The organism is Pseudomonas arvensis, from assembly GCF_056688935.1.
In genome coordinates, this window is record NZ_CP162038.1 from 1,994,479 (window position 1) to 2,052,149 (window position 57,671).

Sequence of the window (57,671 nt, forward strand, 5' to 3'; positions counted from 1 at the left end):
TAAAGTCGTCCTTCTTTAATGGCATCCAATCCGGTAAACCTGACGACCTCTGTTCCGGTCGATGCCCCTGAGACGCTGCTCTCGGGAACCTGCTCTGCGAGTCTTAACTGTCATGAATAAACGTCCGTTGTATTTCGACTACGCCGCCACCACGCCGGTGGACGAGCGAGTCATCCAGGTGATGGTCGATTGTCTGGGCTTCAACGCCAATTTCGGTAACCCCGCGTCCAGTTCCCACGCGTTCGGCCAGGCGGCCCGGCAAACGGTTGAACAGGCCCGTGGCCAGGTGGCCGAGTTGGTGGGCGCGCAGCCTGAGCAGATCGTGTGGACCTCCGGCGCCACTGAATCCAACAACCTCGCCATCAAGGGCGTGGCCCAGGCGCGGGGCGTGACGGGTGGGCATATCATCACCAGTCAGATCGAGCACAAGGCGACGCTGGACACCGCACGGCAGTTGCAGGAAGCCGGGGTGGCCGTGACCTACCTGGTGCCCGACGCGGACGGTTTGATCAGCGCCGATGCAGTCAGTGAAGCGTTGCGCGAAGACACCTTTCTGGTTTCGCTGATGCTGGTGAATAACGAACTTGGCACCCTGAATGACATCCCCGCCATCGGCGCGCGCGTGCGTGAACACGGGGCGCTGCTGCATGTGGATGCTGCCCAGGGTGCAGGCAAGGTGGCGATTGATCTCGCGCAGTGGCCGGTGGATCTGATGTCGTTCTCTGCGCACAAGTTGTACGGCCCCAAGGGCATAGGCGCGCTGTACGTCGGGCCTCGGGCGCAACAGAAAGTGTTGGCGCAGATTCATGGTGGCGGTCACGAGGGCGGCTTGCGCTCCGGCACGTTGGCGACTCATCAGATTGCGGGGATGGGCGCTGCATTCGCCCTGGCAGCGCAGTCGTTCGCCGAGGAGAAAGCGGTGATCGTCGCGTTGCGGCAACGCCTGCTGGATCAGTTGGCGTCAGTCGCCGGTGTGCGCCTCAATGGCAGCGCGACGCAGCGTATTCCCCATACCCTGAGCCTTACGTTCGGCGAAGGTGAATTCAATTCGGCGGCATTGAGCGCCGGTATTGCTTTCTCCGCTACGTCGGCCTGCAATTCAGCGAGTAATGCACCGTCCCACGTGCTACTTGCCCTTGGTCATGACGCCCGCTCGGCCGGCCGCACCATTCGTTTGAGCCTGGGTCGGTTTACCACTGAACAGGACATTGACCAGGCGGTGCAACTGATCAAGGCCGCACTGGCCAGCGCGCCGGCGTTCTGGGCCGTCTGATTTTCATATAACAATTATTAGTGGTTAGCAGGAGACACAATGAGTACGCAGCCTTTGACCCATGGAACGGTTCCCCAGCGCCTGGCGCACACCCGCGAACTGATGAGCCGCGAGGGCATCCACGCCCTGCTGGTACCGTCGGCGGACCCGCATTTGTCCGAATACTTGCCGGGTTACTGGCAGGGTCGTCAATGGTTGTCAGGGTTCCATGGCTCGGTGGGGACGCTGATTGTCACCGCGGATTTCGCTGGCGTGTGGGCGGATAGCCGTTACTGGGAACAGGCGACCAAGGAGCTCAAGGGCAGTGGCATTGAGTTGGTCAAGCTGCAACCAGGTCAGCCGGGGCCGCTCGAGTGGCTGGCCGAGCAAACCCCGGAAGGCGGTGTGGTGGCGGTGGATGGTGCGGTAATGGCCGTCGCTTCGGCGCGCACCCTGGGCACCAGGCTGGCGGAGCGTGGGGCGCGTTTGCGTACCGATATCGACGTGCTTGATGCGGTTTGGACAGACCGGCCGAGTCTGCCGAGCCAACCGATTTATGCCCATCTGCCACCGCAAGCGACCGTCAGCCGCGGCGAGAAGCTCGCTGCACTGCGCGCCAGTTTGAAAGAGAAGGGCGCCGATTGGCACTTCATTGCGACCCTGGATGACATCGCCTGGCTGTTCAATCTGCGTGGCGGTGATGTTTCGTTTAACCCCGTGTTTGTGTCGTTTGCGTTGATCAATCAACAGCAGGCCACGTTGTTCGTGGCGCTGAGCAAAATCGACGCGGATCTGCGTGCTGTGCTCGAACAGGATGGCGTGACCTTGCGCGACTACAGCGAGGTAGCGGATGGCCTGCGTGGAATTCCTGGGGGGGACAGTTTGCAGGTTGACCCCGCCCGCGTAACCGCCGGGTTGCTGGAAAACCTCGATGCTGGCGTCAAGCTGATCGAAGGGCTTAACCCGACTACATTGGCCAAATCCCGCAAGAGTCTGGCAGATGCGGAACATATCCGCCGGGCCATGGAGCAGGATGGCGCGGCGCTGTGCGAATTCTTCGCCTGGCTGGACAGTGCGCTGGGCCGGGAGCGCATCACGGAGTTGACCATCGATGAACACCTGACTGCTGCGCGCACGCGTCGCCCCGACTATGTGTCGCTGAGTTTCAATACCATTGCTGCGTTCAACGCCAATGGGGCAATGCCGCATTACCATGCCACTGAAGAAGAGCATGCGGTGATCGAAGGTGATGGCTTGCTGCTGATTGACTCAGGTGGCCAATACTTGGGCGGTACGACAGACATCACGAGAATGGTGCCTATCGGTACGCCGAGTGAGGAACAGAAACGAGACTGCACCCGAGTGCTGAAGGGTGTTATTGCGCTGTCCCGTGCGCATTTCCCCAAGGGGATTCTGTCGCCGTTGCTGGATTCCATTGCCCGTGCGCCGATCTGGGCTGAAGGCGTGGACTACGGTCACGGTACTGGGCATGGTGTGGGCTATTTCCTTAATGTGCATGAAGGTCCCCAAGTGATCGCCTACCAGGCTGCCGCTGCGCCGCAAACGGCAATGCAGCCTGGGATGATCACATCCATTGAGCCGGGCACTTACCGTCCGGGGCGTTGGGGCGTACGTATCGAGAACCTGGTATTGAACCGAGAAGCGGGCAAGACCGAGTTTGGTGAGTTCCTCTCGTTTGAAACGCTGACTTTGTGCCCGATAGACACTCGTTGCCTGGAGCCGTCGCTGCTCACGGCGGATGAGCGCGAGTGGTTCAACGCGTATCACGCGCAGGTGCGTGAACGCTTGAGCCCTTTGCTCGATGGCGCAGGGCTTGAGTGGTTACAACTGCGTACGGCGGCTATTTGATCTAATGCAAACGCCGCTTGCGATCTGCTGCAAGCGGCGTTCAAGGATGAGTGTTAATCGAGCGCTGATTACGCACTGAGCAGTCGTCGGTGACTGCTCGAAGGCGATTACTTACAGATGACGATCATGCTGCGGCTGGTGTAGCCGGCAGGGTTGAGTCCGAAGGGGTAGTCCCCCGGTTCCTCTGAGTTGTCACCGGACTTGGCGATAACCCGATAACCCTTGGTGCCGCACGAGTTGGTTGCACTGGTGTAGCACTGGTCCCAGGAGGAGGACAGGCCTGAGCAGTTGATATGCAGCCCTTTTTTGCCACGTTTCACTTCTGTCTTGGTAGTCGCGGCACAGCCAGCAATGGCCACGACCATTAACAGTATCAAAATTCGTTTCATTCCCATCCTTAATAGCCACTTCGCAATACTTGAAGCCGGCTTTACTCGCTCTCGAGTGTAGCGTTCGCGCTGTCCCTGTCGAAAAACTCCATTAATGACATTCGTTTACCACTTAAACATGGCCTAAATGAGTGGCAAATGCCAGAGCTACATTCAAAGATGATTCAATCTGCCGGAACCAACGGTTTCGAGTCATTGCGCATCGTCAGCGTCGCGCCTACCGAGGCCAGAATAATGCAGGTGATGGCCAGCCATTGCGCCAGGGACAAGTGCTCTTGCAGGAAGAACAGGCCTGAAAGCGCGCCGAATGCTGGTTCGATGCTCATGAGGGTGCCAAAGGTTCGGGCGGGGAGGCGCGTCAGCGCTACCATCTCCAGGGTGTAGGGCAGGGCGGTGGACAGGATGGCGACGCCGATGGCTATTGGAATCAGCGCAGGGGTCAGTAGTGCGCTTCCGGCATGCACGATGCCGATGGGCGCGACAAACAGGGCGGCGATCATCACGCCCAATGCGGCGGTCTGGACGCCATTGTCGTTACCGGCCTTCTGTCCGAACAGTATGTAGAGTGCCCAGCAGACGCCGGCCCCCAATGCATACGCTGCGCCGACCAAGTCGATGCCGCTGCTGGCTTCCCCAATCGGAATCAAAAGAAGCAGCCCGACGATCGCAAGGGCGATCCACAGAAAATCTACTGCTCTGCGTGACGCGTAGATGGCGACAGCAAGCGGCCCGGTGAATTCAAGGGCTACAGCGATGCCCAGAGGTACGCTGCGCAATGACATATAGAAAAGGAAGTTCATGCCGCCCAGGGCCATCCCGTAGATGAGCACGGTGCGCAGGGACTTGGCGGTCAGTTTGGCGCGCCACGGTCTTAATATAAGAAGCATGATCACACTGGCGAAGATCAGGCGCAGGGTGGTGGTGCCTTGTGCGCCGACAATCGGGAACATGCTCTTGGCCAAAGAGGCTCCGGACTGGATGGAAGCCATGGCAATCAGCAGTAGGCCGACAGGAAACAATGCAGAGGCCAGGCTGCGGGGGGAGGTGGTCATTGGCGGTGTGCGTCCAAGGTCATATTTGATAGTCAGAGTTCGCTATGATGCTTAACAGTACGGTTTTGAGCAATATATTGCTCAGTTTTGTGCGGTTGGCTGTCTATATATAGAGGGATAGGGGGGTATATAGGCGGTTTGATAGAAAAACCAAATTAAAGGTTGACGCCAGATTCTGGAAGCCTATAATTCGCCCCACTTCCGGCGCAGTCGAAACGGAAAACTCCTTGGTAAACAATGAGTTACGCAGTTTTCGGCAGCAGGTTGCTTCAGTTCATCGAAGCCAAAAGGAAGTTGAAAAAGAGGTGTTGACAGCAGCGTGTAACGCTGTAGAATTCGCCTCCCGCTGATGAGAGATCTGAAGCGCAAGTGGTTGAAGTTGTTGAAGTTGTTGAAGAAATCTTTCGAAAGCTTCTGAAAATAATCACTTGACAGCAAATGAGGCTGCTGTAGAATGCGCGCCTCGGTTGAGACGGAAGATCTTAACCAACCGCTCTTTAACAACTGAATCAAGCAATTCGTGTGGGTGCTTGTGGAGTCAGACTGATAGTCAACAAGATTATCAGCATCACAAGTTACTCCGCGAGAAATCAAAGATGTAACCAACGATTGCTGAGCCAAGTTTAGGGTTTCTTAAAAACCCAAAGATGTTTGAACTGAAGAGTTTGATCATGGCTCAGATTGAACGCTGGCGGCAGGCCTAACACATGCAAGTCGAGCGGTAGAGAGAAGCTTGCTTCTCTTGAGAGCGGCGGACGGGTGAGTAATGCCTAGGAATCTGCCTGGTAGTGGGGGATAACGTTCGGAAACGGACGCTAATACCGCATACGTCCTACGGGAGAAAGCAGGGGACCTTCGGGCCTTGCGCTATCAGATGAGCCTAGGTCGGATTAGCTAGTTGGTGGGGTAATGGCTCACCAAGGCGACGATCCGTAACTGGTCTGAGAGGATGATCAGTCACACTGGAACTGAGACACGGTCCAGACTCCTACGGGAGGCAGCAGTGGGGAATATTGGACAATGGGCGAAAGCCTGATCCAGCCATGCCGCGTGTGTGAAGAAGGTCTTCGGATTGTAAAGCACTTTAAGTTGGGAGGAAGGGCAGTTACCTAATACGTGATTGTTTTGACGTTACCGACAGAATAAGCACCGGCTAACTCTGTGCCAGCAGCCGCGGTAATACAGAGGGTGCAAGCGTTAATCGGAATTACTGGGCGTAAAGCGCGCGTAGGTGGTTTGTTAAGTTGGATGTGAAATCCCCGGGCTCAACCTGGGAACTGCATTCAAAACTGACTGACTAGAGTATGGTAGAGGGTGGTGGAATTTCCTGTGTAGCGGTGAAATGCGTAGATATAGGAAGGAACACCAGTGGCGAAGGCGACCACCTGGACTGATACTGACACTGAGGTGCGAAAGCGTGGGGAGCAAACAGGATTAGATACCCTGGTAGTCCACGCCGTAAACGATGTCAACTAGCCGTTGGGAGCCTTGAGCTCTTAGTGGCGCAGCTAACGCATTAAGTTGACCGCCTGGGGAGTACGGCCGCAAGGTTAAAACTCAAATGAATTGACGGGGGCCCGCACAAGCGGTGGAGCATGTGGTTTAATTCGAAGCAACGCGAAGAACCTTACCAGGCCTTGACATCCAATGAACTTTCTAGAGATAGATTGGTGCCTTCGGGAACATTGAGACAGGTGCTGCATGGCTGTCGTCAGCTCGTGTCGTGAGATGTTGGGTTAAGTCCCGTAACGAGCGCAACCCTTGTCCTTAGTTACCAGCACGTAATGGTGGGCACTCTAAGGAGACTGCCGGTGACAAACCGGAGGAAGGTGGGGATGACGTCAAGTCATCATGGCCCTTACGGCCTGGGCTACACACGTGCTACAATGGTCGGTACAGAGGGTTGCCAAGCCGCGAGGTGGAGCTAATCCCATAAAACCGATCGTAGTCCGGATCGCAGTCTGCAACTCGACTGCGTGAAGTCGGAATCGCTAGTAATCGCGAATCAGAATGTCGCGGTGAATACGTTCCCGGGCCTTGTACACACCGCCCGTCACACCATGGGAGTGGGTTGCACCAGAAGTAGCTAGTCTAACCTTCGGGAGGACGGTTACCACGGTGTGATTCATGACTGGGGTGAAGTCGTAACAAGGTAGCCGTAGGGGAACCTGCGGCTGGATCACCTCCTTAATCGACGACATCAGCTGCTCCATAAGTTCCCACACGAATTGCTTGATTCATTGAAGAAGACGATAAAGAAGCAGCCCGAAATTGGGTCTGTAGCTCAGTTGGTTAGAGCGCACCCCTGATAAGGGTGAGGTCGGCAGTTCGAATCTGCCCAGACCCACCAATTTTGTGTGGGAAACGCCTGTAGAAATACGGGGCCATAGCTCAGCTGGGAGAGCGCCTGCCTTGCACGCAGGAGGTCAACGGTTCGATCCCGTTTGGCTCCACCACTACTGCTTCTGTTTGTTGAAAGCTTAGAAATGAGCATTCCATTGTGATGATGGTGAATGTTGATTTCTAGTCTTTGATTAGATCGTTCTTTAAAAATTTGGGTATGTGATAGAAAGATAGACTGAACGTTACTTTCACTGGTAACGGATCAGGCTAAGGTAAAATTTGTGAGTTCTCTTAATTGAGAAATTCGAATTTTCGGCGAATGTTGTCTTCACAGTATAACCAGATTGCTTGGGGTTATATGGTCAAGTGAAGAAGCGCATACGGTGGATGCCTTGGCAGTCAGAGGCGATGAAAGACGTGGTAGCCTGCGAAAAGCTTCGGGGAGTCGGCAAACAGACTTTGATCCGGAGATGTCTGAATGGGGGAACCCAGCCATCATAAGATGGTTATCTTACGCTGAATACATAGGCGTAAGAGGCGAACCAGGGGAACTGAAACATCTAAGTACCCTGAGGAAAAGAAATCAACCGAGATTCCCTTAGTAGTGGCGAGCGAACGGGGACTAGCCCTTAAGTGGCTTTGAGATTAGCGGAACGCTCTGGAAAGTGCGGCCATAGTGGGTGATAGCCCTGTACGCGAAAATCTCTTAGTCATGAAATCGAGTAGGACGGAGCACGAGAAACTTTGTCTGAATATGGGGGGACCATCCTCCAAGGCTAAATACTACTGACTGACCGATAGTGAACTAGTACCGTGAGGGAAAGGCGAAAAGAACCCCGGAGAGGGGAGTGAAATAGATCCTGAAACCGTATGCGTACAAGCAGTGGGAGCCCACTTTGTTGGGTGACTGCGTACCTTTTGTATAATGGGTCAGCGACTTATTTTCAGTGGCGAGCTTAACCGAATAGGGGAGGCGTAGCGAAAGCGAGTCTTAATAGGGCGTCTAGTCGCTGGGAATAGACCCGAAACCGGGCGATCTATCCATGGGCAGGTTGAAGGTTGGGTAACACTAACTGGAGGACCGAACCGACTACCGTTGAAAAGTTAGCGGATGACCTGTGGATCGGAGTGAAAGGCTAATCAAGCTCGGAGATAGCTGGTTCTCCTCGAAAGCTATTTAGGTAGCGCCTCATGTATCACTGTAGGGGGTAGAGCACTGTTTCGGCTAGGGGGTCATCCCGACTTACCAAACCGATGCAAACTCCGAATACCTACAAGTGCCGAGCATGGGAGACACACGGCGGGTGCTAACGTCCGTCGTGAAAAGGGAAACAACCCAGACCGTCAGCTAAGGTCCCAAAGTTATGGTTAAGTGGGAAACGATGTGGGAAGGCTTAGACAGCTAGGAGGTTGGCTTAGAAGCAGCCACCCTTTAAAGAAAGCGTAATAGCTCACTAGTCGAGTCGGCCTGCGCGGAAGATGTAACGGGGCTCAAACCATACACCGAAGCTACGGGTATCACGTAAGTGATGCGGTAGAGGAGCGTTCTGTAAGCCTGTGAAGGTGAGTTGAGAAGCTTGCTGGAGGTATCAGAAGTGCGAATGCTGACATGAGTAACGACAATGGGTGTGAAAAACACCCACGCCGAAAGACCAAGGTTTCCTGCGCAACGTTAATCGACGCAGGGTTAGTCGGTCCCTAAGGCGAGGCTGAAAAGCGTAGTCGATGGAAAACAGGTTAATATTCCTGTACTTCTGGTTATTGCGATGGAGGGACGGAGAAGGCTAGGCCAGCTTGGCGTTGGTTGTCCAAGTTTAAGGTGGTAGGCTGAGATCTTAGGTAAATCCGGGATCTTAAGGCCGAGAGCTGATGACGAGCTAACTTTTAGTTAGCGAAGTGGTTGATGCCATGCTTCCAAGAAAAGCTTCTAAGCTTCAGGTAACCAGGAACCGTACCCCAAACCGACACAGGTGGTTGGGTAGAGAATACCAAGGCGCTTGAGAGAACTCGGGTGAAGGAACTAGGCAAAATGGCACCGTAACTTCGGGAGAAGGTGCGCCGGTGAGGGTGAAGGACTTGCTCCGTAAGCCCATGCCGGTCGAAGATACCAGGCCGCTGCGACTGTTTATTAAAAACACAGCACTCTGCAAACACGAAAGTGGACGTATAGGGTGTGACGCCTGCCCGGTGCCGGAAGGTTAATTGATGGGGTTAGCTAACGCGAAGCTCTTGATCGAAGCCCCGGTAAACGGCGGCCGTAACTATAACGGTCCTAAGGTAGCGAAATTCCTTGTCGGGTAAGTTCCGACCTGCACGAATGGCGTAACGATGGCGGCGCTGTCTCCACCCGAGACTCAGTGAAATTGAAATCGCTGTGAAGATGCAGTGTATCCGCGGCTAGACGGAAAGACCCCGTGAACCTTTACTATAGCTTTGCACTGGACTTTGAATTTGCTTGTGTAGGATAGGTGGGAGGCTTTGAAGCGTGGACGCCAGTCTGCGTGGAGCCAACCTTGAAATACCACCCTGGCAACTTTGAGGTTCTAACTCAGGTCCGTTATCCGGATCGAGGACAGTGTATGGTGGGTAGTTTGACTGGGGCGGTCTCCTCCTAAAGAGTAACGGAGGAGTACGAAGGTGCGCTCAGACCGGTCGGAAATCGGTCGTAGAGTATAAAGGCAAAAGCGCGCTTGACTGCGAGACAGACACGTCGAGCAGGTACGAAAGTAGGTCTTAGTGATCCGGTGGTTCTGTATGGAAGGGCCATCGCTCAACGGATAAAAGGTACTCCGGGGATAACAGGCTGATACCGCCCAAGAGTTCATATCGACGGCGGTGTTTGGCACCTCGATGTCGGCTCATCACATCCTGGGGCTGAAGCCGGTCCCAAGGGTATGGCTGTTCGCCATTTAAAGTGGTACGCGAGCTGGGTTTAGAACGTCGTGAGACAGTTCGGTCCCTATCTGCCGTGGACGTTTGAGATTTGAGAGGGGCTGCTCCTAGTACGAGAGGACCGGAGTGGACGAACCTCTGGTGTTCCGGTTGTCACGCCAGTGGCATTGCCGGGTAGCTATGTTCGGAATAGATAACCGCTGAAAGCATCTAAGCGGGAAACTAGCCTCAAGATGAGATCTCACTGGAACCTTGAGTTCCCTGAAGGGCCGTCGAAGACTACGACGTTGATAGGTTGGGTGTGTAAGCGCTGTGAGGCGTTGAGCTAACCAATACTAATTGCCCGTGAGGCTTGACCATATAACACCCAAGCAATTTGCGTCGAAAGGCCAGATTGCGGTGTGTGAAGACGAGATGAACCGAAAGTTCGACGCTCACAAAACACCGAAAGCTATCACATACCCAATTTGCTGAAGCGAGGCCAACAGGCCGCGACTCAGTACCCGAATTTCTTGACGACCATAGAGCATTGGAACCACCTGATCCCATCCCGAACTCAGTAGTGAAACGATGCATCGCCGATGGTAGTGTGGGGTTTCCCCATGTGAGAGTAGGTCATCGTCAAGATTAAATTCCAGAACCCCTGTTTGCTAACGCAAACAGGGGTTTTGTTTTGGGCGCTCGGAAAGCGCCGCAATTGCTCCGGGGCGCTTCTCGTATATCCGCCGGGGCGGCAGGACGACCCCCTAGCCATCAATCTGCAAACCCTCCTCCAAGTACCGTTGAGGAATTCAATGCAAAGTGTTTCTGCATTTTTGGTATGGTGCAGCACATTTTCCCAAGGATTGATCTTTCATCGCAGGATGCGGCGTCGACCTTCTTCAACGAGATGCGGTAGCAATGCCTGAACCTATAACGATTAAAGATCACGAAAAAGAGCACCGTCTGGTCAATAAACGCCTGCTCGCTTGTGCGCTGTTGGTGATTGGCATTACATGCGCCCTGGTGGGGCGTATGTATTTCCTGCAGGTCGTGCAGTTCGACTATCACTCCACCATCTCTGAAAACAACCGTGTTCATGTGCTGCCCATCACGCCGACGCGTGGGCTAATCTACGACCGCAACGGCGTGGTACTCGCCGACAACCGCCCCAGTTACAACCTGACCATCACCCGGGAGCGCACCGCCGACCTCAAGGGCGAATTGGACGATATCGTCAACCTTCTGCACCTGCCTGCCGAGGACCGCGGACTGTTCGACAAAGCCCTGAAGCAGGCACGTCATCCTTTTGTCCCGGTGACATTGTTTTACGAGTTGACCGAAGAACAGATCGCATTGCTGGCAGTGAATGAGTTTCGCCTGCCAGGTGTCGACGTAGAGCCGCAGTTCGTCCGTCACTATCCGTTAGGCGCGCACTTCGCTCACTCCATTGGCTATGTGGGACGCATCAACGAGAAAGAATCCAAGGCCCTGGACTCGGTGGAGTACCGCGGCACGCAATCCATCGGCAAGACCGGTATTGAGCGATTCTACGAGTCCGAGTTGCACGGTCATGTCGGCTATGAAGAAGTCGAGACCAACGCCCAGGGCCGTGTGCTGCGAGTGCTCAAGCACACCGATCCGATCCCTGGAAAAAGTATCGTCCTGAGCCTTGACGTTAAACTCCAGGAAGCGGCAGAGGAGGCGCTTGGCGATCGCCGTGGTTCGGTGGTTGCCCTTGACCCGCAGACAGGCGAAGTACTGGCCATGGTCAGCAAACCGAGTTTCGACCCGAACCTGTTCGTCACCGGCATCAGCTTCAAGGAATACGCTGCACTGCACGACTCCATCGACCGACCGCTGTTCAACCGCGTCCTTAGAGGCCTGTATGCACCGGGCTCGACCATCAAGCCAGAAGTGGCCATCGCCGGTCTGGACAGCGGCGTAGTCACCGCTCAAACCCGGGTGTTCGACCCCGGTTACTACCAACTGCCCGACTTCGACCATAAATACCGTAACTGGAACCACAGTGGCGACGGTTGGGTGGACATGGACGCAGCCATCATGCGCTCCAACGACACCTACTTTTACGATTTGGCCCACAAGCTGGGTATCGACCGCCTGCACGACTATCTGGCGGAATTCGGCCTTGGTCAGAAGGTCTCCCTGGATATGTTCGAAGAGTCAGCCGGCCTGATGCCATCCCAGGCCTGGAAACGTGCAACCCGCCGCCAGCCTTGGTTTCCGGGCGAAACCGTGATCCTCGGCATCGGCCAGGGCTACATGCAGGTCACGCCGCTGCAACTGGCCCAGGCCACTGCGCTGATCGCCAACAAAGGTGTATGGAACCGACCGCACCTGGCCAAGACGATCAATGGCGTACCGCCCGTTGACGAAAACCCCATGCCGAACGTTGTGCTCAAAGACCCGCGTGACTGGGAGCAGGTCAACCACGGCATGCAACTGGTGATGCACGATCCGCGCGGTATCGCCCGGGCTGCTGCGCAAGGCGCGCAATACCGCATCGCCGGCAAGAGTGGCACCGCCCAGGTAGTCGCGATCAAGCAGGGCGAACGCTACAACCGCGAGAAAACCCTGGAACGCCACCGTGATAACGCCTTGTTTGTCGGCTTTGCTCCTGCGGAACATCCGAAAATCGTGATTTCGGTGATGATCGAAAACGGCGAGGCGGGTGGTCGCGTCGCGGGGCCAGTGGTGCGGCAGATCATGGATGCTTGGTTGCTGGACCAGGAAGGTCACCTGAAGCCGCAATATGCAACGCCGGCCAAGGCACCGGGCGATCCGCGCGTCTAGGTCATATCTGCCACTCGTCCCAGTGCTCCACGTCCTCATAGGCAAGCCAGGGCACTTCATGACTCGTCCAGATGTGCGAGGTAGGACTGACGCCCGGATCATCATCCAGCGTCGCCACTCGCACAATGACATGAGGTTGCTGCCTGCGTTCCGCCATCAGGTGTGAGCCGCAGCACTTGCAGAAATGTCTGAATTTACCCGGTGACGATTGGAAGGCCACGAGCAGTTCCTCTCCCTGCGTCCAGCGAAAATGCTCGCGCATCACCCCGGCCGTTGCGACAAACGCCGCCGCGTGTATTTTGCGGCAACTTATACAGTGGCAGTGGCTGATGGGCATATCCAATGTGTCCACCTGATAGCGCACACCTTTGCAGAAGCAACTTCCATTCAATGGTTCAGTCATAACGTATTGCCGGGTTCAAGGAGGGAGTCATCATCATTGCTTACAACCTCAGGTTGCGCATTGTTTGATGTCGCCTACTGTCAATGGAGGAGGTGACTTATGCACGTATTAGATCGCATCGAGCGAAAGGTCCTGCTCAACGCTTCACGCAAACAGGTCTGGGAAGCGCTGACCAATGCCGAGCAATTCGGTCATTGGTTTCGCGTCGCCCTTAAGGGCAAAGTCTTTGTGGCCGGAGAAACCATCGAGGCCCAGATTACCTACCCAGGTTACGAGCACGTTGTCTGGAAAGCCAAAATCGAACGCATCCTGCCACAGACGTTGTTTTCCTTCTGGTGGCATCCGTTTGCGGTGGAGAAGGGCGTCGATTATGACAAGGAAACGCCCACCCTGGTGGAGTTCACCATTGAAGATCGCGCGCCGGGCATCCTGCTGCGGGTGGTCGAATCCGGCTTCTACAACGTGCCCCAAGCCCGCCGCCAGAAGGCCTTCAAGATGAACTCTCGTGGCTGGGACGAGCAAATGGGTAATATCGAAGACTTTCTGAACAAAGCCCGTCGGGCGTGAACCAAACGGGCATCATTGCTGATGCCCGCGCTTGCCGCTTTCAGCTTTCATGGGGGCGTTTGCCACGATGCCGCGTAGAATCAACGCCTGAAAGCGATTCCTGAGGTGCGGTACGGTGGATTTACAGCAGGGTTTTGTCCTGACCCGGCATTGGCGCGATACCCCGGCGGGCACGGAGGTGAGTTTCTGGCTCGCCACCGACCAGGGGCCAAGGTTTATCCGCCTACCCGTGCAGACCTCGGTGATGTTTATCCCTGAAGCCCACCGCAAGCCACTTGATTGGCTGCTCAAGGGCGAGCGCGATATCGAACTGCGCCCGCTGCAGTTGTGCGATTTCCACCACCGTCCGGTGCTGGGCCTGTATACCCGCCAGCACCGCCAACTGATGGATGTGGAAAAACGCCTGCGCGCGGCCGGCGTCGATGTCTACGAAGCCGATGTACGCCCGCCTGAGCGCTATATGATGGAGCGCTTCATCACCGCCCCCGTCTGGTTCGGCGGCACGCCCGACGCCACGGGCGCGCTGTGCGACGCGCAGATGAAACCCGCGCCCGATTACCGCCCCCCGCTCAAACTGGTGTCCCTGGACATCGAGACCACCGCCCAGGGCGACCTGTATTCCATCGCCCTCGAAGGCTGCGGTGAGCGCCAGGTCTACATGCTCGGCCCGCCGAACAAAACCGATTCAGTCGACTTCAAGCTCGACTACTGCGACACCCGCGCCCAACTGCTCGAACGCCTCAACCAATGGCTCGCCACCTTTGATCCAGACGCGATCATTGGCTGGAACGTGGTGCAGTTCGACCTGCGCGTGCTCCACGAGCATGCCCAACGCCTCAAGGTGCCGCTCATGCTCGGGCGTGGCGACGAACCCATGGCCTGGCGCGAACACGGCAGCCGCAATCATTACTTCGCCGCAGCGGCGGGGCGCCTGATCATCGACGGGATCGAAGCCCTGCGCTCAGCCACGTGGAGCTTCGAATCCTTCAGCCTGGAAAACGTCGCGCAAACCCTGCTGGGCGAAGGCAAGGACATCTCCACGCCCTACCAGCGCATGGACGAAATCAACCGCATGTTCGCCGAGGACAAGCCTGCCCTGGCGCGCTACAACCTCAAGGACTGCGAACTGGTCACGCGGATTTTCGAGAAGACCGAACTGCTCAAGTTCCTGCTCGAACGGGCCAGCGTCACCGGGCTGCCGGCCGACCGCAATGGCGGATCGGTCGCCGCATTCACCCACCTGTACATGCCGCTGATGCACCGCCAGGGTTTCGTCGCACCCAACCTGGGGGACAAACCGCCCCAGGCCAGCCCCGGCGGCTTTGTCATGGACTCGCGTCCCGGCCTCTACGAATCGGTGCTGGTACTCGATTACAAAAGCCTCTACCCGTCGATCATCCGCAGCTTTCTGATCGACCCCGTGGGCCTGATCGAAGGCCTCAAATACCCGGAAGACAGCGACTCGGTGGAAGGCTTTCGCGGTGCGCGTTTTTCCCGCACGCGTCATTGCCTGCCGTCCATCGTCGCCCGTGTCTCCGAGGGCCGCGAAGTGGCCAAGCGTGAACACAATGCGCCGCTGTCCTAAGCCCTGAAAATCATCATGAACGCGTTCTACGGCGTGCTCGGTTCCAGTGGTTGCCGCTTTTTCGATACCCGGCTGGCCTCGTCGATCACGATGCGCGGCCACCAGATCATGCGCCAGACCCGCGAGCTGGTTGAGGCTCAAGGCTATGAGGTGATCTACGGCGACACCGACTCCACCTTCGTCTGGCTCGGCAAGGCCCATTCCCAGGAGGATGCCAGCCGGATCGGCCAGGCATTGGTGCAGCACGTCAATGCGTGGTGGCGCGAGCATCTGCACAGTGCATTCGGCCTGCAAAGTGCCCTGGAGCTGCAATACGAAACCCACTTCACGCGCTTTCTCATGCCGACCATTCGCGGTGCGGAGGAGGGCAGCAAAAAACGCTATGCCGGCTTGGTCACCCGCGCCGATGGCCGCGAAGACATGGTCTACAAAGGCCTGGAGACCGTGCGCAGCGACTGGTCGCCCCTGGCCCGGCAATTCCAGCAGGAACTCTACCAGCGCATCTTCCACCGCCTGCCCCATCAAGACTACATCCGCGATTACGTGCGCCGTACCCTGAGCGGCGAATTCGACGAACTGCTGATCTACCGCAAGCGCCTGCGCCGCCGGTTGGATGACTACGAACGCAATGTGCCGCCCCACGTGCGCGCCGCGCGCCTGGCCGATGACTACAACGACCGCCTCGGGCGCCCGCGCCAGTACCAGCGTGGCGGTTGGATCAGCTATGTGATCAGTGTCAACGGCCCTGAGCCGCTGGAAGTGCGCCAAGCCCCCATCGACTACGATCACTACGTCACCCGGCAGTTGCAGCCGGTGGCGGACGCGATTCTGCCGTTTGTGAATGACGATTTCAGCACCTTGGTCGGCGGACAAATGGGGCTGTTCTGACCTTTAACCACGGTTCATCCCCAGCGATAGGAGACAACGCCCATGTACACGCTCTACGGCACTGACGAATCCGGCTCCTGCATGATCGAGATTGCCTTGCAACGTTGCGCGGTGCCGTGGCACCGGGTGGACGCCAGCTCGTGGCAGGAGAGCGCGGGCAGCGATGCCCTGGCGCGCATCAACCCGCTCAAGCAGATCCCTACGTTGGTCACGCCCGATGGCCAGGTGCTGACCGAAAGTGCAGCGATCCTGATCCACCTGGGCCTTGAGTTTCCCGGCTCACAGCTGCTGGGCGGCGACCGTGCGCAAGTCATCAGGGGCCTGGTGTACATCGCCGCCAATTGCTATTCGGCGATTGGTATTATCGACTACCCGCAACGCTGGCTGGGCAATGCCAATGAAGCGGCCCAAGCGCAGCTGGTAACCGGGACTCGTCGCTACCTGCATCAGGCCTGGGTGGTGTTCGCCGATCAGTTCGAACACCAGCTGTTTGCCCCGAACGGTGAGCCGAATGCACTGGCAATCATGGCCGCAGCCGTGTCGCGCTGGGACGACGCGCGTGAGGCATTGAGCCGCTTGGCACCTGGCTTTGCCCAGACGCTGGCGCAGGTGGATGCCGACCCTGTCGTGGCCCCTGTGTTTGCGCGGCATTGGCCGGACTGGAAGGTCTCGTAATGTGTCCGCAATCAACGGAAACAATCACGCATGTTCGCGCCAAACCCTTGCTTAGCGGGCTCCCTGACCTACGCTTTCTTAAAGCTGTGTAGGAATCATCCTTGAATTTGACTGTCGCAGACATGAAACTCAAGAACCCTGCATGGAATTCAAAGGAGGTGCGCATGCTCATCCGGTCGCTGACCCTGGCTACCTTGATGGCTTTTACGGGGCCGCTGTTGGCTGCTGATGATATCAACCCGCTCAAGCAGGATCTGGGCAAGGCCCGGCCGCTTGTGGTGGTGGAGCTTGATTCAGGCAACTCCACGCTGGCGACCCTCAAGAAACAACTGGACGAACCTGCCACCAAGCAGTCCTTTGAAGAGCGCGCCATGGTGTTCTACACCGTGAAGTTCGGCAGTATCGGCGCCGAAGGCGAGAAGTTCGCCAAAGACCCCAAGGACAACAAAAAGCTCACGCCGCCCGAAACCAACGCACTGATCCGTGCGCTCAAACTGGGCGCGGGCAGTGGCACCAAGGTGATCCTGATTGGCAAGGACGGCGAGAAAAAAGTCGAGAAAACCGTGCCACCGGATACCCTCGACCTGAAGGAGTTCTTCAGCACCATCGACCAGATGCCCATGGCGGAGAAAGAAGCCGCTGCCGCCGCAGAACCCGAGCCGGCCCCACCTGCGCCAGCCAAGGGCGCCAAACCGGCCAAACCGGGCAGCAAGCCCGCCCCGCAACAACTGGACGATTGAAACACAGGCCTATGTGGGCGCTGCTCGCTCCCACATAGGTTCAGCGGCGCTGTCCAGGCGCTTTGCGTACCGGAAACGGAAAGTAGAAAAACCGCAAGAACGCTACCCGCTTGATCACTTCCCCGATCAACAACGGCACCACCACGGCCACGACAAAACCGATGCAGGCCGCGATAAATGCATGCAGCCCGAGACGCTCCATCAGGTCGAAGGTCTTGTGTTGGATCTCGCCATGAAAGATCAACAGGATCAGGGTCGACTGGCCGATATAGGTCATAGCCCGGGTGATCAGTGCCGATACCATCAGCACCCGCGCCAACGCCCAGCACAGGTACACGCCGATCACCGCCAGCAGGCTGGTCCACAGCCAATGGTCGTAGCGTCGTTGCGCCAGGTCCATGGTATCGCCTCGATAGAGGAACACCGCAGCGAACAACCCGATGGAAACCAGCAAGGTCAGCAAGGAGCCCTCATGCGTGCGCAGCCAGTCGCGCAGCAAGTAGCCGTAGACAAAACACGCGCTGCTGATCAGGGTGATATCCAGGCTGAACGGCAACCCTGGCAACACCCACGCGTGGCCGCCGATGGTTACCGGCAATTGCCAGAACCACGGCAGCGTCCAGATGCCAATCAGCAGCGGCACCAGCATCACCAGGCAACTCAGTGCGAGCGGCAGGCGTTGGATCAGGCGCAACAGCAGCCAACTGAACAGAATCGCCACCCAGAAGTGCGGCAAAAACCACAGCGCCTGCCACGGGATGGTGTCCACCGAGGCGTACAGCACGCCACCGATGTCCGGCAGCAACGGCTGGCCGCGCAACACATCGCGCACGATCACATACAACAGCATGGTGAAGAAAAAAGGCTTGAGCAGGCCGTCGGCCTTGCGCACGGCCATTTCTACAAACGGCTGCTCTGGCTTGAAAAACACCCCGGACAGAAAGAAGAACAACGGCAGCACGAACGACGCGAGGATCGGATACATCAGCTCCCGGGACGTCGCAACAAACCAGCTGTGGGCATACACGATCACCAGGATGCCGATGCCTTTGGCGATATCCATCTGGATCCAGCGATGTTTCATGGGTGTCTCCCCAGTCGATCCTTCATGCCTTGCGCCATGGCTTGAGCCATAGCCCCATCCCGAGCAACACCGCCGCGCCGGCCAATGTGCTCAGCCCCAGTTGCAGCCACAGGCCTTCAAGACGAAACAACACCAGTGCCGCCACGCCCAGCGCCAGCGCATTGAGCAGCCAGTGCCGTGCCCAGGGCAGGGCGCCGAGCAGTGCCTGGCGCTGCATCAGCAGCAGCCCGGTGCACATCACGCCCGCCAGCGCAGCCAGTGGAATCCCGGCCAGGCCGAACACAAACGGCAACACGCCTAGCAGCAGCACGTTGACCAGGCTGCCGAGCAATTCGCAACGCAGCGGCTGGCGCGTATCGCCGGCGGCGTAGGCGTAACGCGCAAGCAAGGCGTTCCAGGCGCCGAACACCAACGGCACGGCAAACCACGCCAGCAGCAGCGGCAACGGCGAGTCCGCCGATTGTTGGGGCAACAGCAGCGCCACCAGGCTCGGTGCCGCAGCGACCAGCCCGACGCCGGCGGGCAGGGTCAGCACGCTGGCGGTTTCCAGGCCGCGCTTGAGCAGAGCCAGGCGCGCATCGCCCTGGCGTCGGCTCATCATGCCCAGCAGCACCTGATTGAGGCTCATCAGAGCAATCAGCGGCAGGTTCATCAGCTTGCGGGCCAGGTTGACCCACGTCACCGCGCCCTCGCCGAGCAGCGAGGCCACGAGTCTTTCGATCAGCGCCAGGCCCTGGCTGGCCCCGTTGCTGATCAACAAGGGACCGATACGTTCGCCCAGCTCGCGCAGCGGCGCGTAGGTCAGTTGCCAGCGCCACGGCCGCCAGCCCTGGCGCCACATCGACGGCAGCAACGCCAGTGGCATCAGCAGGCTCCCGGCGAGGCACGCCAGGGCCAGTGAGTGAGGTTGGGTCGCGGTGCCCGCGAGGGCGAGGTACGTCACGGGTGGCAGGTTGAACAACAACGAGCCCAGCCCGGCCAGCACAAAACGTTCGCTGGCCTGCAACGGAATGCTGAACAACGCATGCAGCATCAAGCCCGGTACGCACCAGGCGACGATCTGCAGGTTGCTGCTGGCCATCGCCGTCGCAGTGTCGGCCAGGCCCGGTCCGAGCACTTGCACCAGCCACGGCGCCGACAACGTCAGCAGCAGGCTGGTGACCAGGGCGATCAGCATCAAGGCCGGAAACAACACCGCCAGCCAGTCCAGCCGTTCGCCGTCCTTGCGCGCCAGGTACAACGGCAACGCCGCCGCACTGAGCACGCCGCCGGCCAATGACATGCGCAGCGCCTCGGGCAAAAACAGCGCAATCAGGAACGCATCGCTGCGCTCTCCCGCGCCCCAGGCCGCCACCAGCAACCATTCACGTGCAAACCCCAGGCACAGGCCCAACAACGTCGCCAGGGTCAGCCATGCGGCGGAGCCGAGCATCAGGGCTGTGCGCCGTTGAGCAGCGGTTTGCGATAGACCACCGTTTTGACCTGCGGCAGGCGCGCCGGAAACAGTCGCCGCGCTTCCAGTACGTTGATGCCCACCATCAGCCAGAACAGCGCCACCATCACCACTGCAAAACTGAAGTAGTGGTCAAACAAGCCGCTCACCAGCGCCGCCAGAATCCCCGCCGTGGTGCCCAGCCACAGGGCGTTGTCCTTGGTCAGGCGGATCGGGCCTTTCTCCGGGCGGGCTTCACGCCACCAGCGCACGGTCACTGCCACAAACAGCAGCATGCCGACGAGGCCGATCTTGTAGATGTAGTTCAGCCACAGGTTGGAGATGCCCAGCAGGTGAGTGCCCGGCACCGGCGGGTCGACCTTGAAACCGATGCCCAACGGGTACGCCGCCACGGCTTGAGGGAACATGCGGTACTCGTCAAAACGCACTTCGGTACTGGCGTTGTCCGAGGAAAAAATCGTCGCCAGACGATCCTGCAACGGCGGATAAGCCATCACCAGCGCCACCGTCAGCGCCGCGCCGATCATCAACAGGCGACCGGTGTACGGCACGCGCCGCGTGGCCATCCACATCAGCACCAGCGCCAGGCTGACCATCGCGCCACGGCTACTGGCCAACAGCAGCGCGGCCGCTCCCAAGCAGGCCACGCCCAGGCCCAGTGCGCGTTTCCAGCCTTGCTCGGTCATGCCGAAACAGAAGGCCAGTGGCAGCAGCAACGCCATGATCCCGCCGATGGCATTCGGGTGAGTCCACGGCGAGCCCATGCGCGAAGACATGGCCTCCAGACCAAATTTGAGCGTGTCGAAGTTGGCGTAGTTGAACAGCCTCAGGATGGGCGCGATCCCGGCCCCTGAGCGCGTACTTACGAACACCGCGATGGACAGCACCAGCATCGCCAGGGTGCCGAGCAACAGGGCGATCACCAGGGACTCGCGGCGCTTCTGGTCCACCAGCAATTTAGCGGCGAGGAACACCCCCGACAGGTTCAGCAACCAGCGCAGCCAGTTGGCCAGGCCACTGCTGCTGTCGGCCTGGGTGATGACCTGCCCGACGATGAAGGGGAACACGCTGAACAGCATCAACCACAGCAGCATCTGATCGGTGGGGCGTCGGACCAGGCTGGGCGCCTGGGGCAGGCGCGAGAGGAAGCTGTGCCACAGGATCGCGCCCCAGGTCAGGGCCAGAATCGCCTCGCTCACCGTGGTACGAATGCCCAGGTTGACCGTCGAGTACGGCATGAACGTCGCCACGGCGGCAAACAGCAACAGGCCCCAGAACGGAAAGCGCAGGATGGTCACCGCCGCCGCCAGGCCGGCCACGGCGACAAACGCCTTGGCCGGCGACAGCAGCAGGGCCAGGGCGCCAAACAGCAGGCCGAAGAGGATCGCGACGAGGCTTGCCAGATTGTCTCTCACGTCAGTTCCTCGATCAGTTCGGCCAGGCACCGACGGTAGGCTTGGTGGTTGAAGCGCTGCGCCCATTGGCGCCGTTGCTCGGGGGATTCTTCGTCGGCCTGCTCACCCAGGCCGACCATCAAGTGCACCAGCGCCGGGCCATCGGTGGGCGAAAAGCGCGGGGCCGAGGGCGGGGTGATTTCATCCAGCGACGTACCGCTGGCCACCGCGACGGGGGTGCCGACGCTCAGCGCTTCGATCACCGGCAGGCCGAACCCTTCGGCATAGGAGGGTTGCCACAGGCGCGAGGCCTGGCGGTACAGCGCGTGCAACTCTGCATCCGACACACCGCTCAAGGCGCGAATGCCCGGCAGCGCGCGTTGGGCTTCGGGCAAATGATCGAGGCTGCCTACCAAGACCAGCTCCGGCACGGCGGATGATTGGCTGCGTGCTTGCTGCCAGGCGTCCACCAGAAACGGCACGTTCTTGCGCAACTCGCGGGTGCCCACCAGCAACCAGTAACGCGCTGGCAACTGGCGTGCGCTGAGGTCGGCGGCCAGCGCGGAGAACCCGTCGACCTGGTTGGGCAGTACGCGAATCTTGCCCGCCGCCTTGGGAAACAGCCGCGCGGTTTCATCGGCGCTGTACTGCGACGGCGTCCATACGCGGTCGGCGCTGTGTACCGCGTAGGCAATCGACAGGCGATCGCTGGTCTTGTAGATCAACGCCTTCATCCGGTTGGCGTGGTAGTTGTCCAGGGTGATCTGAAACAGATCATGCAACAGCACGACGGTGCGCAACCCCGGCGGTTTGGGTGGCAGCGGCAAGCCCATATTGAAGGTGCTGATGTACAGATCGATATGCTGTTCGCGCAAGGCCCGCGGCAGGAAACCCGCCTCGAAACGCAGGCGATTCTGCGGCTGATGCATGGCCGTCTTGGCGCAGCCCCAGGGCGGACAATGGGCCCACAACCGGGTTTCATCGCCCAAAGGCGCCACGGTAAAGCGCTCGACCTCGGTGCCCGGCAGGGTGTGCAGCGCACTTTCCAGCGCATACACCTGGCGGCTGATGCCCGATTGCGGCGAGGTGCCGACGGTGCGGTAATCCAGGCCTACACGCATGCCGGCTCCTTTTGGTTTTGCGGCACGAGGGTGGCGTAGACCTGCTCCAGCTGGCTGGCGGCGACGCTCCAGTCATGGGCGCGACGCACATAGGCGCGGCCCGATTCCCCCATGGGGGTGGCGGCGCCGGGAAATTGCAGCAGGCGCACCACCGCATCGGCCAGCTCGGTGGCGCTTTGTCCGCCGAGGTAGTCCAGGCCTTCCACCAGGTCCAGCCCGGAGACGCCTTGCTCGGTGCTTGCCAGTGGCAGGCCGGCGGCCAGGGCTTCGAGCACCTTGAGTTTCGAACCGCCGCCGTGGCGCAACGGTGCCAGAAACACCGAGCAGCTCGATTGCAGATTCAGCAGGTTGGGCACAAAGCCTTGCCATTCGATGCGCGGGTCTTTCCAGCGCTCGCGCCAACTGTCCGGCATGCCAAAACCGCACACGCTCATGCGCGCGTCCGGGCAGCGCACCCAGACCTTGGGCAGGATTTCATCCAGGGCCCACTCGATGGCGTCCACGTTCGGCGCGTATTCATAGTTGCCAAGGAACAGCACACGGCGGGTCGACGGGTCGGGATGGGCGCCGGCGAAGTGATCGCAGTCCACGCCATTGACCACCACGGGCACCGGTTTGCCGGCTATTTTTTCCAGGGTCTTCGCGTCGCTGTCGGTGACGGCCACCACCTGCGCGGCCTGGCGCATCACTCGGCGTTCCCAGCGCGCATAGCGCCATTGATCGTAGCGAATGAAGGGCAGCGCCCAGCGCGGCAAACGGTCGTAAGTGGCCGCACCGAGGGCAGACTCAACATTATGTTCGGTCAGCACAAACGGCTGGGATCTACGCGCCAGGGCATCTTCGTAAGGCTGGAAGCTGTAGCTGTGCTCGATCTGCACCACGTCCCACGGCTCACCCAGCAACCAATTGAAGGTGTCCTGCAACTCGCCCGACAAGCCATTCACGCTGGCCAGCAGCGGGTAGGGCGCCAACAGCCCGGCTATCAGGGTCGTGAAGCTGCGTAACGGGCGGCGCGGCAGGATGATCAACTGTTCGACAAACGCTTCCAGCACCTGGCGGTCGGTGAGCGACACCGGGTGCTTGTCATGCAGCAACAAGGTGATCCGGTGCCCACGCGCCGCCAGGCTGCGCAGCAGATGGAACTGGCGCGTCTTGCCGCCGCTGGTGGCGGGCGAGGGCGAGTAGGGCAGGATCCATAGAATGCGCATGGCAGGCCTCACTCCCATAACAGAATTTGCAGGTTCGGCTTGACCGTGACGGTCAGCCCGTGGGTGCCGCTCACCGGGGTTTGCGTGCCACGCAGCGGGTCATACAGGGTGGCGCTGGCCAAGCCGGGCAAGTGGGCGTTGCCGCCCTCGGCCGACCAGAAAAACCACAACTTGCGCCCGTCGGTGCGGGTCCAGCCGATGCTGAACAGGCCGTCGGGCAACTGGTCGGCGCTGGGCGGATCGCCGGGGGTGAGCTTTGGCCCGCTGACGTCGAGGAAGTTTTTCAGCGCGCTGTAGACCGGCTTGGGGTTGGCGTCGATGTCCAGCAAACCGTAGGACTGATCACGCACGCTGGCGCGCTGGTCCAGATCGCTCAAGGTGAACAGGAAGATCCTGTCGTAATCCAGCGCGCTCATCAGTGCCAGGCGACGCACCACGTAATCGGCCTGGGCCTGTGGGGTGATGATGTCCTGGGCGTCCTTGGGACCGGTGTAGGTCGACCAGCCCCACTCGGTGCTCCACAGGGTCTGCACGCCGGCGTTGCGCAGCGCCTGGTTGAGCGCGCTGGTCTTGGCGATAAAGTCCAGGTTGGCCGGGTCGTTGCCTTCGGGCAATTGGGTGTAGGGATGGTAGGAGATAACAGTGTTCAGGCTGGCCACACCGAGTGCGCCGAGGGCGTCCAACATGGTCTGGCCGTTGGGCATTTCGCTGAAGAACGCCATACCGGCAGCGACCACCGGTTTGCTCGGGCTCACGGTCCGTAGCGCGGCGGCGGTGCTGGTCAGCAGCGTGGCGTAGCCGGCCGGATCGGCCACCGGGCGCCAGAAGCCCAGCAGGTTCGGTTCATTCCACACTTGCCAGGCGTCGACGCTGGGGTAGCGCTGAGCCAGCAATGCCATGCGGTTGGCGAATACGTTCGGGTCTTTCGGCGGGTACTGGTCCTGATACGGCGCACCCACCGGTGCGGTCGTGGCGAACGGTGCCGAACCGACCAGGTAGAACACCGACTTGAGTTGGTTGTCCTGCAGCTTGCCCACCAGTTGATCCAAGGTTGCCACTTGGTACTGGCCTTCGACGGGTTCCAACTGATCCCAATGCAGGTCCAGGCGCACCCACTCCAAGCCCAGCGCCTTGAGACGATCGATCTGCTTCTGGTAACGCTCGGGGCTGAACCACAGGAACTGCGCGTTCACCCCTAGAAAATCCTTCCACACCACCTCTTTGTTGCCCTTTAGCACATGGTTTTCGGCGTCCGCCTGGCGCCCCCACAAAAACGCGGTCAGGCCCAGGGCGGCGACCACGGCCAAGGTGGCAAAGTAGGTGTGTTTACGTGCCATGGCGGGTGCCCTCGATGGCCTGCTCAAACAGTGTCTTGAATTTCAGCGCGGTCAACGGCCACAAGCGCTCGCGGCCGATTTCGCCGGCGCGCTCGGCCCAGTCCCGGGCCAGCAGCGGTGTGCGCGCCAGGCGCAGCAGTTGCTCGCTGAGTGCGGCCACGTCGCCTTCGGGGTAGATGGCGCCGTTGCCGCTGGCGACTTCTTCGGCAAACGCACGGGCATCCGAGGTAATCGCACCACGACCGCACGCCGCTGCCCAGGACAACGCGCCGCTGGTGCCGCGTTGGCGCCCGAGCAGGCCGAGTTTTTTCGATTCACGGTACGGCAGCACCATCACATGGTGCGCCTGGATAGTCTGGGCGATCTCGTCGGCCGGCAGGTTCAGTCGCCAGTCGATCGCATCCGTCAGGCCGAGGTCGGCGATCTGGCTGTTCAACTGTTCCAGGTAATTGCCGCCTGCGCCGAACGCCATTTCGGCAGCGGTACCACCGGCCAGGGTCAGGCGCACACGGTCACGCCGTTCGGGGGCTTGTTTGAACACAGCAGCCAGGGCCTGCAACAGGTCCTCGATGCCTTTGCCCCGGTAGATAAAACCGAAGTACAGCAGGTGCAACGTGTCCAGCGGCGGCAGCGGCACGGGGGGGATGGCCAGGTTGGCGTGGTTGATCACCGCCACTTTGCCCGCCGGCAATTGCATGCGCTGGCTCAGGCATTCGGCGCCCAGCCGGGTGAGGGTGATCAGCCGTGTCAGGCCTTTTGCGACCTGGCGCTCTTCACGCAGGGTCAGCGGGTCGGCCAGCACCACCGCCGCCTGGGGCAGCGGGCTGGGCAAGCGTTCCAGCAGGTTCAACGGAAACGGCAACTGCTCGCGCCGCCACACGATCCGTTCCGGGTCATGCACGGTGGCGGTCAAGGGCAAGGCTGGGTGGGCCTTGCGCAGTTCACGCAGGGCCAGAAACTCCCCCAGGCGCCCGCCGCCCAACTCGGCGTGGACCAAGTCCACGCTCTGCCAGTCGAACGCAGCGATGGCCTGCTTGATCGCCTCGCTGTTGCCCGCCACACCGGTCAACGGCGTCAGCACCGTCACACCCAGGTGTTCCAAAGCCGTGCGGAAATGGTTCGCGTAGTCGGCGATCCCGTTTTTTTCCGGCGGCAATGGGGCGAGCAGGGCGATGCGCATCAGAACACCCTCTGGTACTTGGCGATGGTCTTGAGCACTTTGGCCGGCACTTCGAACTTACGCCGGTTGATGATGATGCCGTCCACCTTGCCGAACGCCGTATTGAGGATCGACAGCGCGTGCTCGACCACGGGCACTGTGCTGGTATTCGCTTCCACCACCAGGGCGATCAGGTCGGCGCGGCGCAGGTTGATAAACGCATCGCGGTTATCCAGCAGTGCGGACGCGTCCAGCAGCACCACTTCGCCCGGCTGGGCGGGTTCAGCCCCGCCGACACGCACGGTGATGCCGTTTTCCTCAAGCAACCTACGCAGGTGTTCCACCACAAATGTCACCCCTTCGCCATGGCGCGCCGAGGTCAGCCCCAGCGTCATGCCTTGCTCGGCAATCCGCTCCAACTGCAGCAAGCCGTACAGGCGGTAGATGCTCGCGTTGAACGCGTTGGTGCCTTGGGCGGTGCTGGTGTCCAGCTCCGGCAGGGTGGTCCACAGCGGCAGGCCGAACTTGCGTTCCACCAAACCGCCGTCGTGGATGCGCTGGTCGAGCAGGTAGCACAGGTAGATCACCAACAGGCCCACGACGATGGCAAACGGAATCGCCAACAGCAGCATCATCAGGGTTTTCGGGAAGATGCGACCGGGGTTCAGGGTGGCCTCTTCGATCACCGCGATGTTGCTGATCTGGCTGTTATCCAGTTCACGGTCGATGCGCGACTTTTCCAGGTTGTCCACGTACAGCGCGTAGTTGCGTTCGGCGGTGCTCAGCTCGCGGCCCAGGCGGGTCAACTCCGGTTCAATCTCCAGGGCTTGCTTGCGTTGGGCTTCCAGGTTGCTCAGTTGCTTTTGCTGCTGGAGCAGTTGGGTGCGCAGTGCCAGGTTGTTGCTCGTTTCATCCAGCAGCACCCGCTGCAAGTGGATTTCCAGGGTGTTGGGCGCACGGTTTTCCGAGCTCTGCACAGTGTTGCTTTCGCTGGCGACGTGGGCCTGCATCGCGCGGATCGACGCATCCAGAGCTTTGACCGGCGGCGCGTTATCCGTGTAGGTGCGCAGCATGTCGGCCTTTTCCAGCAGCTTCTGGTTGAGCAGGCGACGCAAGTCCTGTTGCTGTGGGTTGAGTGCGATCTGGCGCACCGTGGTCACTTCTTTGGGCTGCGTCTTGAGCTGGGTGCGGGTGCTCCCGATGGCGCTGTCGGAAGACGCGATCAGGCGCGAGGTATTGAACGTCTCGCCGCGCAACACGTTGATGCGCTCGGACAAGTCCTCCAGGCGATCAGTGATGCTGGCTGCGCCGATCTCATTGAGGTGCTTGAGAATCTGCTCCTTGAGGCTCTTGATCTCGGTGGCGCTGGTGGACACCTGGCCTTCATAGAAGACATACAGGCTCTTGCGCCCCAGTGCCTGGGTGCGTTCGTTAATGTAGGTCTCGACCCAGTCCTTGACCACCGCCTGGGCGATTTGCGGGTCACCCCAGGTGAAGCTGATGTCCATCACCGTGGAACCCGCGGCATGGCTCACGTCGAAGTTCTTCTCCAGGCTGGCTGCCAGGCGTTCGACCGGCGTGGTTTTTTCAACGATGCCCACCGTTTCCAGGACCACGCGCAGGCCGTCGAAGACGCCGTCGACCGCACTTTTGACGTAGTACTTGGTGCGCTTCAAAAAGCCCTCGGGCGGCGGCTGATTGGCAATCGCTTCCAGGTAGTGCTCGGCCACGGCCCTCACGATGGGGCGCCCGGTCAGCAGCCGCTCTTCATCGACAATCGGGTCGCGCTGGGTGCTGGGCATTACCAGTGCCTGGCGGTTACTGATCTCAATGGGCAGGGTCGAATCGCGCCCCGGTTTCACCAGCAGTCGAGCGGTGGATTCGTACTTGGCCGGTAGCAGGAAAGCCCCCAGCAGTATGATCACCAACGCGGCAATGGCGGCCAGCTTGAACTCGTGCCGGAAGATGAAGAACAGGCGTAGCAGATCACGAAAAGAACGGATCTCGATCATGGGATGTCGCTCCTTTAGTTGTTGCCGCCGCTGGTGCGCGTGTAGTTGTAGCCAACCCCAATGGACTTGGTGAACGGGATCAGTTGGTTCATGTAGGTATCGACTCCCTGAATGCGCTCGCCCACGTTGGATTTGGGCACGAACACCACATCACCGCGTTGCAGGTGCACCGGTTTGCGCCCGTTGGGGCCGGTCCTGAGCAGTTGGCTGAAGTCCAGGAAATAAGCGCGATAGGCGCCCTGGGCGTCTTCGCGCAGCAGCGCAACCATGCTGGCGTTGCCCGCCGGGCTGACCCCGCCGGCACCGACAATCGCCTGTTCCAAGGTGTTGGCCGTGGCGATCTGCACCGCCGTCGGGTTATTCACCGCGCCGCCGACAATCACCGTGTTGCCGGGCGCCTGGTTGATGTTCACCGTCACACGTGGCTCGCGGTACGTCTGCGCGAGCTTGCCGGTCAGCTCTGTCGCCAGCTCCGAGGGCTGGCGCCCGGCAACCTGGATCGGGCCCAGGAATGGGTAGTTGATCTTGCCGTCGGTCTGCACGGTGTACAGCGTCAACTCGTAGATCGTGCTGACGTTGAACGCCGACAGCGTCGGCATCTCGCCGGCATCGCGCACGATGCGCAACTGGTCGCCGATACGGATGCGTTCCACCGCCGGCGGCAGTTGGGCCAGTTGTTCGAGGGCGCGCTTGCCTTCCTCGACGGTCTTGCTGTCGGGCGGCACGATGCGCGCCGGCGTATTGCAGGCGGCCAGAGCCATCATGGCCACGACGAGCAGGGTTCGTTTCATCAAAGGGGACTTCCTGTGGGTCATGATGCTCACCTCCAATAACCGGGAAACATGCTGATGCGCCGCTTGAGGGCGAGAGGCAGGCGACGCTCAAGATGGCCCAGGCGATAACCGAGCAACTTGAACGCACTGCGTACCAGCACCTCCGGCACGCGGTGCAAGGCGCCGGCTTTGCGCAAGGCCGCGAGTTCGGCCAGTACATAGCGTTTGCCTTCGCTACCCGCGTCGCCAAAGGCCTGTTTGATCCACGGCTCGCGGCCATAGAACACGCCGATATCGAAGTAGCGATGAAATTCGTCCATGAGTTTGTAATCGTGTGAGTGATGCACCAGCGCCGTGGCGGCGTAGCGCACCTTGTAGCCGTCGAGCAGCATGCGCGCAGCGACGTAGGCGTCTTCGCTGCCGATCACGTCGACGGGGAAACCTCCCACCGCGTGCAACGCACTGCGCCGGTAAACGGAAAACGAGTCGGAGCTGAAGCAGGTCTTGATCCCCAGCGTGGGTGCATCGGCCAGGCTTTTACTGCGGCTGTGCTCGGGGTAGTTGAAGTGCCGCGATTGCGCGCCCAGCACCCCCGCGTCGGGGTGGGGCAGTTGGCGTCCGTAGGCGACGCCGTTGAGCGGGTCCTGCTGCAACTCGGCGAGCAGGTTGGCGAAGGTCTCGGGCGTGGCGGGAATGGCGTCCTGGGTCATCACGATCAACGCATCGCCGCCCACCTGCTCGCTGGCCCAGCGGCGGGTGCCGCCGTGGTTGAAGTCACGGGCGTCGATCACTTCGACCCGAGCGCCGAACTCGCGAAAACGCGCCACGGTGTCATCGCTGGAGGCGCTGTCCACCACCAGCATCTCGTCCGGCTGCAGGGTTTGCATTTTCAGCGCCGGCAGCAGGCGTGCCAGGTGGCTGGAGGCGTTACGGGTCGGGATGATCAGGGACGTGCGCATATCATTTTTTCACGTCGGCGGGCGCACGGCCGTAAATGTCGTCGAAGCGCACGATGTCGTCTTCGCCCAGGTACTCGCCGCTCTGCACCTCGATCATCACCAGGTCGATGATGCCGGGGTTGGTCAGCCGGTGTTTGTGCCCGGCCGGGATGTAGGTGGACTCGTTGGCGTTGATCAGGAATTCCCGTTCGCCGTTGGTGATCTGCGCCGCGCCGCTGACCACCACCCAGTGCTCGCTGCGGTGGTGGTGCATCTGCAATGACAGCGATGCCTGGGGCTTGACCACGATGCGCTTGATCTTGAAGCGGCTGCTTTCCTCCAGCACGGTGTAGGTGCCCCACGGCCGGGTGACGGTGCGGTGCAGGCTGTACGCCGGATGGTTCTGGCGCTTGAGCTCGGCGACGATGTAGCGCACATCCTGGCTGCGTTGGGCATCGGCGATCAGTAGCGCGTCGGGGGTGTCGACGATGATCAGGTCGCGCACGCCCACGGCGCCCAATACGCGCTTGGGTGAGTCGATGTAGCAGTTGTGCACGTCATGCAAAATCGCTTCGCCATTGACCTGGTTGCCATGGGCGTCGCTGGGGGTGAGCTGGCGCAGGGCTTCCCACGAGCCGATATCGCTCCAGCCAATGTCACAGGGCACCACGGCCACTTGGTCGGACTTTTCCATCAGCGCCACGTCGATGGAAATGTCCGGTGCGCTGCCGAAGGCGTCGGCGTCCAGTTCACGCTGGCGCGAGGTGTTGTTTTGCAGGCTCTGGCTGTGTTCCAGCGCGGCGCGTGCGGCTTCCAGCACGTCCGGGGCATGGGCGGCCAGTTCGTCCACCAGGGTGCTGGCCTTGAAGCAGAACATGCCGGCATTCCACAGGTGCTTGCCGCCGTCGAGGTAGCCTTGGGCGGTCGCCAGGTCGGGTTTCTCGACGAAGCGTTTGACCCGGTTGCCGTGGCGCAGTTTTTCACCTTGTTCGATGTAGCCAAAACCGGTTTCCGGATGGTCAGGCTGGATGCCGAAGGTCACTAGGTAGCCGGCTTCGGCAAGGTCCCGGGCCTGGGTCACGGCGTCGGCGAACGCGACTTCATTGAGAATCAAATGGTCGGCAGGCATCACCAGCAATTGCGCATCGCCGCCGAAGTGTTCCTGCACATGCAACGCTGCCACTGCGATGGCCGCCGCCGTATTGCGGCCGAACGGTTCCAGCAGCAAGTCCAGAGGCAGGCGGGCGTTGTTGACCGACCGGTAGTCATCGAGGGTGCGAAACAGCAGGTCGCGGTTGGTGACTGTCAGTACGCTTTCCACCCCAGGCAGTTTGGCGGCGCGCTGGAAGGTTTTTTGCAGCAGGCTCTGGCCGTCACGCATGCGCATGAAGGGTTTGGGCATGTTCTGCCGCGACACCGGCCACAGCCGGGTGCCCGAACCACCGGAAACGATGCAGGGAATCAATCCGTTGAGGGTATTCATCAATAGACTTCCTTGGTGGAAAGGACGGCCGGGACCGTCATGAAAACGATGTACAGGTCAAACCACACCGACCACTTGGAGATGTACTCCAGGTCGTACTCGACACGTTTCTGGATTTTGAACAGGGTGTCGGTCTCACCTCGGTAGCCATTGATCTGCGCCCAACCGGTGATGCCGGGCTTCACGCGGTGGCGCGAGCTGTACTCACTCACTGCCACTTCAAACGGAACACCGGCGGCCTTGGTCGCGGTGGCATGGGGGCGCGGGCCGACCATCGACATGTTGCCCAGCAGCACGTTGAACAGCTGCGGCAGCTCGTCGATGCTGGTCTTGCGGATGATGCGGCCCACGCGGGTGATACGTGGGTCCTGGCGGGTGGTCTGGCGTTCGGCGGTGAAATCGCTCTGGTCGGTGTACATCGAGCGGAACTTGAACACGCGGATTTCGTTGTCGTTGTAACCGTAGCGGTTCTGGCGGAACAGCACCGGCCCCTTGGAGTCGAGCTTGATCGCAATCGCCGTGGCCACCATCACCGGCGACAGACACACCAGCGCCAGGCTGGCGAGAAAGCAATCCTCCAGGCGCTTGATCACCGGCGACCAGCCACGCAGCGGCAGTTGCGAGGTGTTGAACATCAGGATGCCGCCGACGTCGGTGATTTTGCTGTGGCCGTAGCGCAGGGCCGCCATGTCGGGCACCAGCATCACGTTCACCGACATCTGCCGCAGGCGGTTGACCAACCCGTGGATGCGCTGCTCGGCGGCCCACGGCAGGCAGATCATCACTTGGTTGACCTGTTCGGCGCGTATCAGTTTTTCCAGGTCGCGGGTGTTGCCCAACAAGGGCAGCTTGCTCAATTCCTTGGGGATGCGTTCGGTGCGATCGTCGATAAAACCAACCAGTCCGGAGCGGATATCGCCATTGCGTTGCAGGTGGTCGGCGACGTGCACGGCGGTGTCGGTAAAACCCAGGATCACCGTGCGTTGCAGGTATTTGCCCTTGCGCATCAGGTTGCGGTAGAGGCGCAGCATCAGCAGGCGTTCCAGGCAGAACAGGCACAGGCTGGCGACGTACCACGCGGCCAGGTTGCGCGGGGTCAACTGCGGGAAAAACTGCAGGATCTGGTACATGAACAGCAGGATGCAAAACGCCGCTGACCACGCCTTGACCTTGGTTTTCAGGCGCAGCCGGTTACTGAACAATTCTTCGGAATAGATGCCCAGAGCCTGGAACAGAATGATCGTCAGGACCGCGAAAAATACCAGCAGGCCGAGGAAATGACTACGTAGCTCCGGGTCCATCGGGTCGATGAAAACCACCAGCACCAACGGGGGCAGAATGGCGCTCAGACCATGTATGAATTTGACGAAAACAACAAAGAACTCAACAAAACCGGCACGCGTTAAAAACAGGCTGTCGACGGACGACTTTTCTCGCATAAAACATCCCTCATTGCACTCCAGGCGCAGCTGTTCGGTTGCTGTATTCAATAAAGCAGCAGGCTGCTTTAGAGGCACGTCGAACTACGGCTACGCTGGGTAATACGCAACTTTTCATTCAAAAAATATATATTCATTTGAATGGTTTTCGCGGGTGTCGTGACTAAAGGAGTGTTTCCTTTTCAATGCTAGTCAACGGATTGACGATGGTGCGGAGGTGGCATGCTAGACAGGTTTATCAGTCTCTTTTTCGGCATTTTATTGACATTCCTTGTCCAGTCACTCGGTGAAGGGGGGTGTGTTTTTGAGTGTAGGAACAAATGTGAGATTTTTCCTGCTTAACGGTAAAACCTTTTTATAAACGCGGTAGGAAAGGGGGACAAAGGGGGGAGGCAGGGCGCACTAAGTGCCCTGCCAGCGGGGTTTTCGAGGGGTTAGAAGTTGCCTTTCAAACTCACTGTAAAATTACGCGGTTCGCCATAAAAGTTGCCCCAGGAGGCGGTGCCCACGGTGTTGTAGTAGGTTTTATCAAACAGGTTGTTGCCATTGAGCGCCACTGTCCAGGTGTCATCCACGCGGTACGCCAGGCGTGCGTTCCAAGTGGCGTAACCGGGTTGTTCGAGCTTGATGGTCTGCACGCGATAGTTGCTGCTCTGGGCATTGACCCCTGTGCCGACGCTCCATTTCGACAGCGCGCCGTCGAGCTGGTAGTCGCCCCACACGCGCAGCATGTGACGAGGCACGTAGGTGTTGGACGTGCCACCCTGCTTCGCGACGTCGATGGTGCTCAGGGATTGGGTCTGGGTGTAGGTATAGCCGCCGAACAGTTGCAGGCGTTCGAGCACTTCACCGCTGATTTCGGCCTCCACGCCCTGGGCGCGCACCTTGCCTTTATCGGTGTAGCAAAAGCCGTCGGCGGAGGTCGCGCATTGGGTGGTGTAGTCGGACTCGGCGCCGTTTTTCTCAATCGCGCGGAACAATGCCAGGGAGCTGTTGAGGCGCCCGTCGAACCATTCGCCCTTGATGCCCAACTCGTAGTTGTCGCCGACCTTCGGCTGGAGGGCCGCGCCGTCGACGGTGGCGTAAGAGCTTTGCGGCTGGAAAATATCCGCATAGCTGGCGTACACCGAGAGGTGCTCGTTGAGGTCGTAGATCAGCGCGGCAAACGGCGTGACTTCGCCGGTTTCGCGGGTGCGTGCATCCTGCGTGGCCCATTCGCCCCAGGCCAGGTTGTAGGATTGGCGACGGTTCTCGTACCAACTGACGCGGCTGCCGACGATCAGCATCAGCGGCTCGGCCAGGCGCAGGCGCAAGGTGGCATAGGTGCCATATTGAGTGGCGGTCTCCTTGACCGTGCCACCCCGGTACATGTTCGGCCAGAAGCTGCTGTTGGCCGGTTCCGGGAAGTGGTGATCGGGTTGGTAGATGCTCTGGCGCCTGGGCAGGTTCTGGATCGCGTACACGTCGTCCTGGGTACCACGGCTGCCGTTGGCACCGAGGATCAGCTCATGCTCCAGGCCAAAGGCTTCGAACTTGCCGTCGACGTAGGCGTCGAGGCCGAAGTCCTTATGGTTGTAGTCCATCAGCGCCGCGTAAGAGTTGGCAGTGGGCGTCGGGTTGTCGTAGGCGATGGTGCCTTCGCTGGCGGCGTACTTGGTGTCTTGCAGGTTGCGGCTGTGCACCGCCGAGACCTTGAGTTTCCAGTCATCGTTGAATTGATGGGTCAGGTCGGCGAAGAACGTGGTGCGCCGGCTTTGCCAGTCGTTCCAGGACTGGCCCAGACACGTGGAGCGGCTGAGGTTGGCGCTTTTGCCATCGGCGTAGCGCGGCAGGCCGCCCCAGCACGGGCTGGCGTCGACGTCTTCGTAGCTGGCGCCGACGCCCAGGGTGGTGTCGGGGTTGAGGTCGATGTCCAATGCGCCATAGAACGCCTGGTCCTGGCGCTTCTGAATGTCCATGTAGGAACCGCGAGTCTGCTGGCTGATCGCTGCGCGGCCGCGCACGGTGCCGCTGTCATTCAACGGGCCACCGGTGTCGACGTCGGCGCGGTAGTTGTCCCAGGTGCCGGCGGACAACGACAGGCTGGTGGTGGGCTTGGCCTGTGGTCGTTTGCGCACGAAGTTCACCGCGCCGCTGGCGGTGCCGGCGCCCTTGAGCATTCCGGCTGCGCCCTTGAGCACTTCCACCCGGTCGTAGATCGCCATGTTGGCGCTGAAACTGTCGGCTTGTACGTAGTCCTTGCCCATGTCCAGTGGCACGCCGTCGTACTGGTACTGGCCGAGCATCTTGAAACCACGGGAATAGAAGTACTTGCCGCCCATGGGCGACTCGTACGTGGTGATCCCCGGCGTGCGTTCCATCACGTCGTCAATGGTGGTGAGGTTCTGGTCATCCATCAGTTGGCGGGTCAGCACACTGACCGACTGCGGTGTTTCCCGCAGGCTATGTTCACCTTTGCCGATGGTCACTGCGCCGGTGGTGTAGGAACCGGTGCCATCGGTAAGGGCACCCAAGCGTTCGCCGGTGACCATTGTGGCGCCCAGGTTCAGGGCACCGGTTTGGGCTACTTGCGGCAGGAGCAACCACGTGTTGTTGCCCTGGCGCTGGGCGTCCAGGCCTTGGCCTCGCAGCAACTGGCCAAGAGCCTGTTGCGGGTCGAAGCGGCCGCTGAGGCCTGGGCTGGCCTTGCCGGCGACACTGGTGGCGTCGTACGACAGGCTGACACCGGCCTGACGGGCGAACTGGTCCAGCGCGTTGGCCAGGGAGCCGGCGGCGATCTGCCAGTCGCGGGTCTGGGTATCGCCGGCTGGGGTTTCAGCCCTCACGGCCAGCGGCACGGCGGCGCTGCTCAGGCAGGCGCCGAGCAAAGCGGCCTGCACCGTGCGCTTGAGGGGGGAACGTTGGAAGGGGATCGCTTGCATGACCGCGGGATGCTCCTGAAGGAAGTGAACAGAACCGGCCTGTTGATCGGCCTTTCCTTACAGGTCGAGCGGCAATGCGAATTCACCTCATTTATTTTTGACGGGTTATACGCGGGGCGAGACGGTCACCCAATAACGGCTGCGGTAGGTGACGTCGACCTTGAGCGAATGCGCCACCAGGCTGAGCACTTGATCGGTATCGTCCAACTGATAGGTGCCCGACACGCGCATCCCGGCGACCGCTTCGCTGCAACGTAGCAGGCCGTTGCGATAACGTCCCAGCTCGGCAAGGAAGTCATCCAGGCGCATGTTGTGGGCGCTGATCACGCCGTCGCTCCAGGCCCAAGGGTCCAGGCCATTGGCGCGGGGAGGGCGAATGCCATGGCGGTCGAACAGCACCTGTTCGCCCGGCTGGATCAACTGCCGGGCGCTGGCGTCATGGCGGCCTGCAAACAGCGCCACCGTGCCCTGTTGTACGGCGAGCAACGTGCCTTGGGCGTCTTCACGCACCAGGAAACGGGTGCCGAGGGCGCGCAGGTAACCGTCGCGGGTCTGCACCCAGAAGGGTCGGCTGTCGCCGCCGGTATTGACCAGGATTTCACCCTGGCGCAAGTGCACCAGGCGCCGCTCCTGATCAAACGCCGTATCGAAGGCACTGGCGCTGTTGAGCTGGATGTGGCTGCCATCGTTCAGCGCCACCCAGCGCCGTTCCCCGGTGACGGTGCGGTAATCGGCCAGCATGGCGGGCAGCGGCGTGTAGTCGCGGCCAAGCCAGGTCAAACCAGCCGTGCCGGCCACCAGCCCGAGCAGTTTCAAGCCGTCACGGCGGCTGATGCGTTGGCGCGCACCGCGCAGGGCATGGCGCCCAACCTGGGCCGGTAACTGGCTGAAATCGTCATTCATGGTCGCCACCCGCTGCCACACCTGCTGGTGTTCGGCGCTGGTGTGCAGCCAACGGTCAAATGCGGCGGTGCTGGCATCGTCGGCGGGGTTGAAGCGCAGTGTGATCATCCACTGGATGGCCTGGTCGACCAGGCGCGGGTCATCGTTCGGCATATCGCAACCGATAACAGGCGTGCAGTGCCTTGGCCAGGTCGCGTTCCACGGTGGCCTTGGATACGTTCAGGCGCAGGGCGATCTGTGCGCAGGTCAGGCCGTCGAGTTGGGCCAGCAGGAACGCCTCGCGCACACGTGGCTTGAGTTGGTCGAGCAGGCGGTCGATACGTTCCAGGCTGTCGAGGATCAACCGCCGGGTTTCCTCCGACGGCACTTGCACCTGCGGGAAATGCGCGAGGCTTTCCAGGTAGGCGCGCTCCAGTTCACGGCGGCGGTACTGGTCGATCATCAGGCTGCGCGCGATGCTGCTCAGGTACGCGCGGGGCTGCTGCACCGTCTGCTGCTTGCGCGCATTGAGCAGGCGCACGAAGGTTTCCTGGGCCAGGTCGGCGGCATGTTCGCGGCAACCGGTGCGCCGGCTCAACCAGCTACGCAGCCAGGAATGATGGGCATGGTACAGCTGGCCGATAGCGGCATGGTCCAGTGGGTGATCGCTCGACATGGGCATCCTGGCGCAGCAGTCTTAATTGATAATGTTTCGCATTCTAGACGTTGGCCGTGGCAATGAGCAATCACCGGGGGGCATTGTATCCAGCACATTTTTTTGTTTGCCCAAGGCCGGCCGATTAGGCTGCGTGCTTTCCCGACGGAGGGCTGAGCATGATCGACGTGACGACCCTGGCGATATTTTCCGGTGCAGTGGTGCTGTTGCTGCTGTCTCCGGGACCGAACATGGCCTTTGTTGTCAGCCACGGCGTGACTCACGGCTGGCGCGGTGGAATAGCGTCGGCGCTGGGCATCATTGTGGCGGACCTGCTGCTGACGGTATTGACCGCCAGCGGGGTGACGGCGCTGGTCGCCAGTTGGCCGCCATCCTTTGATGTGATCCGGTATGCGGGGGTGATCTACCTGTTGTGGCTGGTGTTCAAGACCTTGCAGAAAAGCCCTGGTCTGGGCATGGCCCACATCAACCGTGTGCCCTTGGGCCGAGTAGGTTGGCAGGCGATGCTCAATAGCTTGCTCAACCCCAAGGCATTGCTGTTTTTTCTGGTGTTCCTGCCGCAGTTCGTAAAGCCCGAGGCCGGGCCTATCGCCCTGCAATTGCTGGTGCTTGGCGGCGTGCTAACCGTGATTGCCGGAGTGTTTCACGCACTGCTGGGGTGTTTTGGTGGCGGGCTCAGCCGGTTCTTTGCCAGGCGCACACACAGCGCCTGGCTGCAGAAGTGGGGTCTGGCGACGGTACTGATGCTGCTCGCCGTGCGCCTGGCGGTGATGTCGCGCCCCAACTGACTGGCATCAGGGCAAGCCTTGCCCGCTACAGCGTCAGCCCAACCGCGCCGCCGCCCGTGCGGTGATCTCGCCGCGCACGCGGCGCGATTCCACCGTGCGCTTCTTCGCCTCTTCCAGCACATGGGCGGGCGCCGTCTGGGGGCTGCCCGACTCGAACGGCGGGGCCGGTGCATATTCGATCTGCAACTGCACCAGTTGCGCCGCCGCTTCGCTGTACAACTCAGCCGCCAGGACCAGCGCGAAGTCGATCCCCGCCGTGATCCCGCCCCCGGTAAACAGGTTGCCGTCACGCACCACGCGCTCCTGCACCGGGATGGCGCCGAGCGGCGCGAGCATGTCGTGGTAGGCCCAGTGGGTGGTGGCCTTGCGGCCGCGCAGCAGGCCCGCCGCGCCGAGTACCAGCGAGCCGGTACACACCGAGGTCACGTAGCGCGCGGTCTGGGCCTGGGCCTTGAGGAAGTCCAGGGTGGCCGGGTCTTCCATCAGCGCGCCGACGCCGGAACCGCCGGGCACGCAGAGCACATCCAGGTTGGGGCAGTCGGCATAGGTGGTGGTCGGTGTGAACACCAACCCGGTGCTGGACGTGACCGGCGCCAGGTCTTTCCACACCAGGTGCAACTTCACATCCGGCAGCGAGCCCAGCACGTCATAAGGGCCGGTCAGGTCCAATTGCTGGATGCCGGGAAACAACACAAAGCCGATCTGCAAGGTCATCAAGAATGCTCCGATAAGGGGTGGACGGCTTCACTCTAGAGGCCTAGGCTTTGGCGAATACGCCATTGACCCCACGAATCACGCCAATCATGCCCAGAATTGTCCACGTCCTCGCTTTCGATAACGCCCAGGTGCTCGACGTGACCGGGCCGTTGCAGGTGTTCGCCTCCGCCAATGACTTGGCCCGCCAGCGCGGCCTGCCGTTGCCTTACGCCGTCTCGGTGATCGCCGCCCAGCGTGAACCGGTGATGACCTCTGCGGGCCTGGCCCTGGTGGCCGAGCCGTTGCCCGCCGTCGATGCGCCGTGCGACACCTTGGTGATCGCCGGCGGCTGGGGTGTGTACGGCGCTTCTGAAGACCTCGCACTGGTGGACTGGGTGCGGGAAAAGGCCCGGCACACCCGGCGCATGACCTCGGTGTGCACGGGCGCCTTTTTGCTCGCCGCCAGCGGCATGCTCGACGGCTGCCGTGTGGCGACTCACTGGACGCGCTGCGAAGAACTGGCGCGCAGGTTTCCTTCACTGACGGTGGAGTCCAACCCGATCTTCATCCAGCAGGGCGCGGTGTGGACGTCGGCCGGTGTGACCGCCGGCATCGACCTGTGCCTGGCCTTGGTGGAAGAAGACCTCGGTGGCGCAGTCGCACTGGAAGTGGCGCGGCACCTGGTGGTGTTTCTCAAGCGCCCCGGCGGCCAATCGCAATTCAGCGTGACCCTGTCGCTGCAAAAGGGCGACGGCCGCTTCGCCGAATTGCACGCCTGGATGGCCGAAAACCTCACCCTGGAGTTGAACATTGCGACCCTGGCCGCCCAGGCCGGCATGAGCGAGCGCAGCTTCGTGCGCCACTACCGCGCCGAAACCGGGCAGACTCCCGCGCGCGCCGTCGAACTGATCCGCGTCGAAACCGCCCGCCGGCAATTGGCGGACAGCAACGCGTCAATCAAACGCATCGCCGTGCAGTGCGGATTTGGTTGTGAAGAAACCCTGCGCCGCAGCTTTTTGCGGGCCTTGTCAGTCACGCCCCAGGCCTATCGCGAGCGCTTTTGCGCGGTGTCGTAGGCGAGCAATTCCAGCACGGCATCCAAGGTGGCTTGCGGTGCTTCCTGGGGAATATTGTGGCCCACGCCGGGCAACACCTGGCGTCGGTAAAAACCGCTGAAGTGCTCCAGGTCGTCGTCCTCTTCCGGCGCCGGGCCTACGCCGTCATCGGCACCGCACAACGAGATGCTCGGCACCGAGATCGCCGGTTGCAGCGCCAGCGCCTGCTCGATGGCTTCCAACGCCGGATCGCCGGGCGCGTACATGAAGCGGTGGCGGTAGGAGTGAATCACCACCTCGACAAAGTCCGGGTTATCGAAGGACGGTGCGGTCTGCCCATACAGAGCCGGCCCCTCGGCCCAGGACGGTGACCATAGCGACCACAGCAGCTCGCAGAGTTCGCGGCGGTTGGCGGTTAACCCGTCCACACCGCGCTGGGTATGAAAGTAATACTGGTACCACAACCGATGCTCCGTCACCGGCGCCCGAGGCGTGGGCGACTTGGCAATGTCCTGGATGTTGTAGCCGTCCCCGGTCACCAGCCCGCGTACCCGCTGTGGCCACAGCGCGGCAACGATACACGCGGCGCGCCCGCCCCAGTCATAACCCGCCAGCGTGGCCTGCGCGATGCACAGAGTATCCATGAAATCCAGCAGATCCCTGGCCAACGCCGCCTGTTGCCCGGAACGCATGACCTGCGCGTTGATAAATCGCGTTGGCCCATAACCGCGCAGATACGGCACCAACACCCGGCAGCCGCGCTCGGCGAGCACCGGCGCAATCGCGTCATAAGCACGCGGGTCGTAAGGGAAACCATGCAGCAGGATCACCGGCTCGCCATCGGCAGGACCGTGGGCCTCGTAGTGGATGTCGAGCACGGAGGTTTGCACGTGGAGCAATGGGGCGGCCAGGGTCATGGTTGGGCTCCGTCGTTGGCCAGCGTTAGTACATTTGAAGGGACGCAAGCCCCCTGTGGTAATGAGCGGGCTTCTGTGGTGAGCGGGCTTGCCCCGCGCTGGGCTGCGCAGCAGCCCCCAAACCAGGCGCTGAGTTCTCATAGGAAAACCTTGTTGCCTTTATTGGGGCCGCTGCGCAGCCCAGCGCGGGGTGCCCGCTCACCACAGAATCGTGTGTCAGCCCTTGAGTGTGTGTCGGTCAATGCGCCACGCATTTGGAGTGCGATGCATCGGCGCCTTACCGACCAGCTCTCAAGGTTGCCACACCGTTTTCTCCCCACTCAACTTGCGGTCCAGGAACGTCGCCGCGCTGATCAGCGCCAAATGGCTCAACGCTTGTGGCGTGTTGCCCAAATGTCGTGCCTGGCTGTCGAACTCTTCGGCGTACAGCCCCAGTGGGTTGGCGTAGCGCAGCAGTTGTTCGAATTCCAGGTGGGCTTTCTCCACCTGGCCGGCGCGGGCCAGGCATTCGACGTACCAGAACGAGCACGCGGTAAATGCGCCTTCGGTGCCTTGCAGGCCGTCGATCTGGCTGTCGTCGTTGCGGTAGCGGTAGACCATGCCGTCACGCACCAGGCTTTTCTGGATCGCGTCCAGGGTGCTCAACCAGCGCGGGTCGGTGGCCGCGACGAAGCGCACCAGTGGCATCAGCAGCATCGAACCGTCCAGCGCCGTGCTGCCGATGTGCTGCACAAAATGCCCGCGTTCGTCGTTCCAGAAATTGCTCCAGATGTCGGCGTAGATCGCCTGGCGCGTCTTGTCCCAGCGCGCAAATGGCGCCGGCAACGAGCGTTTGGAAGCCAGGCGGATTGCGCGGTCCAGGGCCACCCAGCACATCAGTCGCGAATGCAGGAAGTGGTGTTGCTCGCCGCGCATTTCCCAGATGCCCACGTCTTTCTGGTCCCAGATTTCGCAGACCTGATCGACGACTTCTACCGTGTGTTTCCAGCCCTCGTGGGAGATGGCTTCGCCGTACTTGTTGACGAGGTACACCGCGTCCATCAACTCCCCATAAATATCCAGCTGGATCTGGTCGACCGCTTCATTGCCGATGCGCACCGGCCTGGCGCCACCGTGGCCACTCAGGTGATCCAGGTGGGTTTCAGGCAACTCCTGGCGACCGTCAATGCCGTAGAGGATGTTGATTTTGGTCGGCTGGCCGCAGCAGTCGCTGACCCGGCCCTTGAGCCAACGCATGTAGGCATTGGCCTCGTCGACAAAACCCAGGCGCATAAAGGCGTAGACGGTAAACGACGCATCGCGGATCCAGGTGTAGCGGTAGTCCCAGTTGCGCTCGCCGCCGGGTGATTCCGGCAGCCCGAAGGTGGCGGCAGCAATGATTGCGCCGTGTTTGCGCGAGGTCAGAAGTTTGAGCGCCAACGCCGAGCGGTTGACCATTTCGCGCCAGCGCCCGCGGTAGTTCGATTGGGCGATCCAGCCACGCCAGAACTTCAAGGTGTGAGCCAGCGCCAGGTCGGTACAGCGACTGTCGACACGTTCATCGTCCTGGCCGCCGAGGACAAATTCGGCGCCTTCTTCCTGAGTCAGGGTAAAGCTCGCCACGGCCGCGTTGTCTTCGAGTTGCAATGGATGGCTGCTCGACAGACGCATACCGGGCTGGCCATCGGCGTTGAAGCACACAGTGCCGTTATCGAGGGAGGCGTTGGTTGGCGTGCGTGCATAGTCGTGGCGCACGGCGCAGCGCAGGTGAATGTTGGCCTGGCCGCTGACCACGCGTATCCGGCGGATCAGCAGGGGCAGGTCATCGACTTCTTCGCTGATGCTGAGCAGGTCGGTGATTTCCACCACGGCTTCATCGCTGAGCCAGCGGGTTTGCAGCACATTGGTGTCCGGCAGGTAGATCTGTTCGCGGCGGGCGTTGGGCAGGTCAGGCGTGAGTTGGAAGATGCCGGCGTCGGGGGTGTCGAGCAGCGCGCAAAAGATCGACGGGCTGTCGAATTCCGGCCAGCAGAAAAAGTCGATGCTGCCTTTATCGTTCACCAGCGCGGCGCTGCGCATGTCGCCGATGATGCCGTGGGCATCGATGGCGCTCTGGGCTTCGTTTTTTAAATCAACCTTCTTCAAATCAACCATTGCCACGAAACTCCGGATACAGGCTCATGCCGCCATCAATGAACAAGGTGCTGCCGACCACATAGTCGGAGGCGTCGCTGGCCAGCCAGACCACGGCGTTGGCCACGTCTTCCACATCGCCGACGCGGCCATATGGAATTAACTTGAGCAGCTCTTTTTCCGCCGCGCCTTCGGTGGCGGCGCGGTTGATCGCCGTGCGAATCGCCCCTGGCGCGATGCCGTTGATGCGGATGCGCTGTTCGCTGACTTCCTGGGCGAGGCTGCGCATCAGCATCTCCACGCCGCCTTTGGACGCGGCGTAATTCACATGCCCGGCCCAGGGGATCAGTTGGTGCACCGAACTCATGTGGATGATTTTTCCCGCCGCCCGCGACACACCTTCACGGATGCCCTGGCGGTTGAAGATACGCAGCGCGGCGCGGGCACAGAGGAACTGGCCGGTGAGATTGACGCCGATCACGCTGTTCCAGTCGTCGAGGGTCATGTCGACCACGGCGGCGTCCTTCTGCATGCCGGAGTTGGCCACCAGGATATCCAAGTGGCCGAACGCATCGAGGGTCTGGGCGAACAGCCGTTCTACATCGGCCTCTTTGGACACGTCGGCGCCAAGGGCAATCGCCCGGCCGCCGTCGGCGTTGATCTGCGCCGCCAGTGCTTGCGCCGGGGCGGCCTGGCGGTTGTAGTTCAGCACCACCGCAGCCCCGGCCTGCGCCAGGGCCTTGGCCGCGCCAGCGCCGATTCCGGAACTGGCGCCCGTCACCAGTGCCACTTGTTGCTCCAACGAGATGTGCATTGCCCACCCAGCCTGTTAATTGATGAGTTCAGTTAGCTGACTGATGGCGCACAAGGTAAGTTCATCCACGGGGCAGCCGGCGGGCGACAGGTAGCAATTGCTCGACTTAATAGGAAGCATTACTATTCACGCCCCGCCTCCCCAGTGCTTCCGCGATGATCCCTCAGCCGCCCCGCAGAACAGGCTTTTTCGAGCACTACGAAGAGTTGATCGGAACCTGGACGCGCCGCCTGAGAAACCGTCAGCAGGCCGAAGACCTGGCCCACGACACCTTTGTGCGGGTGCTTGAGTCCACCTCCACCGACATCACGCAACCGCGCGCCTATTTGCATCAAACGGCGCGCAACATCGCGGTGGACGCCTACCGCCGCGAGGACCGCCGCGACGCCATCGCCCTGGAAGACTTTGATCAGCGCTCACCCCACAGTGGCGACCCGGAGCATGCCATGCACGCGATCCAGTTGGCGCAATCCATCGAGCGGGCCTTGGCCGAGTTACCGCTCAACTGCCGCAAGATTTTTATCTGGCAGAAAATCGAGGGCCTCACCCAGCAGGAAATCGCCGAACGCCTGGGGTTGTCCAAGAACATGGTGGAAAAGTATATGATCCGCACCCTGCGGCATCTGCGTGACCGCCTGGACGCGCTGGCCCCATGACTCAAGCTCGCTCTGAAACAGGACCTTCCATGATGGATAGCCGTGTCCGCGATGAAGCCGCGCAATGGTTTGTACGCCTGCAAGACGCCGAGCTGGACGCCACCGAGCGCCAGCGTTTCGACGCGTGGCGCGCTGAAAGCCCCGAACACCAGTATGAATTCGATGTGCTGCAAGGCCTGTGGAGTGCCACCGACCTGCTGCCCAAGGCCCGTTTGCAGGCGTTATGCGAGGCGCCTCCCAAGCGGCGGGCCGTGCTGCGTTATGCCGTCGCGGCCAGTGTGGTCGCGATTGCCCTGGGGCTGGGCCTGTTCAGTGGCCTTGATCATCCGAAGCCCTACAGTGCCGAGTTCAGCACGCGCCTGGGTGAGCATCGCCAGGTGGCACTGCCGGACGGTTCGGTGATGGAGTTGAACAGCCGCAGCGTGGTGGCGGTGCACTACGAAAAAAGCCGGCGCGGTGTGGAGCTTAAACAGGGCGAAGCCATGTTCAGCGTCGAGCACGACACCAGCCGCCCCTTTGTCGTCGCGGCCGGGGCAGGGCAGGTGACGGTCACCGGCACGCGCTTTGATGTGCGCCGCGATGACGACCAGACCCGGGTGATGGTTGAGGCCGGCACCGTGAAGGTCCAAGGGCGTTCACCGGATGAGGTGGTGACACTGACGGCGGGCCTGGGGACGCATGTGGACCGCAAAGGGCTGGTGGCGGCGTCCTACGCCGTGAATACCGATGAGCTGACGGCCTGGCGCAGCGGCAAACTGGTGTTCAACGACGCGACGCTGGGGGAAGTGGCACGGGAAGTGTCGCGCTACCGCGAGCAACCGCTGCGCGTCAGCTCGCCTGCCGTCGGTAACCTGCGGCTGACCAGCGTGTTCAAAGCCAACGACACCGATGCCTTGCTCAAAGCATTGCCGCACATCCTGCCGGTAGCCCTGCGAACCCTGCCGGATGGCAGCCAGGAAATTATTTCACGCTGATATTCAGGTTTTTTCCGCGTTCATCGTCTTCTCCTGCAGCTGCAACTGGTTTGCATTAACAGCCGCATACTCTTGCGATCACAGGACTGGGTCAGACGTGAAAATACTCGCCGTTAACAACAATAAAATCTCCCGTTGGGCGCCATTGGCCCTGGCACTTGCCGTCAGCGCCGCACTGCCTGCGGCCTATGCGGCCGACGCTATCCATATCCAGGCCCAGCCCCTGGGCGCGGCGCTGAGCCAGTTGGGCCAGCAAACGTCCTTGCAGGTGTTTTTCAGCCCCGACATGGTCGCGGGCAAACAGTCACCTGCTGTCGACGGCAACCTCTCTCCCGAACAAGCCCTGCGCCAACTGCTGCAAGGCAGTGGCCTGGACTATCAGATCGACGCCGGTTCCGTGACCCTGCGCCCGCTGAGCGTCGGCACGGGTGAGGCCGGTTCTCCCGTGGAATTGGGCGCCACCGACATCCGCGTGGTCGGCGACTGGCTCGGCGATGCCAATGCCGAAGTGGTGCAAAACCATCCTGGCGCCCGCACGGTGATTCGCCGTGAAGCCATGGTGGAGCAGGGCGCGATGAACGTCGGTGACGTGCTGCGTCGCGTGCCTGGCGTGCAGGTGCAGGAATCCAACGGCACCGGCGGCAGCGATATTTCCCTCAACGTCGGCGTGCGCGGCCTGACGTCACGCCTGTCGCCACGCTCCACGGTGCTGATCGATGGCGTGCCGGCGGCGTTCGCGCCGTACGGCCAGCCACAGCTGTCGATGGCGCCGATTTCCGCCGGTAACCTGGACAGCATCGACGTGGTGCGTGGCGCCGGCTCCGTGCGTTATGGGCCGCAGAACGTCGGCGGCGTGATCAACTTCGTGACCCGTGCGATCCCGCAGACATTTTCCGGCGAGGTCGGCACCACCCTGCAAACCTCCGCCCATGGCGGTTGGAAGCACATCGAGAACGCCTTCATCGGCGGCACGGCCGACAACGGCATCGGCGTTGCGCTGCTGTACTCCGGGGTCAATGGCAACGGTTATCGCAACAGCAACAACTCCAACGACATCGACGACGTAATCCTCAAGACCCACTGGGCACCCACCGATCAAGACGACTTCTCGCTGAACTTCCACTACTACGACGCCAGCGCCGACATGCCCGGCGGCCTCACCCAGAAGCAGTTCGACGCCAACCCGTACCAGTCGGTGCGCGACTGGGACAATTTCAGCGGGCGGCGCAAGGATGTGTCCTTCAAGTACATCCGGCAGATCGACGACCGTACCCAGGCCGAAGTGCTGACCTACTACTCCGACAGTTTCCGTGGCAGCAACATCGCCAACCGCGACCTCGCGATCCTGGGTTCCTACCCGCGCACCTACTACACGTTCGGCATCGAGCCGCGGGTGTCCCATGTGTTCGATGTGGGCCCCAGCACCCAGGAAGTCAGCGTCGGTTATCGCTACCTCAAAGAAGGCATGCATGAGCAGGCCACCAGCCTGAACCTGATCAACAACGTGCCGACACCGGGAGGGCAGAGTGACGGCCACGTGTATCAAGACCGCACAGGCGGTACCGAAGCCAACGCGTTCTATATTGATAACAAAATCGATATCGGCAAGTGGACGGTGACGCCTGGAATTCGCTTCGAAGATATCCGCACCGAGTGGCACGACCGCCCAGTGGTTGCACTGAACGGCACCCGCACCTCGGAAAAACGCCGCGAGGTCCACAACAACGAACCCCTGCCGGCCTTGAGCGTGATGTACCACCTCTCCGATGCCTGGAAGTTGTTCGCCAACTACGAAACGTCTTTCGGCAGCCTGCAGTACTTCCAACTGGGCCAGGGCGGAACCGGCGACCAGACCGCCAACGGCCTGAACCCGGAAAAGGCCAAGACTTACGAGGTCGGTACTCGCTACAACGACAGCGTGTGGGGCGGCGAACTGACGTACTTCTACATCGACTTCTCGGATGAACTGCAATACGTCAGCAATGCCGTGGGCTGGACCAACTTGGGCGCCACCAAGCACACCGGCATCGAAGCGTCGGCTCACTATGACCTGTCGAACCTGGACCCACGCCTGGACGGCCTGACCGCCAATGCCGGTTTCACCTACACCAAGGCCACCTCCGAAGGTGACGTACCCTTCAAGGGCCGTGACCTGCCGTTGTATTCACGGGAAGTGGCCACGTTGGGCCTGCGCTACGACGTCAACCGCTGGACCCATAACCTGGACGTTTACGCCCAGTCCGGCCAGCGCGCACCGGGCACCACCAGCACCTACGTCACCCAAGGCACGGCAGACGGCCAATACGGTGATATCCCCGGTTATGTTTCAGTCAACGTGCGCAGCGGGTATGACTTCGGCGAGCACCTGTCGAACCTGAAACTGGGCGTAGGCGTGAAAAACCTGTTTGACCAGCAGCACTACACGCGCTCCAGCGACAACAACGCCGGGCTGTACCTGGGCGAGCCGCGTACGTTCTTTGTGCAGGCGAGCGTCGGGTTTTGATTCTGCGCTGACATCCAGATGTTGCCGCCCCTCCCGACCAGGGGCGGCCATGCACAGGTTGCACGGCACGCGCCTGTATGGGCTCTTCCTACGAGGTATTGGAAAACTTCAGCACTTTCAGGAACCGACTTCCCCTGTCCTGCCACACAGAAAGAGCCTGCTTGCGCTGGTTTTTTTGACGGTTAGTTGACGTCGAGGGCTGGGTCCGCGAGGTGAGGCGCCTGAAAAAACCGAACTGGAGAGCTCAATGTCGGTATCAGTACTCAACCAACCTGCTACACAGTCCCCCAATCACGACGCACACGCAGGTGCCCCGTCCGGTCCTGCGCAACCTCATCCGTCTGTAAGTCGCCAGCAGACGGTAGGCGTGACCTTCAACACTCAAAGCCGCCAATCCGGGCTGATGTTTGATAGCGCACCGAGGCACCCGGCACCGTGCCACGGCCACTTGCGCCCGGGCCCACCGTTACGTCCGCTTCCGGAGGGGGTGCGGCCAAATCCGGGCCCACCGCCGCGTCCGCTGCCTGAGGGCGTGCGACCAAATCCAGGCCCGCCACCGCGTCCGAATCCCTCGCTGCCGGATCCTCATTATTCCAAGCGAACTGGAGAGCAACTGGCCGAGCAGTTATTGAAAAATTATGATGCCTTTCGGGGCCCATGGCCGTCGCGAGAGGTCACGACCCAAAGCGTACACAATATGGCGGCTCGCCCATTGACCGGTAATCCGCACATTGACAGCAATATTCGCCTGGCAAGAGAGCTGGTGCGCCGTCCGGAACTGATGCAGGCCTTGGATCGAAACGGTCGGACAGGTGAATTGGATAACCGCTTGTCCAGGAATGACATCAAGAGCTATCTGCGTTCCGACAACCCCTTGAAACTCGCCACCGACAAAGACATCGTCTTGGACGTGCTCAGGCATTTTAATGCATTGAAGGGGGGGTTCTGGAACCGTTCAATAGAGCTGAGTACGTTCGAAAAACTCGCGTCGCAACCTTTGACCGGTGATCGGCATAGGGATCATCTCATCCAATTGTCCAAGGAGGTCATGGCGCGCTCGAACCTGGGTGGATTGATGGACAATATTTTTGGACCGTTGCGTGACGGAAAGGCTACGCGATCCGAACTGTTGAAGCTGCTGAGCCTGCTGGGTTAGACCACCCGACTGCCTCGTGCCGCGCAGCACGGGGCACCCGGCAGTCAAATGCGCATGCATGAGCCGCACGTTCAATCATGAACACATCATCTACGCAACGCCACGGCTTAGAAAACGACCTCCGCCACTGGCTATCGGCGGGTGCCTTTATCTATCGGATAAGGTCTTGACCATGAATTCGCCATCATTTGAACCCCGCCACGCCCAGTACAACGCTGCGACGCTGGTCATGCCACCCCCGCAGGTCAATCTCACGTCGTCGCCCAAGAGCAGCTTCAAGGCACCTACCGCCGAGGATTTCGACAAGGGCGCTCGAACGGTGGCAGAAGAACAGGCGTCCAGTTCGCTGTGCTCACTCTTCCCGAGTATCTGGAGCAAGCTCAAGCTGCACAGGCGTTAAGTATGCCGGGGTGATGCGAGTCGGTCCCTGGGCGGGCAGATGGTTACAGTTAGTCGAATTTTGCTCGGCCTTTCGGAGGAACCCCTGATGCATGAACGCCACTCAGCCTGTGTCAGTGCTTAGGCGATGGAGTCAACATTTAGTGGAGAAGAACCATGATTAGCAGGGTTAATGATTTATTACGTACAGTACCGAAAGCCGCTGATGCGCTACCGGGAGGCGGGGGGCATGCTCGATTTTCGGTAGATTCGCGTGCGCTGGGCAAGCCACTCCCCGTTGCACAGCCTTATTCCGATCGATTCGCCAACGGTGCCGCCCGGCATTTTGACGGTCAGAACATGTACGGTGGCATGTCGAAAGTCGGGAATCCTTACGTCAGTTCGGACGACCACCTGCTGGCGACCGACTTGAGTAACAATCTGAAGTTGCCAGTACTGGATGCATTCAAGGAAGACGGGCACCTGACCCAGCAATCGATGCACAAGATCGCGAGCGAGGACCCGAGCACCAGCGCGGTCCCCGAGCGCGTCATCATGCTGTTTCGGGAGACAGTCAACCGCCCGCGTTTGAACCAGGCGGTGCTTGGAAAGGATCGACACCTCACCGCTGAAAGTCTGTCCAAGGCCTCTGGTTCATTGGTTGGCAATACCAACCCCAACACCCAGAGCGCAGATCCGTACCATGCGAAAACCGATCTGCAGCTGGTCCAGGCATTCAGAGCCATGTTTGATGACATACGCGATAGGTCGGAAGACTACAGTTTCTTTTTTGAGAAGCACCGCTATGTAAAAAAAGACACGATTATCGAGATGAGCAAGGACCCTGACGAAACGGATAAAAATGGTCAGACCGTGCGGGATCCGGCGACCGGGTTCCCGAAGAAAAAATACAGCGAGAACCAGGTGTATATCACCAAGAATTTGGTTGAGCGAGGCTTGCTCGACTCGTTGGACAGTAACAAGGCGAACGGCACCAATATTTTTGGCAGCCATAACCATGACGGCTGGATCAAGAACTACAGCGTTGACCGCTGGATGGAAAACGAGAAAAAAGAAAAAGGCCTCTGAACGCGCGTTCTGAGGGAGCTTCTTGAGCGACTCAAGAAGCTCATGCGCTATTTCATTTATACCCGCAGTATTTTTCCGCTGATTGCCACGGCCACCAGCAATCCACCGATCAACAGGAAGGCGCTTGCCAGGCTGCTGCCGTGAGCAATGAAGCCGATCATGGCGGGCCCGGCCAGAATACCGGCATACCCCAGCGTGGTAATGGCGGGTACAGCGATATGCTCCGGCATGAGGGTCTGCTTGCCGACGGCGGTGTAGAGCACCGGGACGATATTTGAACAGCCGGCCCCCACCAGCGCGTAACCCAGCAACGCCATCTCCCAGGCGGGCGACAATGTGGCGAGAAAGACCCCGGCGGCTGCCAGGGAACCCCCCGCCATAATCACCCGCGTAGCGCCCAGGCGCCGTACGATGGCATCGCCAGTCAGGCGTCCCGCGGTCATGGTCAAGGCGAAGGCGGCGTAACCCAGGCCGGCGTAGGCTTCATCCAACCCGCGCTCGGCGCTGAGGAACACCGCGCTCCAGTCGAGTACCGCCCCCTCGGCAAGAAAAACGATAAAGCACAGGCAGCCAATAAACAGCACCACGCCGTGGGGGATCGCAAACGCCGGGCCCGAACTTTCACTGCCGTAGGGCAGCAAGTGCGGCGCGGCCTTGAGCAGCGCCACCGCCATGATGACGATCACTACCAGCGTTGCTTGCAGAGGCGACAGGCCCAACCCCAATAACCCGGCAACCCCCGCAGCCCCAACGATGCCGCCCAGGCTGAACAGACCATGAAAGCCCGACATCATGGTTTTGCCACTGGCGCGCTCAACAATGACGGCTTGCAGGTTCACCGTGGAGTCCACCGTGCCCAGTCCCGCGCCAAACAGAAACAACCCGGCGATCAGCAACGGAATCGAGCTGACCGTGGCGAGTATCGGCAAGGCCAGGCAGATCATGACCGTGCCGGCGCTCAGTACACGTCGGCAACCGTAGCGTGATGCCAACGCCCCCGCAGCCGGCATCGCGATGATCGACCCCACCCCCAGGCATAACAACAGCAGACCCAGCGTGCCATCACTCAACGCCGCACGCGCCTTGGCATAGGGCACCAGCGGCGCCCAGGCTGCAATACCGAAGCCGGCAATGAAAAATGCGATACGGGTCGACATTTGTTCCAGTCGCCCGGGAACCACGGGCGCTGAGGTGGGGATGGCAGTCATGAAGAATCCTTGGTTTTGCGTTCAACGAACGATGTCCGGCGCGACATCCTTGCACATCAGGCCTTGGGGATCGAGCCGGGTTCCCACAAACGCTTTGTTGTGTAATACGCTGCTGTTCCAGTGTGTAGGCAATCGAACGGACTAAACGATGAAGATTTTCAGGCAGGCGGCGCCATGACCCGGTTCTATGATGCACGGGGCAATATTTATGGCGTAGTCAGCCCTGCGTTTTTACGCGGCCGGGGTATCGAGCTGCCCGATAGCGCCGCGCAGGCCGCGTGTGCTCGCGAGCATTGGGCGTCCCTGGCGATAACGTCGGAGTGCGACTGGGGTTCGACGCCGCGTCCAGCCAATGCGAAAGCCCACCGATGTGATGGCTTGCTGGTTGGCCCTTTCCAGGCCGAGCCGCCGTTTGACCTGTTGATCGTCAACACCGACGGCTCGTTGGCCGAACGCAGTGGCAACGGGCTGACGATTTTTGCCCAGGCACTCACGGACCAGGGCCTGATGACCCAAGCTTGTGAATTGCGCGTGCATCATGACAAACCTGATGCGGGGTCGCCGGTAGCAACGCGGGTCGAGCCAGCCGTCCATGAGCACCGCCAGGGCTTCTGGCTGGCATTGGGTTTGCCCGGTTTCGGGCCGTCGGCGGTGGGCGCGCACGGCGTCGAGCAGGCGTTGCTCGGCGGTACTGAACTGAGCCACGTAACAGCGTTGGCGGCGATTGACTCGCAGTGGACCCACAGCCAGTTTGTGCGCGTGGGCAATCCCCATTGCGTGACGTTGGTCGAGCACGTGTCGGCCTTGCCGGACAACCTGCTGATGCAGCAGCCCGCGCTGTTCGAACAACTGCAGGCAATAGCCTTTGCGCCCCCGGCAGGCAGTGGTCAGCCCTGTTTGGCGGGGGTCAATTTGCAGTGGGCGGCCCGGCAGTCCGGCAATCGGATTATTGCCCGGGTGTTCGAACGGGGAGAGGGCCCCACGGCGTCCTCCGGCACCAGCGCCAGTGCCGTGGCATGTGCGGCGTGGCGAGCGGGTTGGGTCGAAGGTGGTGAAGTGGCGGTGGTGATGCCGGGTGGCACTGCGCCAGTGCGTTTGCAGACGCAGGCTGAAACGCTACTGAGCGTCAGTCTTTTTGGGACTGCATCGCCTCAGGCATAAACCTGTTTGAACGGCTGAAGCCCTGAGTGGTTGTCAGCCGTTTCGCTATCTATTAGTTATTTAACTGCAAGTTGTTGTAGGGGATTTCTTTTTTTTAATTCAGTGGTCTAGGGCCTCGATTCTTTGTTTCCTAAAAGACACTTCTAGCTTTGCCGTACGAAAATTCTTTTTTACTTTAACAGGGCCGATTTTTTTCCTGGGATCGCTAAGCTTTGCGGCGTTCAGGCGCTTTTTATCGGCATTTATTCAGTGTTCAGCCGGATAAAAATTCAGATTGGCAATAACATTGGCGGGTAACAAAGGATGGTTGACGCGTTTGTTTCTTCACGTTTCAAGTTGATATTTCCCTGTATGAATACAGACTTCCAGGTACTTGAATTCAAAGGCCAGGAGTTTCTCGATCAACCGTATTTCATCCAGATAAAGGGCGTCAGTGAAGACCCCGACCTTGACCTGGAGGCGTTGCTTCATCAACCCGCCTACCTGGATTTCGGTGAAGCCAACGAAGGCCTGCACGGGCAGGTTTACGCGATCGGCCGGCAGGATCCGGGTCGAAGACTCACCTGCTACCACCTGACGCTGGCACCGCGTCTTGCCTACCTTGCCCACCGGCGCGACCAGCGGATTTTCCAGCAGCGCAGCGTTCCCCAGATCATCGCCACAGTCCTTGAACAACACGGCATTTTGGCCGACAGCCATGTCTTTGAGCTGGGCCCGGTGGTGTACCCGCCGCGCACGTTCTGTGTGCAATACGCGGAAACCGATCTGCAGTTCGTCCAGCGGCTGTGCGAAGAGGAGGGCATTCATTACCACTTCCGTCACAGCGCAGACGCGCATGTGCTGGTGTTTGGCGATGACCAGACTGTGTTTCGCCGCTTGCCCGCGCAGCGTTATTCCCCAGCAGGCGGACCGAAGGCTGACACTCGGGTCATCCAGCGTTTCGATGTGCGGCTTCGTACCCGCAGTGGGCAAACGGTGCGGCGTAATCATGATTTCGAGCATCCGTCCCTGCGCCTGCAGGCCGCTGCGGGTTCCACAGCAGAACAATCCCTTGAAGACTACCGCTATCCCGCCGGGTTCAGTGGCCATGAACGGGGTTTGCGCCTGGCTCGCAGAGGCTTGGAACGCCACCAGCGCGACCGTTATCGTGCGTCGGGCAAAAGCGACCAACCGGCGCTGTGCAGTGGGCACTTTCTTGAGTTGCGTGACCATCCAGATCCGCTTTGCAACGATTTGTGGTTGATTACCTCGGTCCGTCATGAGGGCTATCAGCCGCAGGTGCTGGAGGAGGCAGTAGGTGAGGACGGCACCTTCCAGGGGTATCGCAACCGCTTCACGGCGACACCGTGGAGGGCGACGCACCGACCGCCCCTCAAACACCCCAAGCCGACCATCAACGGCACCCAGACCGCAACGGTGACCGGGCCTGCCGGTGAGGAGGTGCATTGCGATGCGTACGGCCGGGTGAAAGTGCGGTTTCACTGGGACCGGCTGGACAAGACCGACGACAAAAGCAGTGGTTGGGTGCGGGTGGCGTCGGCTTGGGCCGGTGACGGGTTTGGCACCACGATGCTCCCACGGGTGGGCATGGAAGTACTGGTGACGTTTCTGGAAGGAGACCCGGACCAGCCGTTGGTCCACGGTTGCCTGCCCAACGCGTTGCACATGCCGACCTACCCCTTGCCGCAACACAAGACCCGCAGTGTCTTGCGCAGCCGCAGTACCCTGGGCGGCGGCGGTTCCAACGAGTTGCACGTTGAAGACCGTCGTGGCGAGGAACTTATTTACGTCCGCGCTCAACGGAATCTTGAGCAGCAGGTGGGGCATGACGCTCACCTGGAAGTCGCGGGTGAGCGGCGGGAAATCATTCGGGGGGTAAGCACGGTTCACCTGGAAAGCGAAGAGCGTCGTCACGTCACGGGTGATCGCAAGGTGGTACTTAAAGCCAGCGATCACTTGGATGTGCAGGCTGATAGCCAGACGTATGTCGGGCAAACCCTCGTGATTGAAGCGGGGCAACAGGTGCATCTCAAGGCCGGTGTCAGCCTGGTGATCGACGCAGGTGCGCACCTGAGCTTCAAAGCCGGAGGAGAGCATCTGGTTATCCAGGCGGGCGGCATTTTCGCCAGTCGGCCCATCACCTTGGGTGGCACACCGTCCGCCATCCGTTCGGCGAAGTCTGCATCGGTTGTTGAGCGCCCGAAAGTCTCCGTTGTCCAGGGCGCCATCATGCACTTGGCCAGGGAACTGGGCGCGGACTTCTGTGCGGTGTGCGAGTGCAGCCGAGAAGGGCTGTGCAATGTCAGTGAGAGGGCGGCCTGATGGACACTCTTCCAAGCCAATGGATGAGCCAACAACTGCAGGCAGGGCGCAGGTTGTGCTTGATACTTGAAGGCGAGAACGCAGCCCGCCAGCCGATGTTGGCAGCGCGGGGGTTACCCGAGTATTGCAGCCTCTACGCACAAACCCCGCTGGCGGAAATCGCCACGGCGGGCCCCTTGATCCTGTTGCTGGATCAGGTCGGCGAGCCTGCGCTGCTGGATCTTCTTCAAAACCCCGAGACGAATTGGGGCTGGTTGGGCAGTTTGCCAACCGTGGACCTGACGGGCGTGACGCAACATTGGCGCGACCGGCTGCTGGTCGGGCCGCAAGGTAACCAGGCGCTGTACCGCTTTCACGACAATCGTACGCTGGCGCGGGCGCTGAACCACCTGAGCAGTGAGCAGTGGCCAGCATTCCTTGGCCCGCTGATCAGTGTGTGCTACTGGCATGAAGGCCGCTGGCACTGTGGGAACAACCCGGTGCCCGGTGACTATCCGGTGCCTGATCCAGTGCCTTGGCTGAACATACCCAACCCAAATGCCCACGCCATTTTGCACGCCAATATCTTGCGTTATCTGCTGGCTGAGCATAGTGAAAGCCTGGCGGCGCTGGTCGAATTCCAAGACCCCAGAGTCTGGCTGACCCAGGTGCTGGAACAAGCTCGCGCTTGGCAATGGCGCAGGCCTGAACAACTTGAGTTTCTGGTGGTGCGACGGTTGGAAGAGGCCACTCGCGACAGTGGTATTCGTTGGCAGCCAACCGCTGGAGAACCCCCCGAAGATCATTTCCAACGGGTGTTGCAGCAGTGGCGCCGGATGGAGAAAACCGATGACTAGACACATCATGGGGGTGTCGCTTGCGCTGGGAATGGCGGGGCTGTGGGGGTGCGCGGCAAAGCCGGTCGATAGCTTTACGCTGCAGGTGGATTTGCCGCCGCAATTTGAACTTAAAACAGCTGCCAATTACGGGCCCGCGACGGGTGAGGCCTGCACGTTGCCAAGGCGCCGAGGCAAGCGGCCGGAGCGCAAGGTCTTTTTTACAGACTACAAAGCAGCGGCCAGTCGGGTGAGTTATCACTTGCCGCTGAATGAAACAGTGGACGGGTGCCCGCTGGTGTTGCGTGGCGTGGAGTTTGATTTTTATGCGAAATGGGGGACACGGGATGGGGATGTTGGGGGGGATATTGGGGGTATTTCCATTCGCGATAGCTTAGCGGGAGAAATACCGAGGATGCCTGAGTCTGGGATTCAGGAGTTGTTGTGGCAATGTCAGTGGTTGTTTCGGACCGTGGGGCCGATACATGCATTGAGGAAGGTTCTGAGCTGTAATTCGTTGGGCGCTAGTGGGCAAACGCGTACAACCCACGCTGGCGGAGGTTTTTCGCGAGATGAATTGAGACGGAAAAGTATATTGATAAAGCTGGGCCTGACTAACGAAGAACGACCTTACATGGGTGATAACTGGGTTCGTTTTCCTAAAGGCTGGAAACGTTGCCGAGGGGCGAGTCTGGAGGACCAGTACGCGTTCTGCATGGGTAACACTACGGATTTCAAACCTTTCAAAATGCCCGATGGGCGCATATGCGACATATACCCGACTTGTACTGAATAAGGATATCCAGACATGACGATGGAACAATGGAAGCAACCCTTTTTTAATGAAAAAATGCCTGCCTGTGCGTTGCGTGATGGCATGTTGAGTTTTTGCCTGGTAGATGAATCAGGCGAAGGGAAAGCCTATGGAGGGCTTAAATATGAAGTTTTTGACAGTGCGGGGCAGCCGTACAAAGGACATCTGAACGGTGACGGTTTCGCCCGTGTAGACGGGCACTGCCGTGGTCCTGTAGTGCTGGTTTTCGATGCTGAATTCGAGACGAAGGGCACCTTTTATTCGACATTGCAGGCGCGAGAAAAATATCCATTACCTATCACCGAACTCCAAGTCAGAGCTGAGCAAACGCAATTTTCAGATCCCACTGGCAAGCGAACCGGGCTTAGTCACTCCCGTCAGAATGGCGATCAGTTTTACCAGGTTGAAGTGAGTGACTTCGTTCGTCACATTGCTCATCTTCCGCCCGTGGCACCTTCACCTCACCGCCCCCAACGCCACGCCCTGAAAATGATGGCAGACCTAAGCTTCGGTCCTCCCCAGCCGACCTTGTTCGGGGTCGTACTATTCCCCAATAACCACACCGTTCTTGAAGTCCGCCCGCTTCGAGCCCTGCGCCCGATGTTGTCAACGCAGGATGATTTCTGCGCCTTGAACCTATACCAGTTGGCGTTATTTGCATCACTGAGCTATTGCAGCTTCGGTCAGGTGCCGCCGGAGAAACCCCAGGATGAAGTGCGTTTTCCGCTGGATCCCAGTGTCGGGAATCTGTTTGCCGAACAGCTCGCTGGGCATCAGGAAGCGTGGCGAGTTGATCCTGAGCAAACACAGCGTTTCTACCCACTCTATGAGGAAGTCCCGTACTCCCGGCGCTTCGAAATCCTGCCGTTCGACCCTGCATTGTAC

The 57,671-nt window shown here is 60.4% G+C and carries 42 protein-coding genes, 2 tRNA genes, 3 rRNA genes and 1 pseudogene (1 of these 48 running past the window's edge); 25 read left to right on the top strand and 23 right to left on the bottom strand.

Annotated features, from left to right (window positions below; all coding sequences use genetic code 11):
- Positions 1-112: 112 nt before the first annotated feature.
- Positions 113-1,273: a cysteine desulfurase family protein gene (locus AB3G88_RS09270; RefSeq protein WP_480453756.1), complete on the top strand. Its 1,161-nt coding sequence runs from the start codon at positions 113-115 to the stop codon at positions 1,271-1,273.
- Between the two features lie 39 nt (positions 1,274-1,312).
- Positions 1,313-3,121 (top strand): aminopeptidase P family protein, encoded by a 1,809-nt coding sequence (locus tag AB3G88_RS09275; RefSeq protein ID WP_191960385.1) that lies wholly within the window; start codon positions 1,313-1,315, stop codon positions 3,119-3,121.
- Between the two features lie 107 nt (positions 3,122-3,228).
- Here AB3G88_RS09275 and AB3G88_RS09280 read toward each other — a convergent pair whose 3' ends face one another.
- Positions 3,229-3,510: a hypothetical protein gene (locus tag AB3G88_RS09280; protein ID WP_099584478.1), complete on the bottom strand. Its 282-nt coding sequence runs from the start codon at positions 3,508-3,510 to the stop codon at positions 3,229-3,231.
- Between the two features lie 164 nt (positions 3,511-3,674).
- On the bottom strand, positions 3,675-4,562 hold the full coding sequence (gene rhtA / locus AB3G88_RS09285) for a threonine/homoserine exporter RhtA (protein ID WP_099584479.1): 888 nt from the start codon (positions 4,560-4,562) through the stop codon (positions 3,675-3,677).
- A 653-nt stretch (positions 4,563-5,215) separates the two neighbouring features.
- On the opposite strand from rhtA, the gene AB3G88_RS09290 reads away from it, so the two are divergent.
- The 6 genes from AB3G88_RS09290 (at position 5,216) to mrdA (ending at position 12,590) form a co-directional block, all read left to right on the top strand.
- Positions 5,216-6,752 (top strand): 16S ribosomal RNA (locus AB3G88_RS09290).
- Between the two features lie 83 nt (positions 6,753-6,835).
- A tRNA-Ile gene (locus AB3G88_RS09295) sits at positions 6,836-6,912 on the top strand.
- Between the two features lie 30 nt (positions 6,913-6,942).
- Positions 6,943-7,018 (top strand) — tRNA-Ala (locus tag AB3G88_RS09300).
- A gap of 247 nt (positions 7,019-7,265) precedes the next feature.
- Positions 7,266-10,157, top strand: a 23S ribosomal RNA gene (locus tag AB3G88_RS09305).
- Positions 10,158-10,308: 151 nt separating this feature from the next.
- Positions 10,309-10,424 (top strand): 5S ribosomal RNA (gene rrf, locus AB3G88_RS09310).
- The 16S, 23S and 5S rRNA genes sit together here with 2 tRNA genes alongside, the layout of an rRNA operon.
- A 273-nt stretch (positions 10,425-10,697) precedes the next feature.
- Positions 10,698-12,590 (top strand): penicillin-binding protein 2, encoded by a 1,893-nt coding sequence (mrdA, locus tag AB3G88_RS09315; protein WP_099584831.1) that lies wholly within the window; start codon positions 10,698-10,700, stop codon positions 12,588-12,590.
- Between the two features lies 1 nt (position 12,591).
- Here mrdA and AB3G88_RS09320 read toward each other — a convergent pair whose 3' ends face one another.
- Positions 12,592-12,993 (bottom strand): GFA family protein, encoded by a 402-nt coding sequence (locus AB3G88_RS09320; RefSeq protein ID WP_400528403.1) that lies wholly within the window; start codon positions 12,991-12,993, stop codon positions 12,592-12,594.
- A 99-nt stretch (positions 12,994-13,092) separates the two neighbouring features.
- Here AB3G88_RS09320 and AB3G88_RS09325 point away from each other — a divergent pair, with 99 nt between their 5' ends.
- From AB3G88_RS09325 to AB3G88_RS09340, 4 genes and pseudogenes are all read left to right on the top strand, one after another.
- Complete coding sequence (locus tag AB3G88_RS09325) at positions 13,093-13,560, top strand: SRPBCC family protein (protein WP_400528402.1); 468 nt, start codon at positions 13,093-13,095, stop codon at positions 13,558-13,560.
- Positions 13,561-13,675: 115 nt separating this feature from the next.
- A pseudogene (locus tag AB3G88_RS09330) lies at positions 13,676-16,033 on the top strand (DNA polymerase II).
- A gap of 42 nt (positions 16,034-16,075) precedes the next feature.
- A complete protein-coding gene (locus AB3G88_RS09335) occupies positions 16,076-16,708 on the top strand; it encodes a glutathione S-transferase N-terminal domain-containing protein (RefSeq protein ID WP_250926446.1) in 633 nt (210 codons plus the stop codon).
- A 164-nt stretch (positions 16,709-16,872) separates the two neighbouring features.
- Entirely contained in the window at positions 16,873-17,448 is a 576-nt protein-coding gene (locus tag AB3G88_RS09340; RefSeq protein WP_112194421.1) for a DUF4174 domain-containing protein, read from the top strand.
- Positions 17,449-17,488: 40 nt separating this feature from the next.
- On the opposite strand, the gene AB3G88_RS09345 is transcribed toward AB3G88_RS09340, so the two are convergent.
- The 15 genes from AB3G88_RS09345 to AB3G88_RS09415 all read right to left on the bottom strand — a co-directional run bounded on the left by AB3G88_RS09345 (position 17,489) and on the right by AB3G88_RS09415 (position 37,328).
- Positions 17,489-18,532, bottom strand: coding sequence for an acyltransferase family protein (locus AB3G88_RS09345; protein ID WP_112194423.1), 1,044 nt, complete (start codon positions 18,530-18,532; stop codon positions 17,489-17,491).
- A 22-nt stretch (positions 18,533-18,554) separates the two neighbouring features.
- Positions 18,555-19,964: a lipid II flippase MurJ gene (locus AB3G88_RS09350; protein WP_480453759.1), complete on the bottom strand. Its 1,410-nt coding sequence runs from the start codon at positions 19,962-19,964 to the stop codon at positions 18,555-18,557.
- Positions 19,964-21,400, bottom strand: coding sequence for an O-antigen ligase family protein (locus AB3G88_RS09355; RefSeq protein WP_250926449.1), 1,437 nt, complete (start codon positions 21,398-21,400; stop codon positions 19,964-19,966). The genes AB3G88_RS09350 and AB3G88_RS09355 overlap by 1 nt, the downstream gene beginning before the upstream one ends.
- The gene (locus AB3G88_RS09360; RefSeq protein WP_480453761.1) at positions 21,397-22,500 is read right to left on the bottom strand and encodes a glycosyltransferase family 4 protein; all 1,104 of its coding nucleotides are present in this window, start codon (positions 22,498-22,500) and stop codon (positions 21,397-21,399) included. The genes AB3G88_RS09355 and AB3G88_RS09360 overlap by 4 nt, the downstream gene beginning before the upstream one ends.
- Positions 22,491-23,708, bottom strand: a complete 1,218-nt coding sequence (locus AB3G88_RS09365) for a glycosyltransferase family 4 protein (protein WP_480453762.1) — start codon at positions 23,706-23,708, stop codon at positions 22,491-22,493. The genes AB3G88_RS09360 and AB3G88_RS09365 overlap by 10 nt, the downstream gene beginning before the upstream one ends.
- Before the next feature lie 8 nt (positions 23,709-23,716).
- Positions 23,717-25,045: a GH39 family glycosyl hydrolase gene (locus tag AB3G88_RS09370; protein ID WP_480453763.1), complete on the bottom strand. Its 1,329-nt coding sequence runs from the start codon at positions 25,043-25,045 to the stop codon at positions 23,717-23,719.
- Positions 25,035-26,225 (bottom strand): glycosyltransferase, encoded by a 1,191-nt coding sequence (locus tag AB3G88_RS09375; RefSeq protein ID WP_191948404.1) that lies wholly within the window; start codon positions 26,223-26,225, stop codon positions 25,035-25,037. Before AB3G88_RS09375 ends, AB3G88_RS09370 begins: the two co-directional genes overlap by 11 nt.
- Positions 26,225-28,216, bottom strand: coding sequence for a GumC family protein (locus AB3G88_RS09380; protein ID WP_099584844.1), 1,992 nt, complete (start codon positions 28,214-28,216; stop codon positions 26,225-26,227). Before AB3G88_RS09380 ends, AB3G88_RS09375 begins: the two co-directional genes overlap by 1 nt.
- A gap of 14 nt (positions 28,217-28,230) precedes the next feature.
- Positions 28,231-29,007 carry a polysaccharide biosynthesis/export family protein gene (locus tag AB3G88_RS09385; protein WP_099584845.1) on the bottom strand — a complete coding sequence of 259 codons (777 nt, stop codon included), beginning with the start codon at positions 29,005-29,007 and terminating at the stop codon, positions 28,231-28,233.
- A 29-nt stretch (positions 29,008-29,036) separates the two neighbouring features.
- Entirely contained in the window at positions 29,037-29,948 is a 912-nt protein-coding gene (locus AB3G88_RS09390; protein ID WP_480453766.1) for a glycosyltransferase family 2 protein, read from the bottom strand.
- A gap of 1 nt (position 29,949) precedes the next feature.
- A complete protein-coding gene (locus AB3G88_RS09395; protein WP_480453767.1) occupies positions 29,950-31,410 on the bottom strand; it encodes a mannose-1-phosphate guanylyltransferase/mannose-6-phosphate isomerase in 1,461 nt (486 codons plus the stop codon).
- Positions 31,410-32,849: an undecaprenyl-phosphate glucose phosphotransferase gene (locus AB3G88_RS09400; protein WP_099584848.1), complete on the bottom strand. Its 1,440-nt coding sequence runs from the start codon at positions 32,847-32,849 to the stop codon at positions 31,410-31,412. The genes AB3G88_RS09395 and AB3G88_RS09400 overlap by 1 nt, the downstream gene beginning before the upstream one ends.
- Before the next feature lie 434 nt (positions 32,850-33,283).
- On the bottom strand, positions 33,284-35,770 hold the full coding sequence (locus AB3G88_RS09405) for a TonB-dependent siderophore receptor (protein WP_480453770.1): 2,487 nt from the start codon (positions 35,768-35,770) through the stop codon (positions 33,284-33,286).
- Between the two features lie 105 nt (positions 35,771-35,875).
- Positions 35,876-36,826 (bottom strand): FecR domain-containing protein, encoded by a 951-nt coding sequence (locus tag AB3G88_RS09410; protein WP_250926455.1) that lies wholly within the window; start codon positions 36,824-36,826, stop codon positions 35,876-35,878.
- Positions 36,813-37,328: a sigma-70 family RNA polymerase sigma factor gene (locus tag AB3G88_RS09415; RefSeq protein WP_099584851.1), complete on the bottom strand. Its 516-nt coding sequence runs from the start codon at positions 37,326-37,328 to the stop codon at positions 36,813-36,815. The genes AB3G88_RS09410 and AB3G88_RS09415 overlap by 14 nt, the downstream gene beginning before the upstream one ends.
- 158 nt (positions 37,329-37,486) lie before the next feature.
- Here AB3G88_RS09415 and AB3G88_RS09420 point away from each other — a divergent pair, with 158 nt between their 5' ends.
- The gene (locus AB3G88_RS09420) at positions 37,487-38,116 is read left to right on the top strand and encodes a LysE family translocator (protein ID WP_480453771.1); all 630 of its coding nucleotides are present in this window, start codon (positions 37,487-37,489) and stop codon (positions 38,114-38,116) included.
- A gap of 33 nt (positions 38,117-38,149) precedes the next feature.
- On the opposite strand, the gene inhA is transcribed toward AB3G88_RS09420, so the two are convergent.
- Positions 38,150-38,830 carry an isonitrile hydratase gene (gene inhA, locus AB3G88_RS09425; RefSeq protein ID WP_112194443.1) on the bottom strand — a complete coding sequence of 227 codons (681 nt, stop codon included), beginning with the start codon at positions 38,828-38,830 and terminating at the stop codon, positions 38,150-38,152.
- An 89-nt stretch (positions 38,831-38,919) separates the two neighbouring features.
- On the opposite strand from inhA, the gene AB3G88_RS09430 reads away from it, so the two are divergent.
- Positions 38,920-39,888, top strand: coding sequence for a GlxA family transcriptional regulator (locus AB3G88_RS09430; RefSeq protein ID WP_480453773.1), 969 nt, complete (start codon positions 38,920-38,922; stop codon positions 39,886-39,888).
- On the opposite strand, the gene AB3G88_RS09435 is transcribed toward AB3G88_RS09430, so the two are convergent.
- From AB3G88_RS09435 to AB3G88_RS09445, 3 genes are all read right to left on the bottom strand, one after another.
- Positions 39,858-40,784, bottom strand: a complete 927-nt coding sequence (locus AB3G88_RS09435) for an alpha/beta fold hydrolase (protein WP_480453775.1) — start codon at positions 40,782-40,784, stop codon at positions 39,858-39,860. The two genes, AB3G88_RS09430 and AB3G88_RS09435, sit on opposite strands and share 31 nt — an antisense overlap.
- Positions 40,785-41,075: 291 nt before the next feature.
- Positions 41,076-42,917: a glycoside hydrolase family 15 protein gene (locus AB3G88_RS09440; RefSeq protein ID WP_480453777.1), complete on the bottom strand. Its 1,842-nt coding sequence runs from the start codon at positions 42,915-42,917 to the stop codon at positions 41,076-41,078.
- Positions 42,910-43,710 carry a glucose 1-dehydrogenase gene (locus AB3G88_RS09445; protein WP_112194452.1) on the bottom strand — a complete coding sequence of 267 codons (801 nt, stop codon included), beginning with the start codon at positions 43,708-43,710 and terminating at the stop codon, positions 42,910-42,912. Before AB3G88_RS09445 ends, AB3G88_RS09440 begins: the two co-directional genes overlap by 8 nt.
- Positions 43,711-43,865: 155 nt before the next feature.
- Here AB3G88_RS09445 and AB3G88_RS09450 point away from each other — a divergent pair, with 155 nt between their 5' ends.
- From AB3G88_RS09450 to AB3G88_RS09475, 6 genes are all read left to right on the top strand, one after another.
- A complete protein-coding gene (locus AB3G88_RS09450; RefSeq protein WP_099584858.1) occupies positions 43,866-44,366 on the top strand; it encodes a sigma-70 family RNA polymerase sigma factor in 501 nt (166 codons plus the stop codon).
- A 29-nt stretch (positions 44,367-44,395) separates the two neighbouring features.
- Positions 44,396-45,340: a FecR family protein gene (locus tag AB3G88_RS09455; RefSeq protein WP_480453779.1), complete on the top strand. Its 945-nt coding sequence runs from the start codon at positions 44,396-44,398 to the stop codon at positions 45,338-45,340.
- A gap of 97 nt (positions 45,341-45,437) precedes the next feature.
- Positions 45,438-47,843, top strand: a complete 2,406-nt coding sequence (locus AB3G88_RS09460) for a TonB-dependent siderophore receptor (protein ID WP_480453780.1) — start codon at positions 45,438-45,440, stop codon at positions 47,841-47,843.
- Positions 47,844-48,540: 697 nt separating this feature from the next.
- On the top strand, positions 48,541-48,999 hold the full coding sequence (locus AB3G88_RS09465; RefSeq protein ID WP_480453782.1) for a hypothetical protein: 459 nt from the start codon (positions 48,541-48,543) through the stop codon (positions 48,997-48,999).
- 172 nt (positions 49,000-49,171) lie between these two features.
- The gene (locus tag AB3G88_RS09470; protein WP_480453784.1) at positions 49,172-49,399 is read left to right on the top strand and encodes a hypothetical protein; all 228 of its coding nucleotides are present in this window, start codon (positions 49,172-49,174) and stop codon (positions 49,397-49,399) included.
- 155 nt (positions 49,400-49,554) lie between these two features.
- On the top strand, positions 49,555-50,466 hold the full coding sequence (locus AB3G88_RS09475) for a hypothetical protein (RefSeq protein ID WP_250926463.1): 912 nt from the start codon (positions 49,555-49,557) through the stop codon (positions 50,464-50,466).
- 56 nt (positions 50,467-50,522) lie between these two features.
- On the opposite strand, the gene AB3G88_RS09480 is transcribed toward AB3G88_RS09475, so the two are convergent.
- On the bottom strand, positions 50,523-51,674 hold the full coding sequence (locus tag AB3G88_RS09480; protein WP_480453786.1) for an MFS transporter: 1,152 nt from the start codon (positions 51,672-51,674) through the stop codon (positions 50,523-50,525).
- Positions 51,675-51,848: 174 nt separating this feature from the next.
- Here AB3G88_RS09480 and AB3G88_RS09485 point away from each other — a divergent pair, with 174 nt between their 5' ends.
- From AB3G88_RS09485 to AB3G88_RS09505, 5 genes are all read left to right on the top strand, one after another.
- Positions 51,849-52,835, top strand: a complete 987-nt coding sequence (locus AB3G88_RS09485; RefSeq protein ID WP_480453787.1) for a diaminopimelate epimerase — start codon at positions 51,849-51,851, stop codon at positions 52,833-52,835.
- A 303-nt stretch (positions 52,836-53,138) separates the two neighbouring features.
- Positions 53,139-55,157: a type VI secretion system Vgr family protein gene (locus AB3G88_RS09490; RefSeq protein ID WP_480453788.1), complete on the top strand. Its 2,019-nt coding sequence runs from the start codon at positions 53,139-53,141 to the stop codon at positions 55,155-55,157.
- Positions 55,157-55,993 carry a DUF4123 domain-containing protein gene (locus AB3G88_RS09495; RefSeq protein WP_480453789.1) on the top strand — a complete coding sequence of 279 codons (837 nt, stop codon included), beginning with the start codon at positions 55,157-55,159 and terminating at the stop codon, positions 55,991-55,993. The genes AB3G88_RS09490 and AB3G88_RS09495 overlap by 1 nt, the downstream gene beginning before the upstream one ends.
- Positions 55,986-56,768 (top strand): hypothetical protein, encoded by a 783-nt coding sequence (locus AB3G88_RS09500; RefSeq protein WP_480453790.1) that lies wholly within the window; start codon positions 55,986-55,988, stop codon positions 56,766-56,768. Before AB3G88_RS09495 ends, AB3G88_RS09500 begins: the two co-directional genes overlap by 8 nt.
- A 12-nt stretch (positions 56,769-56,780) precedes the next feature.
- Positions 56,781-57,671, top strand: partial view of a lipase family protein gene (locus AB3G88_RS09505; protein WP_480453791.1) — the 5' portion only. 1,260 nt of this gene lie beyond the right edge of the window; only the first 891 of its 2,151 coding nucleotides appear in the window; its start codon is at positions 56,781-56,783; its stop codon lies beyond the right edge, outside the window.

Excerpts from the sequence above, each read along its gene's own strand:
- AB3G88_RS09440 (WP_480453777.1), bottom strand. The coding sequence starts at position 42,917 with ATGGTTGATTTGAAGAAGGTTGATTTAAAAAACGAAGCCCAGAGCGCC.
- AB3G88_RS09405 (WP_480453770.1), bottom strand. The coding sequence starts at position 35,770 with ATGCAAGCGATCCCCTTCCAACGTTCCCCCCTCAAGCGCACGGTGCAG.
- AB3G88_RS09445 (WP_112194452.1), bottom strand. The coding sequence starts at position 43,710 with ATGCACATCTCGTTGGAGCAACAAGTGGCACTGGTGACGGGCGCCAGT.
- AB3G88_RS09475 (WP_250926463.1), top strand. The coding sequence starts at position 49,555 with ATGATTAGCAGGGTTAATGATTTATTACGTACAGTACCGAAAGCCGCT.
- AB3G88_RS09400 (WP_099584848.1), bottom strand. The coding sequence starts at position 32,849 with ATGCGAGAAAAGTCGTCCGTCGACAGCCTGTTTTTAACGCGTGCCGGT.
- AB3G88_RS09395 (WP_480453767.1), bottom strand. The coding sequence starts at position 31,410 with ATGAATACCCTCAACGGATTGATTCCCTGCATCGTTTCCGGTGGTTCG.
- AB3G88_RS09390 (WP_480453766.1), bottom strand. The coding sequence starts at position 29,948 with ATGCGCACGTCCCTGATCATCCCGACCCGTAACGCCTCCAGCCACCTG.
- AB3G88_RS09370 (WP_480453763.1), bottom strand. The coding sequence starts at position 25,045 with ATGGCACGTAAACACACCTACTTTGCCACCTTGGCCGTGGTCGCCGCC.
- AB3G88_RS09435 (WP_480453775.1), bottom strand. The coding sequence starts at position 40,784 with ATGACCCTGGCCGCCCCATTGCTCCACGTGCAAACCTCCGTGCTCGAC.
- AB3G88_RS09375 (WP_191948404.1), bottom strand. The coding sequence starts at position 26,225 with ATGCGCATCGCCCTGCTCGCCCCATTGCCGCCGGAAAAAAACGGGATC.
- AB3G88_RS09350 (WP_480453759.1), bottom strand. The coding sequence starts at position 19,964 with ATGCTCGGCTCCGCCGCATGGCTGACCCTGGCGACGTTGTTGGGCCTG.
- AB3G88_RS09410 (WP_250926455.1), bottom strand. The coding sequence starts at position 36,826 with ATGCCGAACGATGACCCGCGCCTGGTCGACCAGGCCATCCAGTGGATG.
- AB3G88_RS09280 (WP_099584478.1), bottom strand. The coding sequence starts at position 3,510 with ATGAAACGAATTTTGATACTGTTAATGGTCGTGGCCATTGCTGGCTGT.
- AB3G88_RS09320 (WP_400528403.1), bottom strand. The coding sequence starts at position 12,993 with ATGACTGAACCATTGAATGGAAGTTGCTTCTGCAAAGGTGTGCGCTAT.
- AB3G88_RS09380 (WP_099584844.1), bottom strand. The coding sequence starts at position 28,216 with ATGATCGAGATCCGTTCTTTTCGTGATCTGCTACGCCTGTTCTTCATC.
- AB3G88_RS09345 (WP_112194423.1), bottom strand. The coding sequence starts at position 18,532 with ATGAAACATCGCTGGATCCAGATGGATATCGCCAAAGGCATCGGCATC.
- AB3G88_RS09365 (WP_480453762.1), bottom strand. The coding sequence starts at position 23,708 with ATGCGCATTCTATGGATCCTGCCCTACTCGCCCTCGCCCGCCACCAGC.
- AB3G88_RS09490 (WP_480453788.1), top strand. The coding sequence starts at position 53,139 with ATGGTTGACGCGTTTGTTTCTTCACGTTTCAAGTTGATATTTCCCTGT.
- AB3G88_RS09340 (WP_112194421.1), top strand. The coding sequence starts at position 16,873 with ATGCTCATCCGGTCGCTGACCCTGGCTACCTTGATGGCTTTTACGGGG.
- AB3G88_RS09360 (WP_480453761.1), bottom strand. The coding sequence starts at position 22,500 with ATGCGTGTAGGCCTGGATTACCGCACCGTCGGCACCTCGCCGCAATCG.
- AB3G88_RS09500 (WP_480453790.1), top strand. The coding sequence starts at position 55,986 with ATGACTAGACACATCATGGGGGTGTCGCTTGCGCTGGGAATGGCGGGG.
- inhA (WP_112194443.1), bottom strand. The coding sequence starts at position 38,830 with ATGACCTTGCAGATCGGCTTTGTGTTGTTTCCCGGCATCCAGCAATTG.
- mrdA (WP_099584831.1), top strand. The coding sequence starts at position 10,698 with ATGCCTGAACCTATAACGATTAAAGATCACGAAAAAGAGCACCGTCTG.
- AB3G88_RS09385 (WP_099584845.1), bottom strand. The coding sequence starts at position 29,007 with ATGAAACGAACCCTGCTCGTCGTGGCCATGATGGCTCTGGCCGCCTGC.
- AB3G88_RS09430 (WP_480453773.1), top strand. The coding sequence starts at position 38,920 with ATGCCCAGAATTGTCCACGTCCTCGCTTTCGATAACGCCCAGGTGCTC.
- AB3G88_RS09485 (WP_480453787.1), top strand. The coding sequence starts at position 51,849 with ATGACCCGGTTCTATGATGCACGGGGCAATATTTATGGCGTAGTCAGC.
- rhtA (WP_099584479.1), bottom strand. The coding sequence starts at position 4,562 with ATGACCACCTCCCCCCGCAGCCTGGCCTCTGCATTGTTTCCTGTCGGC.
- AB3G88_RS09415 (WP_099584851.1), bottom strand. The coding sequence starts at position 37,328 with ATGTCGAGCGATCACCCACTGGACCATGCCGCTATCGGCCAGCTGTAC.
- AB3G88_RS09325 (WP_400528402.1), top strand. The coding sequence starts at position 13,093 with ATGCACGTATTAGATCGCATCGAGCGAAAGGTCCTGCTCAACGCTTCA.
- AB3G88_RS09455 (WP_480453779.1), top strand. The coding sequence starts at position 44,396 with ATGATGGATAGCCGTGTCCGCGATGAAGCCGCGCAATGGTTTGTACGC.
- AB3G88_RS09335 (WP_250926446.1), top strand. The coding sequence starts at position 16,076 with ATGTACACGCTCTACGGCACTGACGAATCCGGCTCCTGCATGATCGAG.
- AB3G88_RS09465 (WP_480453782.1), top strand. The coding sequence starts at position 48,541 with ATGGCGGCTCGCCCATTGACCGGTAATCCGCACATTGACAGCAATATT.
- AB3G88_RS09270 (WP_480453756.1), top strand. The coding sequence starts at position 113 with ATGAATAAACGTCCGTTGTATTTCGACTACGCCGCCACCACGCCGGTG.
- AB3G88_RS09480 (WP_480453786.1), bottom strand. The coding sequence starts at position 51,674 with ATGACTGCCATCCCCACCTCAGCGCCCGTGGTTCCCGGGCGACTGGAA.
- AB3G88_RS09275 (WP_191960385.1), top strand. The coding sequence starts at position 1,313 with ATGAGTACGCAGCCTTTGACCCATGGAACGGTTCCCCAGCGCCTGGCG.
- AB3G88_RS09420 (WP_480453771.1), top strand. The coding sequence starts at position 37,487 with ATGATCGACGTGACGACCCTGGCGATATTTTCCGGTGCAGTGGTGCTG.
- AB3G88_RS09450 (WP_099584858.1), top strand. The coding sequence starts at position 43,866 with ATGATCCCTCAGCCGCCCCGCAGAACAGGCTTTTTCGAGCACTACGAA.
- AB3G88_RS09495 (WP_480453789.1), top strand. The coding sequence starts at position 55,157 with ATGGACACTCTTCCAAGCCAATGGATGAGCCAACAACTGCAGGCAGGG.
- AB3G88_RS09470 (WP_480453784.1), top strand. The coding sequence starts at position 49,172 with ATGAATTCGCCATCATTTGAACCCCGCCACGCCCAGTACAACGCTGCG.